Here is a 41,970-nt window from a genome sequence, read left to right on the forward strand (position 1 = left end):
GGTTGGCTTTATCATCGGCGTCGTTCAGGACTCTCTGGAAACCGCTTTAAACAGCTCAACCGATGTCGTGTTTACCGCTGCAGCGTGTATGGCTGCAGAGCCAGAAGCCACCTCTGATGTTGCAAGCAAAAATAACACCGCAGAATTAAATTGAAATCAGAGGTAAGCCAGAACGGCTTACCTTGTTAATTGAAAGCGAACTGCCAATTATTGATTCAGTGCATCATCAAAGAAGCGACTGATCAAATAAGCAGATTTCGCTTTATCCGCCTGCCACGCCCGGGTGTGCTCACCGCCCGGAATTTCCCAATACAGTTTTGGTTCTGCTGCTGCCGCATACAGCGCACGACCATGTTCCACCGATACCGTCTTATCTGCCGTGCCGTGAATAATCATGACTGGTCTGGGAGATATGGAGGCAATCACATTTTCGGGTGTTCTTGAATCTTCAAAGCCTCCGCGCAGGCGATAAAAGAACCGGACCACTTTTGAAAACTGCTCAACCAAAGGAATCCCGTAATCTTCCCGCCCTCTTTCCTGGATGATGCCGTCCAGCGATTTAAAACCGGAATCAAACCAGCCCGCATCAATATCCGGATTATCAGCCATGGCAAGAATACTCGTCGTTGCCCCCATGGAGTACCCGACAATGCCCACTTTATCCATACCCAGCTCTTTCAATCTTGCAACCGCGGCATCAACATCCTGCTGCTCAAGATAACCCATGGTGTTATAAGACGATTGACTAGTACCAGAATTACGAAGGTCTATGAGCAGCATCGGAAAACCTGCTTTATGCAGGGCGATAGCGTCCCGAAGACCTTCATGTCGGGTTGCTCCACGACCATGAATTAACACAATTCCAGCCTTTTCATTCGCACCGGGAATAAACCAGCCATCCAGTGCTAAACCATCCTCAGTGGTGAGTTCAACATCGGTGTACTCAAGCCCGACCTGAGCTGGCGACTCGCAAAACACATAATGTTCTTCATTACAGGGGTACAAACCTGGATGAAGTAATTGTGAGGAAAAATACCATGCTGCTGAAAGCACAATGACAGGGAAAAGAACAAGAAGAGTGATAGCTGTACGCTTTATTATTTTTATCATAGCTGACGCCACAGTCGCTCGCTGAATTCATGAATTGTAAGTAGTTGTGCACTCATCATATGTTAGGATGCAGAAAAATACAGCCAACCGTGGTGGTTAATAATGATTACTCAATTTCTGAAAGACGTCTGGGGTATGCACTGGGCACCAAAGCTGATTCTCACACTGGTGGTTTTGAAGACGGTTGCCGTCATGATTAGAGAAGCACAAATCCTGTAGATGTCCATTGTCGCTTTAAGGTATAGTCACCGAAGTGATGATGATTCTCATTTAAGGTTTATATGCGTAAAGAAGTTGCACCCATTGAAGGTTCTGAGCTGGAAGCGATTGCTGAAAGTTGTCAGCAATTAATCAACAACCACAAAACACTGACACTCTCGACACTGTCTTCAGAAGGCAAGCCTGAAATCAGTTATACACCCTATGTTCGTGGTAAAGATGGGACGTTCTACATTTTCATTAGTGAGCTGGCACACCACACACCCAATCTGTTGGCAAATCCGGTTTGCTCTATTTTCTTTGCAGCACCTGAGTCCGAAACCCGGAATCTATTTGCCCGTGAACGTGCGTTCCTGGGATGTGATGTGGAAGAACTGCCGCGAGGTTCAGAGACTTGCGACCGGCTGATTGATCAGTTTCAGGAAAAATTTGGCAACACAGTTGAAGTATTAAGAAACCTTCCTGACTTTCACCTGTTTGCTCTGACACCTCAAAGTGGGCAGTACACCATTGGTTTTGGCAAGGCCTTTAAAATCAACACCGATGGCTCATTAACTCATATCGTTATTGATAAAAAGTAATCAGCCTTTCTGAATACAAAGAACGTTAGTCGTTTAGTGATTCAACTCTAAACAACAGCGTTCTCTTTCTCGACTCGCCAAAGACATAAGCTAATGACTCTGCAAAGCTCAACAGGTCTTCCCGCTTATCAAACTCTATGGGTAGCGTAACCAGAGAAGACTCTCTTTGTGGCGAACCAAAGTGCGAGAGGTAAACCAATGTATTGGTCATCTTTCCATCACTTTCTACAGCTTGTAGTTCTGCACCCAACAACAGGTAGTAACGGCTATTACCGGCAACCGTCACAAAATACTGAAAGTCATCGTTGGTGATTTCCGACACCGATGGAAGGTTACTGATATCACTGAACTCCACCAACCTCCAGTTGCCATCCGATAACACAGCATTATCCCAAGCGTTTTCACTGTAGGCGCGCATCACACCCAGTGATATCAACTTTATGCCATACATGCCCTGATAGGCTGCACCTAAAGCATCAATCAGGTAACCCTGCGATGGTGAGTCCGGCGCCACAACTTCCGGCCTAAGGTAATTACCGACCGAAGTACCTGCATCCCAAAGCGCCAGCGCAGCCAATGGTCCTAACAGGCCATAAGCGACACCGTATTGATAATAACCAAGCAACGCACCGGGCGTATGGGAAGCCATTCTGGACAACACATCCAGCATCAGATATTTCATCTGTTTAGGGTTATCCATATCCTGGGCAAAACCACCCATTGGACTTTTTTCCATATAGGGGCACAATTGCCTGATTGTGTTGTCTATAGATTCACGGCCTCCGGCTTTACTTGCCTGACTTCCAGCCAAGAAGAAGAGGCGCAAGCAAAACAGTTAGCAACACGGGAAGACACCATCGTTTTTTCAGGCTTAACATCGTTCATGCCCCACGGGTATATGAAGAAGCCTAATTCTAGGAGCCTGTCGGACTTACCACTGACCTACTGCGAAAAAGCCGGATTTGGCCATTTTTTATGCTCCTTTTCGTTGAATAGCTCGCTATTCGCCTCAAATGAGCATAAAAACTGACTCAAACCGGACTTTTTCTCGCTACGGTCGGCTAAGTCCGACAGGCTCCTAGCCAACAATTTCAAAACCGAGGTTTGGGTGACAATGGAATCCAGAGATATCCACTTTATGGCCAGAGCCATCATGCTGGCTCGCCGGGGCTGGTATACGACAATGCCCAACCCTCGCGTAGGCTGTGTCATTGTGGATTCAAAGGGAGTCATCGTTGGAGAAGGTTGGCACGAACGGGCGGGGGAGCCCCACGCTGAAGTGTATGCCTTGCGTATGGCCGGAGAAAAAGCCAATGGGGCAACAGCTTACGTGACGTTGGAACCCTGCAGCCATTATGGCCGCACCCCGCCCTGTGCTGAAGCATTAATATCCGCGGGCGTTTCCAGAGTGGTTGCCGCTATGGAGGATTCGAACCCCGTGGTGGCCGGTCGTGGTTTACGAATGCTTCAGCAAGCCGGGATTGAAACGCTCTCTGGTGTTTTGAAGAACGAAGCCCGCTCATTAAATGAAGGCTTCTTTAAACGGATGGCCACCGGTAAACCCTTCGTTCGCATCAAGCTGGCAATGAGCCTGGATGGCAGAACGGCCATGGCCAGTGGAGAGTCCCAATGGATTACCGGGCCAAAGGCAAGAAGTGACGTTCAGAAGATGAGAGCGCAAAGTGGTGCGATTATCACAGGCGTTGGCTCAATTTTGCAGGATAACTCTTCTCTGACGGTTCGCGCTGAAGAGCTGGGTCTTGATAATGCCGACACCGTTGCCCAGCGACAACCTTTACGCGTGATCATTGATTCGCAGCTGAAGACACCGGTTGATGCCAAAGTGATTGCAGGTACCGGCCATTGTCTGATTGCGACTACAGAGCAGCATGACCCGGAACAAAAACAGGCGCTTGAGCAGGCTGGAGCGGAAGTGTTTGTATTTCCCAGTCAGCAAGGCCATGTTGACCTTAACGCTGTTTTGGAGGAGCTGGGTAACAGAGAATGCAACGACGTTCTGGTGGAAACCGGTGCTAAGTTGGCCGGCAGTTTTGTTCGCCAGAACCTTGTGGATGAACTGGTTGTCTTTATGGCGCCCATCTTAATGGGTTCTAATGCCAGACCTCTGTTTGAGCTGCCATTTGATACCATGTCCGAAAAAGTGGAACTATCGATCAGCGATATCCGAGCCATTGGCGATGACTGGAGAATCACAGCGCAACCAAAATCTCGATAAAACGATGCCAATAAAACTGGAAACGGATAGAATAGCGCCCAAATAGTTGTGGGTAGTCAGTACCTCGCACTAAAACATATTGTGACAGGCTCAGAATAGCGGCATTTTCATAATAAAATGTTCTTAATCCGCATCTGACACTCCGAAAACCGGATTCCAGAGGGACATTATGCAGCTCAACTCCATCGAAGAAATTATTGAGGACATTCGTCTTGGTAAGCCGGTTATCCTGATGGATGATGAAGACCGGGAAAACGAAGGCGACCTGATCATTGCTGCAGAGAAAATCACCCCGGAAATTGTTAATTTCATGACCCGTGAGGCTCGTGGTCTGCTTTGCCTGACACTGACTGGCGACCGTTGTGACTTTCTTGGCCTCAATCAGATGGTAGGTGCCGCAGGCAACAATTCTGGCTACGGCACACCGTTTACCGTTTCCATCGAAGCCGCTGAAGGTGTGACCACGGGGATTTCTGCCCAAGATCGAGCCAAAACTATTTTGACCGCCGTTAACCCTATGTCCCGTCAGGAAGATATTGTTCAACCCGGGCATATTTTTCCGCTGCGCGCTCGCCCTGGTGGTGTGCTCAGCCGTGCCGGACATACAGAAGCCGGTTGCGATCTGGCGCGTCTTGCTGGCCTGAATCCAGCAGCAGCCATTATCGAGATTATGAATGAAGACGGTTCCATGTCTCGTCGCCCTGATCTCGAACTCTTCGCTGAGAAGCACGATCTGAAAATTGGCACCATTGCTGACTTGATTCACTACCGTATTCTCAACGAAAAAACCGTTGAGAAAATTGAGCAGCGACTGCTCAATACCGACTTTGGCCAGTTTGATCTGCATATTTATCAAGACAACATTGCCAACTGCAAACACATTGCCTTGAGCAAAGGCTATATCACACCGGATAATCCCGCATTAGTGCGAGTCCATGCCATGGAGCCGATTCGTGATCTTCTGGCGGCACAGGGTGATGGTCGTGCCAGCTGGTCTTTACACAATGCGCTGGCCAAGGTGGCGGAAGAAGGTTCTGGTGTTGTCGTCCTACTGGATTCTGATGAACATCAGGCGTTGGGCACTGCTTTGGAACGTTTCTTCGATGACAGCAGTGACCGCAGCGACGGTATGTCGCGAGCTTATCAAACTACGGGGACCGGCTCGCAGATCCTGCGGGATCTGGGGGTGGGTAAGATGCGACTACTAAGCTCTCCCATCAAGTTTGCTGCACTTTCCGGCTTTGATCTGGAAGTGGTTGAATATCTGCCTTACGGCGATTAACAAGAAAACAGCAGACAAAATAAACAGGCGATGGCTGATCGTGTAAACTAATGTCTACAAAATCAAGTCATCGCCTTTTTGTACTTTTTGTATTAACAATTACCACCTGAAAGAAGCATCGGAACACCGCACTTCAATTGCGCTGCTAACGAATTGGTTACAACGCTGTCTCAGGTTATCCTGTTGGGCTGCCCTGAAAATAGGCTTATACCAATGGCGTTTTTAAATTGTGGAGCGAGGAAGTTATTTTGGGCAACTGGGCAAGGCGAAGCGACGAGTCATAGCCATAGCTATGGCGAGGAACTTCAACGCAGATCCAATCGTTCAAAATAGCTCCGCAGGCCATAATTTAAAAACAGAATTGGTTTTACACGCTTAACAGGCTCCGAAACACCATTGCAGAATCTGGAGGCTTGAGGTGAGCACCTCGCCAATGAATACTCAACAAGGTCAGGGCAACGTCTCTAAGAGCGACCCAAAGAACAGTCAAAAGCCAGCAAATCGTCCTAGCCCTTCTGCTCGCAGAAGAGCCAGACAACTGGCGCTTCAGGCTCTGTACCAGTGGCAAATGGCCAAAGCGCCGCTGAGCCAGATTGAATCACAGTATCGTGCTGACAACGATTTAACCAAAGTGGATGATGGCTATTTCAGTGCGATCCTTCACGGCGTGCCCGCTCAGGTTTCTCAGCTGGATGAAGCCATGGCGGCTGTACTTGATCGCCCATTGACGCAACTGGACCCGGTAGAACTGGCCGCACTGCGCATTGGCTGTTTCGAGCTGGTCAATCGCAAAGATGTCCCTTACCGGGTCGTGATTAACGAAGCCATTGAGCTGGTTAAGCGTTTTGGTGCCCAGGACTCTCATCGTTATATTAATGGCATTCTGGACAAGCTGGCGCCACGCTTGCGTGCAGAAGAAGTAAAAGCGTATCGTAAAAAGTAACCAGGGACTTAAAGAGAGCAAGAGGGAACATGGCTGTTGGCGAGTTTGAACTGATACAAAAGTACTTTGCCCGCTCGGAATTAACAGCTCCAGAGGGCAAGACGTCTCCGATCGCCCTCGGTATTGGAGATGACTGTGCATTGCTGGATATCCCTGCCGGCATGCAACTGGCTCAGTCCATGGACACCTTGGTCGAAGGTGTTCATTTTCCTAAAAATGCCCCTCCCTTTGCCCTTGGTTATCGCGCCCTGGCCGTCAATCTCAGCGACTTGGCAGCCATGGGCGCCGAGCCCCACAGTTTTACACTTGGCCTGACACTTCCTGAGGTTTCTCCAGAGTGGCTTGCCTCCTTTTCCGATGGCCTTGCCTGCCTTGCCAAACAATTTAAAATCGCTCTAATTGGTGGCGATACGACCCGCGGCCCACTGACGATCACAATCCAGGCTCAAGGATTGATTCCCACTGGCAAAGCGATGCTGCGCAGCAGAGCACAACCCGGCGATCTGATTTGCGTTACGGGCACACTGGGCGATGCCGCTGGCGCATTGCCCGACGTATTAAAAGGCGAATGCCCTGAATCCGCCAGCAACATCCATGTCAGACAATTATTGAATCGTTACTGGTATCCCACTCCCAGGATTCTTGAAGGACAGTGGCTTCGTCGCAAAGGCGCAACCGCCGCACTGGATATCTCCGATGGCATTCTGGGTGACCTTCGCCATATTCTGAAAGCCAGTGATGTGGGCGCTGAAATCGACCCGAGCCTGGCGCCTATGTCACCAGCACTGAAACGCACACTCCATCCGGCAGCAGCGCTTAAAACGGCACTGACTGGCGGCGATGATTATGAACTCTGTTTTACTGTCCCCCGTGATCTGGCAATGACACTGCCACCGGAAATAAACGACGATTGCAAAATAACCTGCATCGGTCAGGTAACTTCTGAATCTGGAGCGCTTCGAGACTCCCGTGGCAGCCTGATCACCGCCAAAGCCTATACGCACTTTTAACAAGGCACGATGTTATGACGCCCCAGGAAACCTGTTGGAAAAACCCGATACACCTGCTGGCCTTTGGCTTCGGCAGCGGCCTTGCACCTAAGGCGCCGGGTACCTTTGGCACCATTGCCGCCATTCCCTTTTACCTCTTGTTAATTCAACTGGATTTCATACCTTACCTTGCTGTTGTTGCCGTTGCGTCTCTCATTGGTTTCTGGATCTGCGGGCGCACCGCAAAGGATTTGGGCGTTCACGATCACCCCGCTATCGTCTGGGATGAGTTCTGTGGTTTCTGGATTACCATGATCGCAGCCCCTGCTGGCTGGATGTGGATCGCTCTCGGCTTTGTGTTGTTCCGGATTTTTGATATCTGGAAACCCTGGCCCATTGGCTGGCTGGATAAAAAAGTGCATGGCGGAGTCGGTATTATGATTGACGATATCATTGCCGGTGTATTCGCAATGGTTGTCTTACAGGGAATTTATCGTATTATCGTCGTATAAAATTCCGGAACAAGAATAAACACTATGCGTTTGCTACTACTTTTGCTTTCCATCATGGTCACGACGCACACTTTTGCCAGTGACGTCAGCGTCGTCGCTCTGTTCTCCAACAAAGCCATGGTCATGATTGATGGGCGGAAGCATGTTCTGTCCGTTGGTGGCCGGGCAGTGTCCGGAGTTAAGCTGTTGGATGCCAACAGCACCAGTGCAACACTGGAGTTTAACGGGCAGATTCAAACTCTGGAGCTGAGCCGGGATATGAGCGGCGGTATTCAACAACCGGAAACAGCCTCCGTCAGCATCAGCCGGAATAATATTGGCCAGTACATCACTCAGGCGCGTATCAATAATCACGGCATGGATGTTTTGGTGGACACAGGTGCCAATTCTGTAGCGATAAATTCCATGGATGCCGAGCGACTGGGTATCGATTACAAATCCGGCGATCGCATTACGGTAGAAACGGCCAGCAGCCTTACCAATGGCTACCGGGTCATTTTAAATAGCATCACTATTGGTAATATTCGCGTTCCCCACGTCGATGCAACGGTCATCGAGGGTAACTTCCCAGACACCGTATTGTTGGGTATGAGTTTTCTCAAACACGTAAAACTCACCGAACACCGCGGCATCATGAAGATTGAATCTAATTATTAAACCCCATCGGACACGGTAGTTATCAGTAAATTGATACTTTATTACCATACTCGCTAGAAATAGCGCAGGCTGATACAATCCGTTCACGAATTACGAAAGGAGCAGTGAGTGTCTGTTAGCTTTGTTGCAGAGTCTCGCTTACCCACGCCCTACGGCGAATTCATCATGCATGGCTTCGAAGAAAGTGGTACGGGCAAGGAGCATCTGGCATTAACCATGGGTGATGTCAGCCAGGGGGAACCAGTACTGGCGAGAGTGCACTCCGAGTGCCTTACCGGTGACGCATTGTTCAGTATGCGCTGTGACTGCGGGCCACAGCTTCAGGCAGCATTGGAAAAAATCGCTGAGGAAGGCCGTGGTGTTCTTCTGTATCTTCGCCAGGAAGGCCGAGGCATCGGCTTACTGAATAAGGTTCGGGCGTACCACCTTCAGGATCAGGGTCGCGACACCGTTCAGGCCAATGAAGAACTCGGCTTTGAGCCAGACCAACGCCGGTACGACATGTGTAAAACCATGCTGGATCATCTGGGTGTTTCAAGTCTGAAACTGATGACGAATAATCCAAAGAAGGTCGATTCTTTGACCGAGCTGGGAATTGAGGTTGTTGAACGAATTCCTCACCAGACGGGCCAGAACCCTCATAACCAAAAATATCTAGAAACCAAAGTCTGGAAGTTGGGTCATATGTACAATATGGCTTAGGTTATTAAATGACTAAAAAAACGGGAGCTTCAAGCTCCCATTTTTTTATTTACTAATAGCGGGAAGATAGTTCTTTTTTATGTTGATGGATTTAACGATAGTTCGATCCAAACGGTCACGAACCGATTTGATAATCCCGTCTTTATCCAGGCCACACTGAGTCAGCTGATCCTGGTGGCTTGCTGCTTCAATATATATATCGGGAATACCAAGATTCAGTATGGGGACGTTAATTTCCTGCTGCTGCAGAAATTCCAATACCCCGGAACCCGCACCACCGGCAATACAGCCTTCTTCGACTGTCACCAGAAGCTCATGATGAGCGGCCAATTCACGAATAAGTGATTCATCCAACGGTTTGACAAAACGCATACTGACAACCGTCGCATCAAGCACCTCACCCGCTTCTAATGCATTGCCAAGCACGGTACCAAACACCAGTATTGCCACACGATTACCCTGACGGCGAACCTCACCTTTTCCGATAGGCAATGGCTCAAGGTCAGTGCCGATGACAGCTCCCGGGCCAGTGCCCCTTGGATATCTCACCGAGGCCGGACCGCTAAACTGATAACCCGTAGAGAGAAGTCGCCGAGTTTCATTTTCATCACCTGGTGTCATCACGACCATACCGGGAACGCAGCGTAAAAACGCGATGTCATAACAGCCGCCATGGGTAGGGCCATCTTCACCCACCATACCACCACGATCGATAGCAAAGAGTACATCGAGTTTTTGTACGGCCACGTCATGAATCAGCTGGTCATAAGCCCGTTGCAGGAATGTTGAGTAAATAGCCACGACAGGCTTCAAGCCTTCACAGGCCATGCCTGCAGCAACGGTCACAGCATGTTGCTCCGCAATCGCCACATCGAAGTAACGTTCCGGAAAGTGATCCGCGAAACGAATCAGATCGGAACCTTCTTTCATGGCTGGAGTAATTCCCATCAGGCGATCATCTGCCGCCGCCATATCGTAGAGCCATTGACCAAACACATTTGCATACTTGGGCTTTTTCACCGCAACAGCGGGCGCCGGTTTAATCGTTTGCGGCTCAAGTTTGGTAATCGCATGATAGCCAATAGGATCCTGCTCAGCCGGATCAAACCCTTTGCCTTTCTGGGTGACCACATGGAGAAATTGTGGCCCTTCCATATCCCGCATATTTCTCAAGGTATGGATCAGCATTGGCAAATCATGACCATTAACCGGCCCGATGTAATTGAAGCCCATTTCTTCAAACAGGGTTCCCGGAATCACCATGCCTTTAACATGTTCTTCCGTACGGCGAGCCAGCTCCCAGGCCTTGGGAATCACGTTCAGTACTTTTTTACTGCCTTCCCGAATGTGATGGTAAGTCCGGCTAGACAACACTTTTGCCAGATAGTTCGAAAGACCGCCCACACTTTTGGAGATAGACATATCATTATCATTCAATATGACCAGCATATTGGCTTTCACATCCGCAGCGTGATTCAGAGCTTCGTATGCCATGCCCGCGGTCAGGGCGCCATCACCAATCACCGCAACCGTGCGACGCTGCTCACCTTTCGCTCGGGCGGCAATGGCCATGCCCAGTGCAGCGCTGATCGATGTACTGGAATGCCCTACGCCAAAGGTATCGTATTCGCTCTCTTCTCGCTTCGGAAAAGCGGCAAGGCCATCTTTCTGACGAAGTGAAGGCATAGCTTCCCGGCGACCAGTGAGAATTTTATGGGGATAAGCCTGATGCCCAACATCCCAGACCAACCGGTCTTCCGGTGTGTTAAACAGGTAATGCAGAGCAACGGTCAACTCGACCACGCCAAGTCCTGCACCAAAGTGCCCGCCGCTCTGTCCTACGGAATACAGAAGGAAAGCTCTTAGCTCACAAGCCAGCTGAGGCAAGAGTGACTCATCGAGTCTTCGGAGTTGCTCCGGATGGTCAACCTGATCCAGCAATGGGGTATCAGGCCGTATCTTAGGTATTTCGTGAAACATGTGCTCGTAATCGTCCGGGCCGGGCTGCAGAAATCATTCTACATGGAGAATGGTACATCTAACACAGCAGCTAAAGCATCTAACACAGCAGCCAAAGCATCTCGCAATCTTTAACCAGCCCAGTACTTCCTGTTAATTTGACTGAATAGCGGATTGTCCCAGAAGCGAATCAGTAGCTTCTTCGAACAATGTAATCGGCAATCTGCCTTAGAAAATCAGCTTCTTCCCCGAATTCAGACAGGGCGCCGACAGCACGATTGTGCAATTCCTGCGCATAGGACTTTGCCTGATCAAGACCCATTAGGGAAACATAGGTTGGTTTATCCAAAGCGATATCGGCCCCTTGATGTTTACCCAGCGTCACAGTGTCTGATATCACATCCAGAATGTCATCCTGAACCTGAAAAGCGAGGCCAATAGCTTGTGCATAGTACTCTAGTGCGTCCAGCATTTCCTGCTCATGACATCCACCACTCAAAGCCCCCATGTGTACACTGGCTCTGATTAACGCGCCGGTTTTATGGGAATGCATCAGCTCCAGTTGCTGACGATCAAGAATCTGCCCAGTGGCGTACTGATCCATCGCCTGACCACCTGCCATGCCTTCAAGACCCGAAGCCCTGCTTAAGGATCTTACCAGCTTAAGACGAATTGATTCGGTCAGATGGCTTTGCGAATGAAGATCAGGGTTGCTTAAGACGTCGAAGGCCAGACTTTGCAGCGTGTCTCCCACCAAAATGGCGGTGGCTTCATCATAGGCTCGATGACAGGTTGGTTTCCCCCGGCGCAGATCGTCATTATCCATGGCTGGCAGGTCATCATGAACCAGAGAATAGGCGTGGACAAATTCAACCGCACTGGCAGCAGGGTCAGCCTGCTCCATGGAACCGCCAACTGCACAACAAGACGCGTATACAAGAATCGGCCGGATGCGTTTACCACCATTAAACAGGCTGTAATCCATCGCCTCCAGTAACCTTGGACTGACCGGACTGTGCCGTGGCAATGTGGCAGACAATACTGCATCCACCCTTGTACGACACTGGTCAATATAATCAGTCAGAGAAAGCAGTACCGCTTCGGCCATCTCTATTCTTCTCCAACCGGGGTATTAAAAGGCTCTGAGGTCATTTCACCATTATGCTCTAGCAACTTATGAACTTTCTGTTCCGCATCGGACAGTGCTTTCTGACAATCACGGGTCAGGCGCACACCTTGTTCAAAAGCCTTCAGGGATTCTTCAAGGCTCATATCACCGGATTCCATTTTCTGAACCAGCGATTCCAGTTCAGCCAGCGACTGCTCAAAAGCAAATCCTTGAGTTTCCGATGCGTTCTTGGACATGAAGAAGCCTGCAAATGGGTAAGAAAGCGTATTATCCCGCTGGGTTGCTATGAAAGCAATATTCAAGGTCGCCTGATGAAAACTCGCTGGCTTTTGGCTATACACTTCAGAACAAAATCCAGAACAAAATCCAGAACAAAATCCAGAACAAAATCCAGAACAAAATCCAGAACAAAATCCAGAACAAAACAAAAGCCGCTTAAATTAAGCGGCTTTTGTTAAAGGGCAGAGCTGGATTGAAAGGCGGACTGAAAGACTACGCGCCAGCGGCTGGCTTCTTTCCTTCAGAGCTATCGGCTACAGATGAAGGCCCGGAACTGTGTTCAGTCCAGACGTCAGCATCTATTGTTTTATCCAGGAATGGGAATTTTCGACGATTGAATACCGGAGTTATACCCGCGTCAATCTGTTCATCAAAGTCCTTCAATATCTGGGAAACAATGCCAGACAATACCAGAATAGCCACCAGGTTGATCAATGCCATGACACCCATGGAAGCATCAGCGAATGCCCATACAGCTGGCAAGTTACTGGTAGCACCCCAGATGACCATCGCCAGAACACCAACACGGTAAGCATTAACCAACCAGCGATTATCAAAAATGAAGCGCAGGTTGGATTCACCGTAGTAATAGTTAGCAATGATTGAGCTGAAGGCAAACAGCAAGATTGCCATGGCCACAAGGTGTTTGCCAATAGGACCAATTTGACTGACCAGCGCCATCTGAGTCAGTTCAATACCCGTAACGGTTGAACCATCCAGAGCTCCAGACATCAAGATAATCGAAGCGGTGGCAGTACACACGATCATGGTATCCATGAATACGCCCAGCATCCCCATCAGACCTTGGCTAGCAGGATGGTTGGAGTGTGCAGTTGCTGCCGCATTCGGCGCACTGCCCATACCGGCTTCATTGGAGAACAAGCCACGCTTGATACCCTGTTGCATTGCCTGGGAAACCATGTAACCCACACCACCGCCAGCAGCGGTTTCAAGACCAAAAGCACTCTTGAAGATCAGAGTAAATACGGCAGGCAGCTCACTGATATTCATAAACACAACAACCAGAGCAATACCCAGATAGCCAAACGCCATAATCGGCACGATCATCTCAGCTACTTTCGCAATAGAGCGAATGCCACCGAAGATAACCAATGCACTCAGCATCGCCAGACCAATACCAATGGCTTCTGCGGGAATTCCATAGCCCGTGAATGCCGCAGCAATTGAGTTGGATTGCACACTGTTAAACGCAAAGCCAAAAGCAATAATCAAGGAAATGGAGAAGATAATGCCTAACCAGCGTTGACCCAGAGCCTTTTCGATATAATAGGCCGGACCACCACGGTAGGTGCCATCACCATTATTGGTTTTATAAAGCTGCGCCAGAATATTTTCCGCAAGGCTGGTAGACATACCCAACAAAGCGATGACCCACATCCAAAACACAGCCCCAGGACCGCCCATGGTAATAGCCACAGCAACACCGGCCATATTACCTGTACCAATACGGGCAGCGAGGCTGGTACAAAATGCCTGGAATGGGGATACGTGAGTTGAACACTCAGTCGCCCGACTGCCCAGCATTGCCTTCATCGCCAAAGAAAAACGGCGAAACTGCACAAACCGGGTTTTTACGGTGAAAAGAAGACCTGCTCCCAACAGCAGATACATCAGAATGCTGCCCCACAGCAACCCGTTGATCGAATCAATAATGGCGTTCATACGTTTCCCGGCACATGTTGTAATGTAGATTCTTATTTGAAAGCGGCATTTATAGCATTAGGAAATAAACCCTACATAGTGAGTATTTCCACCTAAGAAGCTTCAAATCCTGAGAATCCTTCCTGATTTTATTTGATAATTGACCTGCAAACCTCGGACACTCTATATCATGCTTGTATTACTATGTAGACAGGCTGGATAGTTCCATTAACCCTAGGAGGCTGTCCGAGAATATTTATTATTTCGAAATAAGATAATAGCAGACAATTAAATTACTAAAACAACGCAACAAACAATCACCTGTAGAAACCAACAAATCGTCAATCAATCCTTTGATCATCTATCAAAGAATAACGAATTACCCTTATGAAATCTGGTAAAGCGCCACCTATCTATCTATGATTGCATTCAATTAGAATAAGCATGGATATAACTGAAAGTTAGCTTATGCCAATTATTTCATTTCTCCTTGGGGTGCTGGTGACATGGCTGATCATGTCTGGATTGCTCGCTCAGGGTTTTGCTCTCCTCGTCCGTATCTGGTGGCCTTCCGCCAGCCGTGAACGTGAATTGAAAGTGGATCAGTGGCTGCTGAATAATACTTCGGAGCCTTCTTCATCCTGGAACCTTCTGGGTTACTGGAAAGACACTTCACAATATCGTCAGGCCTGCTCTGAAATGGCCGGCCTGCTTGCGGATAAAAGCTGCATATCCAGTCAGGACAGTGTTCTGGATATTGGCTTCACCAGCCATGACCAGCTGAGAATCTGGTTGGATTATTATCAGGTTAACCAGCTGACTGCCATATCCAGCGAAGAGCACCAGATCGTCAATGCACTTGAGGCCTGCGGCCAGTTTAGCAACCTCAAGCTTCTCCGCGGCAGCGAAACCTCTCTGGATCAAATGCCAGCAGGCAGTATTGATAAGTTACTTGCTTTGGATTGCGTGTACCGCTTTAAAAAACGGCAGGTCTTCTTTTCCCATGCCCGAAATGTGATCCGCCCAGAAGGCACACTGGCATTTACTGACATGGTACTTTCCCGCCCTTTCCGCGATCGCCGCGAACAGCGCCTAATAAACTTTTTTGGTCGTATATCTGGTGTGATGACTGAAGACATGCCGGTGAAAGAGAATTATCAAAACATTCTTAATCAGCAGGGTTTTGAGCAAGTTGACATCATGGACATCACTGACGACGTGCTATCCGGTTTTTGCTTCTGGTTCGGTCAACACTATCAAGAACTTTCTTCTTTGACGCGTTCCAAAATGTGGATAAGGCTCACTCTGAAAACCTGGTTCATCCGCTGGATGCTCCATCGTCAACAGTTAAAATACATAACCATTGTCGCGCGTTAAGTTTATCCACAACTTCTGTGGATAAACTTGTGATAACGCGAGGGATAGTTTTCAAAATCCACTTAAAACGGCTCTTCAAATACAACTGGTTACTTTTTGACCACCCGAATAACCAGATGTAACCGTTGTCCGTTGTCCGTTGTCCGTTGTCCGTAAAAGTCTTGCTGCTTGTAGTTTTACGGAAAACACTTCTCGAAGCAGTGAAGTTATTCCTTAACTTGACTGCTTTTTCACCGCCAACACACGGATCTGCTTGATGATTACCCGATCTCGGGTAATGATGAAATCGCTACTCTGGGTATACAGCTTAATTTCTGCATCCACCGCTTCCCGAAGCTTCACCCGACCGGCAGCTTTGCCTTGCAGGTTAATTCGTGTTGCGCCGGATTTAATAATTTCCAAATAGCGTTCCATGGTCGTAAAGAAACGAAGCGCGATAGAAATAATATTTTCAGGCAATAATCCGCCCTCTGCCATATCTTTATGAATACCAATTTTCAATGGTCTGGGATGAGAAACGTTGAATGCTTCCGGCCAGAGAATACGTACTAAACGAAGCGCTTCCGTATTCATCACATCGTTTTCAGGGCGGCTCTCCAGTCTGGCGAGAATAACCCGGGCTTCTTCAGGAAGTTCAACCACACCAGCTGTCGGAGAAAGGCTCTCTTCAGCGCTCAACTGGTTATTATCCTGCGGGTCCTTCTGATCGGAATGGTTACTGTTTGCTGTTGTCATTAACTGCCGTGCCTAACTCAACTAAAAAACGATCTCCACCCGCTATTGGGAGAGGTCGCCCTATAATGACGGATTAAAGGCATACGTAAAAGTGAAATTTGTTAGTAGAACGTCCCACTCTGTAAAGATTGCATTTCGCTTTTGAGAAATTGTCTCCAGAAGTCGTTATCTCTTGTAAAAAATCCTGATAGCATCGCCACCCCATAAACTGAGGCGCTGTTGATATTCAACATTGTTGTTCAGAGGTAACACCGGTAGAAAAGAACCCTTTTCACCTCATGGTTACCCTTCATGGAGGAGAATCCAAACAACGTTTGTTTATGTACTAATCTCAGCCAAGACTTTTCTACACTTCCCACGGAAGCTTCAATCGATGAAACGATATTCGCTTAAATCCGACCTGTGCTTTACGGGTTCTGCGTTTTTCACCTTAATGATTCTGAGCACCCTGGCTCGCTTGTTACTTTTTTTCTGGAATAAAGACGTTGCCGCCACCTCTGCAACTGTCGATCTCACCATGGGATTTCTCGTGGGTATGCGCTTTGATTTAATTATTAGCTGCGCAGCCATTATCCCAATGGCACTGGCCATTGTCATGCCCAGTGGGCTTTATCATCGTAAGGTCTGGAAGGCTTGGCTGACGCTGGTTTCTGCCATGATGCTATTAACCGCGTTGGTTGAACCCATCTTTTACGATGAATTTCACAATCGATTAAACAGCATTGCCATTCAGTACCTGAATGAAGATCCAGCTACCGTTTTAAGCATGTTAATCAATGGTACGCCATTCTTCACTCTGCTGTTTGTATGGATAGCCTGTATTGCCATGGTGTTCGGCGCACTTCAATGGTTTGACCGTCAGTTTCGCACAATGGACGACAGTGGTTTCAAAGCATGGCTACCAAGACTGCCGGCTTTTCTAGCATTAATACTTCTGCTTGGCGTTGGTGTCCGAGGAGGAACTCTCCGAAGTGGCGCACCACTGCGCTGGGGAGATGCGGTTCACAGCCAGGATACTTTTGCCAATCAGCTGGCATTGAATGGGATGTATACGTTCATCAAAGCGGTTGAAGGTTTGGGCGATAAAAAAGGCGCCAACCTTGTATGGCTGGAAGCTATGGATAATCAGAATGCTCTGAATATCACCCGTCAAATGGTTCTGGAGCCGGAAGATAAGCTCCTCGATCCTACAAAACTGGCACTGTATCGCGAAACCACGCCAAAGCAGCGCACGCTTCCTGAGAATGTGAAGAATGTCGTCATAATTCTGATGGAGAGTTTTTCTTCCCGCTATACCGCTTCAGAAGGCAGCACTCTTAATATCACACCGTACTTTGATGCCCTGACCAAAGAAGGCGTGTTGTTCAACCGGGCATTTTCCAACGGTACTCATACCCATCAGGGCATGTTCGCCACATTCTCCTGCTTCCCGAATACACCCGGCAATGAATACCTGATGCAAAGCCCTGAAGGCGATACCCACTTCAGTGGTTATGCGCCGATCTTCAACGATCTGGATTACAAGAACAACGTCTACGTCTATAACGGTGCCTTTAACTGGGATAATCAGCAGGGCTTCTTTGGTAATCAAGGCATCAACCGGTTCATTGGCCGGGATCAAATGGATGAGCCTCATCATGTGGACCCAACCTGGGGCGTATCTGATGAAGACATGTTTGACAAATCTCTGGAAGAGTTAGACCGACTGGCCAGTAAAGACGAACCATTCTTTGCCATGCTGCAGTCGTTGTCTAATCACATGCCTTATTCCCTACCGGAAAAACTTTACATTGAGCCTGTCACTGATCAGGGTTCAAAAAACGAGCGTCTAACGGTAATGCGTTATTCGGATTGGGCTCTTGGCCAATTTTTTGAGTCGGCAAAGAAAACCTCCTGGTATAACGACACACTGTTCGTACTGCTGGGCGATCATGGCTTCAGTGTGGATGATATCCTCACGCCAATCGATATGTTACGCCATCAAATCCCCGTGTTAATGATTGCTCCGGGCTTGCAGGAAGCGGTAGGGGAAACGGTGTCGACCGTTATGTCTCAGGTCGATGTCGTGCCAACAGCGGCCAGCCTTTTTGGCAAGCCTTATGCTCAGCATTGCTGGGGACGAGATATTCTGTCTGTGGATAAAAACGACCATGGTTTTGCAATATTCAAACCTTCAGGCAGCAGCCCTGTGGTTGCCATGGTGAAAGGCGACAAGGTTCTGGTAAAACAGCCAGATATCGAGCCAGAGCTGTTCAGCTACAGTTTGGGGAAAAATCCGACCGCTACCCGAATTGAATCGTCGGAAACAGAAGCCACGCTGTATGAAGAGCTTTCTGCCTATCTGCAAACCGCATTGCGCAGTTTGAATAATCGTTCTGTTGGAGAAAAACCGGGGTTAGAAAAACTCTAACCTTCAACACAGCTGGAATCACTGAAACACATTGGTTCCGGCTGCTTTGCCCGCCTCCCATTTCCATTACCGCAATATGACGGTAAAATTCTGCTCCTTTATCGATTCCTGACGGACTGACATGGTTCTCGCTTTTGCTCTGTACAAATATTTCCCTTATGGCGGACTACAGCGGGATTTTCTGCGCATTGCCCTTGAATGCCAGAAAAAAGGTCATGAGATTCAGGTCTATACGACCCAATGGCAGGGAGAAAAGCCGGAAGGCTTCAGCATTCATTTTCTGAAGCCCAAAGGGTTCTCTAACCACCAGAAAATGTCAGATTTTGCCCAGCAGGTTCACCAGAAACTAAGCAGTTCCCCTGCTACTTTATTGGTCGGCTTTAATAAAATGCCCGGGCTGGATGTCTACTATGCAGCAGACACCTGTTATAAAGCCAAAACGGACAGCAAATCCTTTCTGTATAAAATGACGGCTCGATACAAAGCGTATTGTGCATTTGAAGCGTCCGTATTCGGCCAGAAAAGTCACACCGTTTCATTATTAATTTCCGCGTTACAGAAACCGGTCTTCCAGGATATTTACGCTACCAGCGACGACCGGATTCACCTTTTACCGCCGGGAATATCCAAAGACCGCTGCCGCTCGGAGAATGCTGACAATATACGCAGAGAGTTTCGTCAGTCCTTCAATTTGTCCGATGAGGATCACCTTGTGCTGATGGTTGGCTCGGGTTTCAAAACCAAAGGATTAGACAGAGCCATTAAAGCCATCGCATCATTACCAGAAGCGACAAGGGCTCGTACTCAGTTTTATATTATTGGTCAGGATAATCAAAAGCCATTCATCGCATTGGCTAAACGTCTTGGCGTTCTGGATAACGTTCGTTTCTTTGCTGGTCGAGATGATATTCCGCGCTTTCTTCTGGGTGCCGATTTGTTAATTCACCCGGCCTACAACGAGAACACCGGCACAGTGTTGCTGGAAGCTCTGGTATCAGGCCTTCCGGTATTAACGACAGATGTCTGTGGCTATGCCCATTACATTTTGGATGCTGAAGCAGGCCAGGTGATCCAATCGCCGTTCTCCCAAGACGCATTGAATAAGGCAACATTATCAATGCTGACCTCTGAGCAGAAACAACAGTGGTCCGACAATGCTGTGCGCTTCAGCAAGCAGGCCGACTTATACAGCATGCCGGAGCGGGCAGCCGACATCATTATCGCCGAGGCGTTCAAAACCGCCGGGGCCTCCACAGTTGAAGCGGATAAGAAACCGATTGAGGTCACGAACTAAGTGTTGTACCTGAGAGAAGATTTCCAAAAAGCCTGGGAAGGTCAAAACCCTCAGGATGTAGTAGAAACTATGGATGGCGAAGTCTACCGAGCCTTGGAAGCGCGTCGCACCTACCGCTTTGAACTGAATGGCAATGGATTCTTCGCCAAGGTGCATGGCGGTGTTGGCTGGATGGAAATTCTGGAAAACCTGCTCCACTTCAGAGCGCCCGTATTAGGCGCCCGCAATGAGTGGGAAGCGCTTGAGCGCCTGCACAGTCTGAATATTGATACCATGACGCCCGTCGCCTACGGTGAAACTGGCAGCAATCCAGCAACCCAAAGATCATTTCTCGTGACAGAAGAACTCGAAGGGATGATTACTCTGGAGGATTTCTGCAAACCCTGGAATAAAACGCCGCCTCCTTTTTTATTAAAGTTGGCCATGGTTAAAAAACTGGCCACTATCAGTAAAACGATTCACAACAACGGTTTAAATCATCGGGATTATTATCTCTGCCACTTTATGATGCCGGATGTCCTATCACCAGATCCTGACAACCTGACGTTTTACATGATCGACCTGCACCGGGCGCAGCTACGGACAGAAACACCTCTGCGCTGGCGGATTAAAGACCTGTCCGGACTTTATTATTCAGCCATGGACGTTGGTATTACCCGTAAAGATCTGTTCCGGTTTATCAAAATCTATACAGGTTTGCCTTTAAGAGAAGCATTAACTCAATACGAGTCCATGTGGCAAGCCATTGAGAAAAAAGCTCAGAAGCTTTATCAACGTATGGCTAGAAAGCTTCCATCGAATTCATGAATTTTTGAGTAAAGGCAATGACCACAGGGATTACCACTTACACCGTTGAGGCGCTCATCGCCTTAAAGGAAGCACCTGCCAACGGGTCATATCTGCAGATTCAAGACAAATCATTGCTTATTGAATCCGTGCTGCGCTTTTTACCGGGTAAACGCCTGGTCGCAAAAGCGATATTGGATAATCAAGTGGTGCTGGCCAAGTGCTTTCTTGGAGAATCTGCCAAACGCCATATGCAGCGTGAGCAGGATGGGCTGGAATCGTTTACTGCAGCAGGCATTGCCACGCCAGTCATTTATAACACGCTACAAACTCAGAACGGCTGCCTGCTGACAACTGAATTTCTGGATGCTTCGCAATCTCTTGATGATCTTTGGCAACAGGATTTAGCAGACGAACAACGACTGTCGCTTTTAAAGCAGGCCGTTAAAACACTCGCCACCTTACATAAGCACAATATTGTCCATAACGACCCTCATCTGGATAACTTTCTGATGAAAGATGGTGCGCTCTATCTGATTGATGGTGGCGGCACAAAAAAAGAAAGCCATCCGTTATCCACGGCAACAGCATTGGATAACCTGGGCTTTTTCCTGTCGGTACTGTTTCCAAGGTTCGACCACCTTTCTGTGCAGTGCCTGCCGGAATATCAGCAAATTTTCCCGCTTGGAAATATATCCGAAGAAGTTTTAGGTATGGCCATCAGCAAGCGACGAAAATGGCGTGAACGCTATCTGGAGAAGATATTCAGAACCTGCACGGACTTTGTCGCTGAATCCAAGTTTAATAAGTTTCAGGTGATTAACAGAACGGAAATCAGACCTGCTCTTACAGAGTTTATGGCTGATCCGGAACCACTCATCAACGCCGGAAAAGTGCTCAAGCGTGGCAGCACGAATACCGTGTCCATTGTGACACTGAGCGATCAGACCCAGGTCTTTGTAAAGCGCTACAAAAGCACCAAAGGTTTGCTGCACTGGTTTCTCCGTGGTTTCAGGCAATCCCGCGCCAGAAATGGCTGGTACACTGCCCACTACCTGCTGCGCTTGCTGGGTATCGACACGCCAAAGCCTATTGCTTTAATGGAGTATAAAGTCGGGCCTTTTGTCACCTGCAGTTATCTGGTGACAGCGTTCGTTGAAGCGGAAGATGCGTTGCATTACTTCAATGAGCTGAAAACCATCACGCCTGAAGCAACAACCCGGTCGAAGTTATTAAAAGACACGTTGAAGGTGTTGAAGGATGCACTGTTTTTCCACGGTGATATGAAAGCCACCAACTTTTTGTTTGCCTATGGCCATCCACTGGTGATCGATCTGGATCAGGCCATGATACTCAGCCCCGGGAATACGGCGGAAAAACTGCTTAAAAAAGATGAAGCCCGCTTTGCCAGAAATTGGCCAGCAGGCTCCATTGCTGAGCAGCTGTTTTCGAAATACTAAGATTTAACGTCGGTACTTTCAAAGATTTTATCTGCGGAAGCAGCGACAAAGCCCTGATAGAGTTGTCCATCAGGCATCGGGTAACGCATGGCGAATTCGTAGAAACAGCCGGGAATGGTCAGTTCGCCATCGTTAAAGCTGACATTTACTTCTTTCGCCATGGTCGATGATTGCTCCAGAAACACCTCCGGTGAGCCTTTCACCAATCCACCGCTGGTGTTCAGTTCATAACCGTTATCCAGCAATAACTGATTAACGCCGTTGATGTCTGCCGGTGCCTTCAGGTGGTTTATCGAAACGGTGAAATGGTTAGCTCGAAAGCCATGGGCGGCTAACCATGAAGCGTATTCACTTTCTGCGGCCAGTGTCTTGTATTGTTCCAGAGTCACTGTCCACGGACGGCCAGAGCAACAGAAACTTTGCTGATTCACACTCTCTTCGTTCACCTGATCAACAAGGCTATTAATGATCGTCTGACAATCTTCAGGCAGCTCTTCCACTTTAAGCTCACTGATAAACACTTTAGGCAGGGTATCATCGGGGTGCTTGTAGTATCTGGCAAACAGCTTTTTAGCCGGAAAATGATACTCATCCATGGGCTGATAACCGGCATCAACAAATGGCTGCGCCACTTTTTCCAAAGAGAGTTTTTTCAGGTTAAAAGTTCTCAAGGCAATATGGTCATTAATCACATTGCCTTGATTTAACTTATCGAAGAGCTGATGGATGGGTTGGGCATCCGGAGTCAGTGTCAAATAATCCTGCCACATGGCATCAAGCAATTCATGAATTGTGAGCTTCATTGTTACGCGCCTCTCAGCCACTCCAGTTGATCACCGTTAGCTTGCCGGTATGCCAGCGTCAGTAATAAAGCTGCACTGAGTTTCGCTCGCGGAACCAGGCTATTTACTTTCAAATACTCTTGTTCGCTGTGAATCGCCCCACCCTGAACACCCAGAGTATCGATATTTGGAATGCCTGCGGATGCGAGATTGTTGCCATCACAACAACCGCCGGTGGGTTTCACATCGATGCTCAAACCAAGCTCAGCGCCGAGGTTTTGCGCTAATGCCAATAGCTTTTCATTGGCAGGGCTCAATAATTTTGGCTTGCGGGTAAAGCCGCCGTGTAGCTCCAGATGAATTCCATCGCGGGTGTTTATTCCATCGATAATGTCATTCAGTTTATCCAAACACCATTGTTCATCATCCGGGTGCTCCAAACGGATATTGAATTTGTGCACACATTTATCCGGCACAACATTGGTTGGGCCACCGCCATGAATAAAGCCTGGATTAAAAGTAATACCCGTCCGCTGTCCATTAAGATCGTCCATGGCAGAAACAAAGTCACATAAAGCTCTGATGGCATTACGACCAAGGTGATGCTCACGACCGGCATGGGCAGCCTTACCATGACTGACAACCGAAAAGTTCCCACTGCCTTTGCGTTGCCCGGCCAGACTCCCATCTGGAAAACTGGGTTCAAAAATCATCCCCAGATGCACACGCTTTGCCGATTCCGCAATCAAAGGCGCAGAGCCGGGAGAACCAATCTCTTCATCAGGATTGAACAGGATTTCCCAGCCAATATGTTCAGCCCAAGGGCTTTGCTCAAGTATTTCCAATGCCTTGAGCATCACCAGAATGCCACCTTTAAGATCGGTAACACCCGGCCCATTAACAGTTTCATCATCCAGCCACTTCACCTTTTGGAACGGGCTGTCTTTTGGAAAAACTGTATCCATATGCCCACAAAGAAAAACCTGCAAAGGGGCTTCCGGGCGTTTACGAATTCGAAGCGCATCGCCTAACGGGTTATGAACAATATCGCCCTGATCATTCACCACTTCCCAAGGGGCAACAGGTATACGTTCATGGTCAGAAGATAGGTTAGCAGTGAGTTTGAGCAGGCTTTCCAGTACCTGATTAACACCATCACGGTTCAGGGTACCTGAGTTGATTTCTGCCAGTTCAATGGTGCGGGAAAGCATGTCATCCTGCTGATCATTTAACAAATCAAGCAGGGAACGTATTTCGGAAGGGAGTGTATCAATAACAGTGTCGTTTATATGTTGCATCCAGAACGTCTCATCGTGTTTATACACCCCCCGCTCAGCTAACGGGGGTATGAGTTAGCGAGAGTTCACTCAGGCTGAAGTCACTTTGGCAACTGCCCTTTCCAGTCTTGCCATACCTTCATCAATATCTTCATCCGGAATAATGAGTGATGGTGCAAAACGCAATACATTAGGTCCAGCCACCAGCAACATAGTGCCTTCCTGAGCCGCAGCAGCCAGAAAATCTTTACCACGACCATGGTAATCTTCCACCAGCTCCGCACCGATCAACAGACCTTTGCCACGAACTTCTTTGAAAATGCCGTACTTTTCCTGAATCGCATCAAGGTGCTTGCGGAAACGAGCATGCTTCTTGCCGACATTGTCGAGCACTTCTGGGGTATTGATTGCTTTGATGACTTCCAGAGCCACAGCACAAGCCAGTGGGTTACCGCCGTAAGTGCTGCCGTGAGTACCAAAACCAAAACTTTTGGCTACTTTATCAGTGGCCAGCATCGCACCAATTGGGAAACCACCGCCCATAGACTTGGCACTGGTAAGAATGTCCGGTGTGACGCCATAGTCCATATACGCATACAATTTGCCGGTTCTACCCATGCCCGATTGAACTTCATCCAGCACTAACAGTGCATCATGTTGATCACACAGTTCACGGATACCTTTGATAAAATCAGCATCCGCTGGTAATACGCCACCTTCACCCTGAATAGGCTCAAGTACAACAGCACAAGTGCGTTCAGACATCACCGATTTCAGCGCATCCAGATCGTTATAAGTGGTGTGAACAACACCGCCAGGAACTGGCTCAAAACCCTCACGATATTTCTTCTGTCCACCAACGGTTACGGTAAAGAGGGTTCTGCCATGGAAGGACTGGGTAAAAGAAACGATTTCATTTTTCTCTGGACCAAAATTATCAAATGCGTACTTTCTGGCGAGCTTGAATGCCGCTTCATTGGCTTCTGCTCCAGAGTTACAGAAGAAAACCTTGTCTGCGAAGGTGTTATCGATCAACTGTTGCGCCAACGCTAACGCAGGTTCATTGGTATAGATGTTGCTGAGATGCCAAAGCTCTTCACTCTGCTTTTGCAGAGCCGAAATCAATACCGGATGACAATGACCAAGGGCATTGACCGCAATGCCGCCGGCAAAATCGATATACTCTTTTCCTTCCTGGTCCCACACTCGTGATCCCTTGCCTCGAACAGGCACCATGGACTGTGGCACATAATTGGGAACCATTACCTGATCGAAGGTTGAGCGACTAACGGGATGCTCTGACATACTTTTACCTCTTGGTCAGTTGTTCTTATCAATTGTTGTTGCATTTTACACAAGCCTGAGAAACTTGTACGCAGTTTTAACAAACCTTCACAGATAATTCATACGGGTACCTGACGAGCCTTCAATTGCTCTCGAAGCGCGGTAAGAATTTGTGTGCGTCCGTTCACCCCGATCAATCGACCTTCTTCCACCACCGGGTAAATCTTGGGCTTATTATTTTGCATGGATTCGGCCAGAGTGATGATACTCTCCGATGGACTTGCAGTAAGCACTTCCTTACGCATTACATCACTGGCCAGAACATCAAAATCACAATGATAACTACTGCCCAACAGTTTCTGAATACAGTCTTGCTCTGATAGAAAACCGATCAGTTTTTTATGTTCATCAACGACCGGGAGGCCGGTCAGATGGTGCCGACAAAGCAATTCTGTTGCTTCACTGAGGGGAGTATGTCCATAGATAACCGGGGGGTCGTAAAGCAGATAATCACGAACCTGAATATGCGCATTCATAGCCGCCTCCTTTTCCCTTCAAAGCATTGCTGAACCATAGCGAAGGTTGTCTTTCAGTCTAGCTGAAGCTTTACGCCTCAGCATAGTGAAGTGCGGGAAGCCTGTGATGTTTAATTCAATTTCTTAACGGCAAGCTCTGCCTGCTTAAGTTCCTTTTCAATCGCTTCATGGAGTAATCCGAACTCACTATCGTAACGCAGCAGCTTGTCGGTAAACTCTGGAATCAACTCCGTAATAGGCACTTCCGTATTGTCCGGTAAGCTTTCCGGAAGTATTCGAGTGAGATTAATCCAGTGCATTTCCGTTTGCCGAAAAAACGACAACAGTCGATCATATTCGACCGCAGGGTTAAACATGTCCGGCTTTCTGCCAGCACGGGAAAGCGCAAGAAGGTCAAAGATCTGTTGTAATTTGGCATCGTGCACGGCCAACGCGGTATTCACATGTCTCAAGTCATTGGCATAACCACTGGCTGCGGTCTTGCTGACCGGGGCAACCGGTGCCGCTTGTACTTCTCGCACATTATCGATAATGGCGATATCCGCCTGCTTGCCAAATGCCATATCCGGGCGATTCAGGTGCGTGGCCGCTAGATTGACCAGATGGTTTTCAACTTTATTAAAATCGACCTCCATCATTTTCATTAGCTTTTCCAGCTTTTCATTCACACCCAATTCATTATTGCTATCTGTCTTCACTTCAGCAGAAACACCAAACTCTGGATCCTTCAGAGCCTCAGGCTGGTAAGAGCGCTCATTCATAGTCTCTTGTACCGACGAGGTCATAGCATTATCTCCTTTATTGCTATTCCTTTATTGCTAACTATTTAAGCCTAGTCGAAAAGCGATAGCCTCTTTCTATCGGTCAGGATTAGCAAAATCTATTTGCAAATGAGATTCATTCTCATATAATTAAGTCATCAACGATTCAGACCTCGGAGTTCACCGTGATCAAGACTATTTCCTTTGCTGTAATACATTTTTTTGTTGCTTTTTCAGTAGGTTATATAATGACCGGCGACATCGTGATTGGCGGCGCGCTCGCCTTGGTAGAACCTGCAGTCAACACTGTTGCCTTTTACTTCCATGAAAAGGTGTGGAACCGCATAAAAAAGACTGAACCAAAGCATAACAAGACCTTGGTCGCAGCATAGGTCATAGCCCAAACTTTCAAACGTTTAAACCGTTGCCATGGCGCCTTTATCCAGGCCTTCGTAAGCGAACACTTTGATCTGCCGATCTGGTTTCTGTTCCGCCAAACGACGAACAATATATTGTGCCAGCAGTTCAACCGTTGAATCTGTATCGATCAAATAGCACTGTGTGACTGGCAGGCTGAGCTCAAAGTAGCCCTGGTTCGCCTGATAACCAAACCGGTAGTACTCTGTGCCATCCACCCGGAACGTTTCCAGCAGATCTTCCCGGGTTCCAATATAGATATCCCGCCACTGAGCCGCCCACCAGGCTTCCAGCGCCTGATCTCGATGCTCATCCACATAAACCTGTATCTGCGAACGATGCCCATGGGCAATTCGCTGACAATCACCATCGTGCTTTTTCAAGCCATGACTGTAGTGATAATAAGCACCGCCAATATCTTCCGGGTATAAATTCAAATCTACTTTCTGAACATTCTCTGGCAACTCTGATAGCACAGCGGCTTCAAGGAAAGGTGTTAATAATTCAGGGGTAATGCTCTCACTGTCCACCAGTAGTAGGGCCTGAGCGGGCGCAACACAGGAAACCAAACCACTTTGCGCTGAAAACTGAACGGTGAGCTGATTTCCTTCATGGCTGACAGACGTCATTTCTGACTTGCAAGGCACCAGTAATCGGTGATCCGCCATGATATCCAGCATCGCTTTGATCTGTTTTTTCACATGACCAAAATCAAACACCATGCCCTGCTCATCAAGATCTCCCCACAGAGTTACATCGACAATCCATGTTTCACCAACCACACCCCGCTCTGGACAGAGATAGCTGAAATCAAGGGTCGTGAGCTTATTGACGAACAATGCCTGCATAGTACTTCCGGGCTTTTAAGTGATTTGTTAATAGAAATTAAAAGCCCCGTTATTTTGGAAGCTAATAGTGAAATTATCCACATCCAGTATCTATTTATTACATTTATACGCATTCATACCTACGCAAAGCTTTTATTATGCTTGCCAGCACCGGTGCCAGACGATTATCTTCTGCACCCTGAAGAGAATCAACTTTATGGGCCAGTCTTTATGGGCCAGACAGTGGACCAGGAACCCTCCACCAAGGAGCCAGCCTTGAGCAGCCAGATCACACCGGAAGAACTGAGTTTTGATGCCAATCATATCTGGCACCCTTATAGCACCACGGTTAATCGGGTGGATATGTTCCCAGTGACCGGGGCTGACGGTGTTTATCTTCATCTGAACGATGGTCGCCGGGTGATTGATGGCATGTCTTCCTGGTGGTGCATGGTGCATGGCTACAACCATCCTGAAATGAATCTGGCACTGAAGCAGCAGATCGATGAGTTTTCCCACGTTATGTTTGGCGGGCTGACCCATAAACCCGCTATCGATCTGGCCAAAAAGCTGGTAGCGATGACGCCAGAGCCGATTCAAACGGTTTTCTTTGCCGACTCCGGATCCGTCGCGGTGGAAGTGGCTATCAAGATGGCTATGCAGTATTGGATCGCCCAAGACCGCCCTGAAAAGAACAAAATGCTTACCGTACGTGGTGGTTATTACGGCGACACCACCGGTGGTATGTCTATCTGTGATCCCGACGGAGGCATGCATCACTGGTTTACCGGGATTCTTCCTCAGCACTATTTTGTCCCAAGGCCTGGCTGTGGTTTTCATGAACCCTGTGAAGACAGCCATCTGGCAGAAATTCGTCAGTTTCTGGATCTCCAAAGCCACCAGCTTGCTGGCATCATTATTGAACCCATTGTGCAAGGCGCCGGCGGCATGCATTTCTATTCGCCAGATTACCTGGTACGCCTGCGTCAGCTATGCGATGAATATGACATTCTGTTGATCCACGATGAAATTGCCACCGGTTTTGGTCGTACCGGTAAACTCTTTGCCTGTGAACATGCCAATATTGTTCCTGACATTATGTGTGTTGGCAAAGCGCTGACCGGTGGTTACATGACCATGGCCGCCACGCTTTGCACAGAACAAGTTAGCAAAACCATTTCAGAACATGGACCTTTCATGCACGGCCCTACTTTTATGGCCAACCCTCTGGCCTGCGCTGCAGGTAACGCCAGTCTCGAAATACTCTCTCGAGGAGAGTGGCAACCTCAGCTGGCCATGATCGAAACAGTCCTCAAAAATGAGCTAATGCCCTGTGCCGAAATGGCCTCAGTTTCTGAAGTCCGGGTGCTCGGCGGTATTGGTGTGGTGGAATTAAAAGAGCCGGTGGTGATGGCTGAAATACAACCTTTGTTTGTGGAAGAAGGCGTCTGGGTGCGCCCATTTGGCAAACTGGTTTATGTGATGCCCCCTTATGTCATCACCCCTGAAGAACTGAAAACTCTTTGCAATAGTATTTGCAGAGTCCTTCATCGTGTTGGCAGATGATTTAAAATGACGCTATTTTTCAGTTTCACAACAATTTATTAAGTCGTTTAAAGGAGTACAAACAATGGGTGCAGGTCTTCCAAAAACCCCGGAGCAGTTCCATAAAATCCCCCACGCCCGTGTTGCCATTATTGGCAGTAGCTGGCACAGCGACTGTGTTGACGCCATGATCAACCGAGCTGAGAAAGAATTGTTGGCGCTTGACGTCAAATCCGAGAACATCTCTGTACACAAAGTACCGGGTTCTCTTGAGTTGCCACTGGCTGCAAGGTTGCTGTTTGAAAAAGATCCAGAGCTGGATGCAGTGCTAGCCTTTGGTGTGGTTCTGGAAGGCATTACCAGCCACGATGAAAGTGTGCTTCACGCCGTTGTTAACGGCTTCCAGAATGTCACTGAGCGTTTTGGCAAACCGGTGATTAACGAAGTTATTGGTGTCACCAGTATCGAAGATGCCCACAAACGTTCTGGCGATAACCATATGAATAAAGGCGTTGAAGCCGTCTATGCTACATCAGAACTGTTGAACTGGATTCACCAGCTCTGAAAATGATGTGAGTTGTCAGTAGAGGCTACAAAGATTCCTGAGTAGCCTCTTTATTGGCCACCATACCGCTCTTTTCTACAATATCTTCTACAAGCCCTTCCTGTAACTCTTTATTCACCATGACGGTGACACAAGCATCAGACCAAACGTTCACAGCGCTCTCGAACATATCAATCAGAGCATAAAAAGGCAGAATGATCACCAGTAGCTGCAGAGGTACCCCCATCGCGGCCAGAAAAGCACTGGACATCATATAACAGCCCATGGGTACACCAGCATTGCCAATGGCTGCGACGGTGGCAATACCAATCCACACCACCATCTCAAAAGTTGAAAACGCCACACCACTACTTTGAGCCACAAACAGTACCGTAATCAAAATAAACGCAGCACAGGCATTCATATTAATCGTGGTACAAATCGGCAGACTAAAACGGGCAACGTTGCTTTGAACGCCCAACTTCTCCGCACACTCCACAGAACTGGGCAAAGCCGCCACCGATGATTTACCAAAGAATGCAATGGTCAATGCAGGCCACATCACTCGAGCGGTTTGCCATGGGGAAAACCCTTTACTTTTGAGAAACACAGGCAAAACAATGCCCGCCTGAATCACGTTGGCAGCTAAAATACAGGCCAGATATAAAGCCAACTCAGTTAATACTTCTTGCCCATGAAGATCTTGAACAAACTGGTTGACGAAAGACCACACGGCTAAAGGCATCAACTTGAGCACAAATGACGTCATTTTCATCACAGCGGCGAACATGCTGTTATAAAAAGTATTCAAGTTTGAGCGATGCTTCGGCTCCAAACAAATCACCGAAAAACTGAACAACAGCGCTAAAAACAACACGCTCATTACGTTGTGCGTTTGAAACGGTTCAATGAAACTGGAAGGAATTACTTTATCAAAATGCGTCCATAAATTAACGCTTGTCTCTTGCACAAATTGATCCGCTTGCCCTGACAGTGAGTGCCCCAGTGGATCAATCAACAGATACAACCCAAGAGCAATGGTGGCAGCGATAATCGTCGTCGCTAGTGTGTATTTAAGGACACTGCCTCCCATTTTTTTCACCGTAGAAAGATCACCGACCCCAGACAGCGTAGAAACCAGTGAAAAGAAAATAACCGGCAGACTTATTAATTTCAGCATTCGGATAAAGAGGTCAGAAACAATCTGGCTGGCCTGATAAAACTCTGGTAAATGAAGCCAGCCTGTGAAAATCCCCAATAGGCCGGCAAAAATCAGAACGCTATTTCCCGTAAAAAGCGAGCCATTAAGAAACAAGAAAGTCCGACCGGACCGACAAGGGTTTTTCTGCATTTGTGGTCAACACCCATTAATTAAACAGACCTTACAAGATAGACAGAGTCCACATAACGCCTTATCTTATTTTGGTATTAGCTTGGGCTGTTCAGGCATGAAGACAAATTTTCATTTTATCCGGGCAGGAACTTTTGGGACAAAAGCCCATCTTAATATCTACTAGACTTCTCCCGCCAATGGCATGTGCGTGTGCGGCTTCACCATTATAAAACGCCTAAGTGTTGCCCTCTGAATGACTCAGGAGCAGTAAAATGCTGAAAAACATATATTTTTCCTTTATCGGGTCTGAAAATGACGGTCAGTGCGTACCATTGCACAAGGTATCAAGACGCTTCTTCATTCAAGAGCTCTTGCTGTCAGAAGAGGCCGAAGAAAGCGAAGAGTATCTTGAGGAATGGTTTTTCCCTTACCCAGAGCATCGAGCCTTACTCGTAGACTCTTCCGATGCCACAACCGTTAGCAAGCTCACTTCTGTCAGATTGAAGGCAGCCGTTGGTATTCACTGTAGTCGCAAGCGCGCTTATAGTTTATCCATCTCGGGTGTTGGTAAACACAGACCTTCAAAAATAGCTCGTTGGAATAGCTCAGAAAAAAACAGCCAGGAGTCTCGTAACAAAACGTCAATAGCTCCTAAAGACTCCAGCAAGAAATAAGATTAGAATCACCGCAGAACTGACAAACCACTGCGAAGATTCGATGACAGACCAGACAACCTTTATTCGGCAGACATTCCCGGTTGGTCCGCTGCAATGTAACTGCACAATTATCGGTGACCCGGTCACCAAAAGGGCTTTTGTTGTAGATCCCGGCGGAGATCCGGACATCATCCTTGCCAAACTTGAAGCCCTTGAGCTGAAGGTTGTGGCCATTATTCATACCCATGCACACCTTGACCACTTTCTGGCCAGCGGCGATATCAAGAAAAAAACCGGTGCGCCTATTTACCTCCATGAAGGCGATAAATTTCTCTGGGATAACCTGGAAATGCAGTGCCGCATGTTTGGCGTTCCCTATCGTCCGGTGCCAGATCCCGACTATTGGCTGAAAGACGATGAAGCCCTACCCTGCTGTGAAGGCGTCGCCATGCATACGCCCGGCCATACGCCCGGTTCCATGTGTTTCTGGTTTGAAGAACCCAAGCTATTGATTGCTGGCGATACCTTGTTCCGTCGATCCATTGGCCGGACCGATCTGTGGGGCGGGGATTACAAAACCATTGAAAAATCCATCAAACAACGTCTCTACACTCTGGATGAAGAAGCCGTTGTGGTAACGGGTCACGGTCCGGACACAACAATTGGTGAAGAAATCCGGGAAAATAGTATTATCCGCGGTTAAATTCTGATGAAGGAAATATCCATGCAATTAAACAAGATGGTTGCCACTGCAATCCTGATGGTAAGTGCACTACTGGCAGGCTGTCAGACAACTAACCCATACACTGGTGAACAGCAAACCAATAAGTCCACGAAGTATGGTCTTGGTGGTGTATTGGCCGGCGCTGCTCTGGGCGCTCTTGCCGATGGTAAAGACGGCGCTCTTAAAGGAGCCGTACTGGGTGGTGCTGCAGGTGCAGGCTACGGCTATTACCTTGATAAGCAGGAAGCCGTGCTACGTTCAGAACTTCAGGGAACGGGTGTTCAAGTCTATCGTCAGGGTGATCAGCTAAGCCTGATCATGCCTTCCAACATCACCTTTGATTCCAGCCGTTCCGCGATCAAATCGGCTTTCTATCCAGTGCTCGGTTCCGTTGCCAAAGTATTCAAAGAGTATGACCGTAACCTGATCGAGATCGTTGGCTACACCGACAGCACCGGTGGCGATAAGATCAACCTGCCACTGTCTCAGCAGCGCGCTGAAAGCGTTGCAGATTACCTTGTATTCCAAGGCGTGCCAGCGACTCGCATCAGCGCATTCGGCCAGGGTTCTGCCGACCCGATTGCCAGCAACAGCACATCGGCTGGTCGTGCACAAAATCGTCGTGTAGAGATCAACCTGCTACCTGCTCCACAGCGCTAAACATAAGTACCCAACCATATGAAATCATATTTTCTGACTTGTTGATCAGACCCTCTAACTGCGTTGCAACTCTGGTCACATAGCTCGCTATGCTCCCGCCGTTGCGCCTTGCAGAGAACCTGATCAACAAGCCAGAAATATTCGATTCCATATGGCCGGGTACTTAGCAAGAAAGGCGGATCACCCGCCTTTCTAACTTTCCCTCCTCCACCTGCCAATCATTCACCACCAAAACCCAATCGATCCACCAATAAATAAGCGTAAATAAAAAAAGATGGAACCAATCATCAAAGACTAGAGTCTCATAAGAAAAAGGACTTTCTTGATGCAGCTTCCTACTGTCTTTTTAATGCTATTTATTGCGGTCTTAAGCCACCGCGGCGCAACCCACTACGATGAAGCCTATAACCATGACTATGGCCCAGCGGCCAATCATCCCAACTGGATGGCACGGGTAGACGGCAACAAACGAATCAGTGAGCTCTCCCTGCCCGGCACCCACGACTCCATGTCTGTCAATGGTGGCGATATTGCCCAGAATCAGACCATGAATCTGTTAGAGCAGTTGTACTCAGGTGTTCGAGTATTTGATATAAGAGCCCGACATATCGACAACCAATTTCGAATGCACCATGGTATTGTGCCGCAAAATACCTGGTTTGGAGAGGATGTGCTGCGAGTCATCAACTTCTTTCTGGAAGCCTTCCCCAGTGAAACCGTCTTATTTCGCCTTAAACCTGAATATTCAGAAACGAACAACACCCGCAGTTTTACCGATACGTTAAACGCTTATTTGGAAATTTACGGCAGTAAACGATGGATACCTACGTCCCAAAACCCAACATTGGACGAAGTACGCGGTAAGTTCATTATTCTTCAAGACTTCACCGGACAGACACCAAATCGCCAGCCCTACGGTATTTTCTATCTAACATTGGACATTCAGGATCAATACAAGATGGGCACTAACTGGAATCTTCATAGCAAATGGACTGCCATAAAAGAGCATATCAACCGCGCCAGAGTATTCCATCAGCAACGTATTTTTATGAACTATCTGACAGGGTCTTATGGTTCATTCCCGTATTTCGTTGTCAGTGGGCACAGCTCTCACGGCACTTCAGCTCCGCGCCTATCCACGGGTTTAACAACACCCGGCTGGTGGTATGTTTACCCTGATTTCCCCAGAACGTCATGCTTTATTGGTATTTGCACCATTGCTTTTGAAGGCACCAATACCCTGACAGCAAATTACATCATCTACCCAGACAATACACCTGTTGGGATCATTATGACTGACTTCCCAGGTAAACGACTGATCGAGAACATCATTCGATTAAATGGAGTAAATCCTTAGTTATTTATCACTTATAAAAAACCCGACATCCGTCGGGTTTTTACCACAGCGATCAAACTTAGAAGTTGTATTTAACGGTGTAAATCATTGCGTTGTTATTGCCAGCCAAACCCAGTTTGTTGCTGGCATAACGATATTGAACGCCAGCGCTCACCTGAGTGATCGGGTGCCACCAAAGAGCAACCGCACCATTAACACCAGTTGTACCATTAGAGTCTTTGTATTCATCAGCGCGGAGCATTTCAATCTCGGTCCAGTTGGTCACAGACATCTTCTGTCCCGCAGCGGAAAAGCCATAACCGGCTACCCAGCCAGCCATGATGCCATTAGAGCCATTGTAGCCAGTTTCAATATCTGCATAATGAGCACCAACCCATGGTTTAATCCACAGTCCAGAATCATTAGCGTAACGGTAACCCAAACCTACAACCGTATTAGTCTCGACAAATGCCTTTGAATTAGTGTGATAGACCTGAGAATAAACGGTGAAATTTGAGTCACCCAGATAATAATGCATCGTACCCTTGGTAGCTACGCGCTTCTCTTTACCATCTTCATTTTCACGATCATTGAATGGGTTTTCCAGATCGTAGAATCCATACACTTCGCCCCAGTTGAAGCCAGCGCCCCCTTCAACTTCCAGGAAAACAAAATCTTCTTTAAAGCCATCGTTACGTTGCTCCGTCCCTTTGGACCAATCCAATTGGTTCACGCTGACGTTTGCAAAACTCCACTGAACATCGGTCCATGATGAAGCTTCAGAAGCCATAGCATTAAAAGAACAGGCTGTAATTGCAGCAACGGAAGCAATTTGAGTCCGTAATTTCATCGTTTTTCCTTTCAGGATTATTGTATGTTCGTGCATATTTTTTGCACGCCGAGCAATGTATAGTTTTTATACGATCAAAGGTATTCGCGATTTGCGAAGTGCTATATGTGCAAATACTGAACTATGGTAACAAAATGTATCAGACCGATTTACCTGATATTTTCTGAATCAAAGCGAATATTGCTATGAAAGTTGCATAAACAAAAAATATAAAACCTAGGGCTCAAAACCTTCGAAATACCTATTTTGTGGATGCGAAAGGAGGCAAACCCTGAGATCACCTCAGGGTTCTTTTTCTTAGTAACACGGTTATTTGAGATCAGGTAAGAAAAATGCTTTTTGGGGCAATAGTCTTAGTAGAGAGAACCAAATAATTCCAGCTGCGTCATATAGAGACGAGTATCCAATTCCAGCTGTTGATAGTGTGGCTCCATATGGCAGCATAATTGGTAAAACGATTTATTGTGCTCTGCCTCTTTTAAGTGACTTAGTTCGTGCACAACAATCATTCTTAAAAAATCTTCCGGCGCATTTTGAAACAATGTGCCGATGCGAATTTCTTTACGAACCTTCAGCTTGCCACCATGGGCCATCGTGCGGGAAACATTGATGCCCAGCGCCTGATACGTCTGGCTGAGCTTGCCATCAAACAGCACTTTGTTGAGTGGTGCTGACTTACGAAGATATTGGTTTTTAAGCGTCATCGTATATTCATAGAGCGCTTTATTATTCCTTACTCCATGAGGCTCAGGGTATTTTCCTAACAACCATTCACCCAAACGCTCTTCTGAGATCAGGCGCTGAACCTGCTCAATAATAGGTTGAGGGTAGTGGAGTATATATTTCAGCATGTCACGTTACAGTTATTTAAACATTGAAAGGCCAATCCTCTTGGCTCAATGACGCTAAATCGTGCTTAGGAACTGTCACGAAATAACTTACACATTTAGCCAGAACCGTTATCCGTTTACCGTTATCCGTAAAGCCTTGTTGCTTGCGCTTTCACGGATAACGGCAAATGGAAAGCACTTCTCTGGGCAGTAAAGTTATTCAGAGACAGTTCCTTAATGATGCTGCACCGGCAGGTATTTGGTTAAAAAATCCATCACATGGGGCACGTATTTTTCTGTATCAAACACGGGCGCGCTGTGCCCAACACCTTCTTCGATAAACAGTTGATTCGCGATGCCATATTCATCAAGCCTGGCTTTCAGAATCTCACTTTGGGATAAAGGCACGCGTTTATCCACCGTTCCATGAAGTTGAATGTACGGAGGTGTATTTTCATTAATATACGTCGTGGTTGACGCTTGCCTGGCGACCTCCGGGATATGACTGGGGATATCCCCTAAAAAGCGAGACACTGACGATTTCTTACTGGTTTTCTTACCGCTTTTACTCCCCAGCGCCAGCAGATCCGTCGGCCCAAAAAAGCTGACAACCCCTAAGACCTGGTACTTGGGTGGCTCATAAAAGTTGACCTTGCTGTAGGCTGAGTTGGTCGCACCAATAAAACCTGCCAAGTGACCACCAGCCGAACGCCCCATCATCACTAACTCGTCGGCATTGATGTTTAACCGGTCAGCATGCTCATTCAGATAATTAAGCGCATCATTGATATCTTGAACCGGCGCCGGAAAATCTACCTCACCACTGAGTCGATAATCCACCGACGCCAAAGCGTAGCCTGCTTTCAATACGGACTGGAGCAACAATGGGTTCTTCTCAGGAATCGCATCTTTGCTTCCGCGCTTCCAGGCACCGCCATGAACCCAGACAAGCAGCGGAAATTTAGCCTCCGCGTTTGTGGTGGGTGTATAGAGATCTAATTTAATCTCTTTTTCTCCCACCGCCTTAAACACGATGTTTTTCTCGACCTTAAAATCCCCTGCCATGGTGGCGAATGAAAACAATAAAAGGGAGGTCATTAACGCTTTAATCTTCAAATTCATTTCTCTATCTTAAACCTTAAGCACCCAACCATATATAAAGTCATATGCTCGGGTGCTTACGCCTGATTAAAACGTCGCTTCAGCAGCTAACCAGTAACGGCGGCCATCTTCCACATAACCAAACTCTTCTTCGGTCGTCTGCTTATCAAACAGGTTGTAGACACCAGCCATTAATTTCGTGCTTTTTGTCACTTGCCAGTTGGCACCGAAATCGACATAGGTAACAGAAGGCGACAGAGTTCGTGTACTACTGCTGGAAATATTGTCTTTTTCTTCACTTTGGTAGTTTATACGCAACCATGAATTGACGTCGTCTTTCACCGCCCAGTCACCATTGAGAGACACAACATGTTCAGGTGCCTGCACAACGGGCAAGCCATCATCTGCATCGCTGGTATTTTTCTTACTGCGTGTGTAAGTGTAGGTGGCGCCCACATTAATCTGCGCGGTCACTTTTTTTACCACCGATGCTTCGGTGCCGTAGCTCGTGGCATCATCAATGTTGACATACGTTCGGTCGCAGCTTCTGCTTAAGCAGGTCGGGTCCAGATTGACACTTTCAATCTTGTCTTTGAAGTCACTATGGAACACCGTGATATTGGCGGACAAATCACGACCATTGGCAAAATACAGCCCAAGTTCTTTATTCACTGATGTTTCTGGTGTTAAGTCGGAATTACCGTACACCTCACACCAGCCTCCACAGCTTTCCTGAATCCAGTCACTGTCCATTTCAGTCAAACTTGGGGCGCGATAACCTGTCGAAACGCCCCCTTTCAGCGTCCAATCCTGATGCATTGACCACACACCGTACACTCGTGGGCTCCAATGACCGTCAAAGGTATCGTTCTGGTCATAACGTGCACCTAACGTTAAGGCAAACGTATCGGTGAGATACCACTCGTCTTCAGCAAACAGTGCCCACTGATCATTTTTTGAAGACAGCCCTTGCTTCTTATCATCTAACGCTTTTTGCTCAAATGATGCACCCACCGTCAGATGGTGTTCATCAAAGAAGATGCCCCATTGGGTATTGAAAAGATCATTCACCACTTCCTTGTCAGCGCCTTTATTCTCAACAGTTTCACGGCTTACATAGGAGGAACCCGTTCCCCAGTCGTAATTGCCTGAATGGGAAAGACCAATGGAGTGACGATTATACTGACGCTCCGCCACTTGAGAGTTTCGTATTACCGATTTGCCCAACGTGGTGACACGCTCTTGATCATGCTGGGTAAACTCTAATGAAAAGGTGTCTGTCTTTGTGGGGGTCAGATACACAGACCCGCGATAACTGTCCAACGTCTTTCCTGCGTAACCGCCTTCAATATCGTCTTCCGCTCTTTCTTGATACAAGCCTGAAAACGATGCACTCAACAGACCGTCCACCAGCGGACCCGCTAAATATAACTGGCCTTGATAACCATTACCTGAATCGGAGTTTTCCTGCAGCGTGGTTTCAACGCGCAGGCTGCCCTGCCATTGCTGATAGTCTTTGCGTGTGATGATGTTGATCACCCCGCCTAACGCATCAGAGCCGTATAGCGTAGACATTGGTCCGCGAACCACTTCGATTCGCTCGATGGCGTTCAATGGTGGCAACCAATCTTGCTCAGTAAACGTACTGCCATTGGTTTCAGTTTCTCGTCCTGACTGCTTACGGCCATCCACTAAAATGGCGGTATACTCTGCCGGCATACCCCGAATAGAAATATCCGTCCCATCACCACCACCGGTCACGGTCACACCGGGCATATCGGTCAATGCGTCCGTTAAATCCTGGTAAGCGCGAGTGTCTAATTGCTCGCGGGTCATCACACTGATAGTGGCTGGAGCAGCAGTGAGCTGTTGCTCATAACCTGCCGCTGTCACGACCACAGCCTCCATCATTGTCGTGGTACCTACCTCTGCAGCGTCATTCGCGACGCCCATCATCGGTACAGTGATACAAGCGGAAGCAATCGATCGGGCAAGCTGAGAACGAGAAAGTAGCGACATAGTGGCTCTAATTAAGATTTAATTGCATTTAATAATGGTTCGCAATTAAGCCTGTTAACCCTGTCAGTGACAAGTAAATCGATATCACAGGTTTAGAATATCACTATCCTGAAAATGCATAATGGTCACGACACATTGCTACTCATGCAAGGATGTCTTCGCCAACATACAGCGCTTTGAAAATCCCCCGGACCCACTCACACATTGGGTCATCATTAAAGCGTTTGTGCCAGTATAAATAGACCTCCTGAAAATCAAGCTGCAACTCTTGAGGGACTTCTCTCACAATCAATCGTGAGTCTTGGCAAGCGGCCTCTGCAAAGGGGGTGGGCAAATGAAAAATGATGTCAGTTTCAGCAGCAATGCTGGGTGCTGAGCTGAAGTTGTTTAACAAAATGGGGGCAGAAAGGCGTCTTGTCTTATTGGCTAACCCAAGATTTTTATACATGTGTTCAAAAGATAGTTTTGTCTCCCCTTGCAAAGAGATCTGACCAAAGTCGTAAGCCGACAGTTTTTTGGGTGTCAGCGTTTGGTTGGCGAGCGGGTGATCACGATTCATCAGTAAACGAAATGTTCGTTTGGCTACCACCATACGATAAATGTTTTGTTCAGAGCTCGGAGGCTGATGTGAAGATAGCGCAAAATGCACATCGCCGGAGACCAGCGCATCAAAGTGTCGTTTAGGGGTTGAGTCCAAACTGATGGTCAGCCTAGGGGCTTGCCGCCGGATCTTTGCAATGACTTTCGGCATGAGGGTGTTGATTTGGGGTAACAGCCCATAAATTTTAACCGTGCTACTGACAATACCGGGGTCAAAGGATTGCTTATGGGCCAACTTTTCCAGGCTGGTAATGACATTGTTTATGTCATGTTTTACGGATTCCGCCTTCGGAGTGAGTTCATAACCATACTTCTTACGAACCAATAACTCATCATCAAAAAACACGCGCATTTTCTGTAATGCACGGCTGACTCCCGACTGGCTCATATTTAAAGCCATCGCCGTATTCGAAACGTGTTTTTCTTCCAAAAGGTGCTTTAAGACAAACAGTAGATTCAAATCAATTTGCGATAAATTCATGCTGGGAGTCTCATTTAACGACTCGAGCTATCATACACAAGCTGTACCCTGATCATGAAAATATTAAGAACCCAATCTCCAGTCTTGAACGACAGAGTACAGATAATAAAATTTAGTCTCAATTTCGCTTCGACACTTTTTCGACACTTTTTCGACACCCCTCACTTTTAGTGGAATTTCAGACAAGAAAAAACCCTGTAAATCAGTGACTTACAGGGTTTTTGATTGGTGGAGACGGCGGGATTTGAACCCTGATATCACTTCAGGGTTCTTCTTATTTTTCAGTAGGTTAGAGATAAACCAAAACTACAAAACAGCCGTTTTTACGCAATTTTACGCTGTTTCCCGCTATTTTTTGGACACTTTTTGGACACTTGGATTGGAAGGTATAACCATGAGGATACTCGAAACATGGCAGCATTTTTGTTGCATTGAAAATATTAATCATAAAGGCAACCGATGATGTCGTATGATGTCGTACAAGGCGACATCATTATATTTTACTGTGTCCATTCCTATAAAACATCAGGATAAAGTAATGCCTCAGCAAACCTGTACGATATCTCCTATCATGCTTACTCACTACAGAGATAAGGCAAATTTCACCCAGCAACAACTGGCAGACAAGGTTCATCTTTCGCTTCGGCAATATCAGCGAATAGAAAAAGGTGGCCTAACTAGCCCACAGACATTGAAAAGACTAGCTTCAATCTTTGCAGTAACAACCGAAACGCTAAGTAAGCTACCTGACCATGTAGAGTCTGAATGGTTCATAATTGATCCAAATGGTAATGGATCATTAGAAAAATCATATTTGAAAGCACTTGACGAAATAAAAGCGTGTGCAGATAAAATTTTTTCTCTCTACCCTGAAAACTGTCATGTAGAAATTCATTTTGATAACTCTGATCCTAGTTGCAAAAAAATAACCGTAAGATATCCCCTTGATGACACTAATTTTGTCTGGAAATTCTACGCAGCAAGATTCTCCCAAGAAACGGGCATCTTCAGCCACTCCCGATGAATATGCGACACAATCCATTATCAGAAAATTGTCGTAAGCACTATTTGATAGAACAATGAAA

At 47.4% G+C, this 41,970-nt stretch carries 41 protein-coding genes (1 of these 41 running past the window's edge); 22 read left to right on the forward strand and 19 right to left on the reverse strand.

The features are described 5' to 3' along the window. Positions 1-154, forward strand: the final stretch of a protein-coding gene (gene sstT, locus Q1B11_RS05265) for a serine/threonine transporter SstT (protein WP_299728680.1). Its footprint begins 1,106 nt before the window's first position; the window shows 154 of its 1,260 coding nt (coding positions 1,107-1,260); the start codon falls outside the window, past its left edge; its stop codon occupies positions 152-154. Positions 155-207: 53 nt separating this feature from the next. Here the strand turns inward: sstT and Q1B11_RS05270 are convergent, their stop codons facing one another. Beyond that, entirely contained in the window at positions 208-1,110 is a 903-nt protein-coding gene (locus Q1B11_RS05270; protein WP_299728681.1) for an alpha/beta fold hydrolase, read from the reverse strand. Positions 1,111-1,391: 281 nt separating this feature from the next. Here Q1B11_RS05270 and Q1B11_RS05275 point away from each other — a divergent pair, with 281 nt between their 5' ends. Beyond that, positions 1,392-1,910 (forward strand): pyridoxamine 5'-phosphate oxidase family protein, encoded by a 519-nt coding sequence (locus Q1B11_RS05275; RefSeq protein WP_299728683.1) that lies wholly within the window; start codon positions 1,392-1,394, stop codon positions 1,908-1,910. A gap of 25 nt (positions 1,911-1,935) precedes the next feature. Here the strand turns inward: Q1B11_RS05275 and Q1B11_RS05280 are convergent, their stop codons facing one another. Beyond that, positions 1,936-2,646 carry a hypothetical protein gene (locus Q1B11_RS05280; protein WP_299728685.1) on the reverse strand — a complete coding sequence of 237 codons (711 nt, stop codon included), beginning with the start codon at positions 2,644-2,646 and terminating at the stop codon, positions 1,936-1,938. Positions 2,647-3,024: 378 nt separating this feature from the next. On the opposite strand from Q1B11_RS05280, the gene ribD reads away from it, so the two are divergent. From ribD to ribA, 7 genes are all read left to right on the forward strand, one after another. Further along, positions 3,025-4,146, forward strand: a complete 1,122-nt coding sequence (ribD, locus tag Q1B11_RS05285) for a bifunctional diaminohydroxyphosphoribosylaminopyrimidine deaminase/5-amino-6-(5-phosphoribosylamino)uracil reductase RibD (RefSeq protein WP_299728687.1) — start codon at positions 3,025-3,027, stop codon at positions 4,144-4,146. Between the two features lie 169 nt (positions 4,147-4,315). Then, a complete protein-coding gene (ribBA, locus tag Q1B11_RS05290) occupies positions 4,316-5,428 on the forward strand; it encodes a bifunctional 3,4-dihydroxy-2-butanone-4-phosphate synthase/GTP cyclohydrolase II (protein WP_299728689.1) in 1,113 nt (370 codons plus the stop codon). Positions 5,429-5,846: 418 nt separating this feature from the next. Further along, on the forward strand, positions 5,847-6,371 hold the full coding sequence (gene nusB, locus Q1B11_RS05295; RefSeq protein WP_299728691.1) for a transcription antitermination factor NusB: 525 nt from the start codon (positions 5,847-5,849) through the stop codon (positions 6,369-6,371). Positions 6,372-6,400: 29 nt separating this feature from the next. Continuing rightward, positions 6,401-7,381 (forward strand): thiamine-phosphate kinase, encoded by a 981-nt coding sequence (gene thiL / locus Q1B11_RS05300; protein WP_299728693.1) that lies wholly within the window; start codon positions 6,401-6,403, stop codon positions 7,379-7,381. A gap of 14 nt (positions 7,382-7,395) precedes the next feature. After that, complete coding sequence (locus Q1B11_RS05305; RefSeq protein ID WP_067514904.1) at positions 7,396-7,872, forward strand: phosphatidylglycerophosphatase A; 477 nt, start codon at positions 7,396-7,398, stop codon at positions 7,870-7,872. A 24-nt stretch (positions 7,873-7,896) separates the two neighbouring features. Further along, positions 7,897-8,529 carry a TIGR02281 family clan AA aspartic protease gene (locus tag Q1B11_RS05310; RefSeq protein ID WP_299728698.1) on the forward strand — a complete coding sequence of 211 codons (633 nt, stop codon included), beginning with the start codon at positions 7,897-7,899 and terminating at the stop codon, positions 8,527-8,529. 108 nt (positions 8,530-8,637) lie between these two features. Beyond that, a complete protein-coding gene (gene ribA / locus Q1B11_RS05315) occupies positions 8,638-9,231 on the forward strand; it encodes a GTP cyclohydrolase II (protein WP_299728700.1) in 594 nt (197 codons plus the stop codon). A 45-nt stretch (positions 9,232-9,276) separates the two neighbouring features. Here ribA and dxs read toward each other — a convergent pair whose 3' ends face one another. The 4 genes from dxs to Q1B11_RS05335 form a co-directional block, all read right to left on the reverse strand. Continuing rightward, a complete protein-coding gene (gene dxs / locus Q1B11_RS05320; RefSeq protein WP_299728702.1) occupies positions 9,277-11,211 on the reverse strand; it encodes a 1-deoxy-D-xylulose-5-phosphate synthase in 1,935 nt (644 codons plus the stop codon). A 169-nt stretch (positions 11,212-11,380) separates the two neighbouring features. Continuing rightward, positions 11,381-12,298, reverse strand: a complete 918-nt coding sequence (locus Q1B11_RS05325; protein ID WP_299728704.1) for a farnesyl diphosphate synthase — start codon at positions 12,296-12,298, stop codon at positions 11,381-11,383. A gap of 2 nt (positions 12,299-12,300) precedes the next feature. Then, a complete protein-coding gene (locus Q1B11_RS05330; RefSeq protein ID WP_299728706.1) occupies positions 12,301-12,555 on the reverse strand; it encodes an exodeoxyribonuclease VII small subunit in 255 nt (84 codons plus the stop codon). Between the two features lie 256 nt (positions 12,556-12,811). Further along, complete coding sequence (locus Q1B11_RS05335; RefSeq protein ID WP_299728708.1) at positions 12,812-14,281, reverse strand: sodium:alanine symporter family protein; 1,470 nt, start codon at positions 14,279-14,281, stop codon at positions 12,812-12,814. Positions 14,282-14,728: 447 nt separating this feature from the next. Here Q1B11_RS05335 and Q1B11_RS05340 point away from each other — a divergent pair, with 447 nt between their 5' ends. Then, positions 14,729-15,637, forward strand: a complete 909-nt coding sequence (locus Q1B11_RS05340; protein ID WP_299728711.1) for a methyltransferase domain-containing protein — start codon at positions 14,729-14,731, stop codon at positions 15,635-15,637. A gap of 213 nt (positions 15,638-15,850) precedes the next feature. Here Q1B11_RS05340 and Q1B11_RS05345 read toward each other — a convergent pair whose 3' ends face one another. Beyond that, on the reverse strand, positions 15,851-16,372 hold the full coding sequence (locus tag Q1B11_RS05345) for a ProQ/FINO family protein (RefSeq protein WP_299728713.1): 522 nt from the start codon (positions 16,370-16,372) through the stop codon (positions 15,851-15,853). A gap of 373 nt (positions 16,373-16,745) precedes the next feature. Here Q1B11_RS05345 and Q1B11_RS05350 point away from each other — a divergent pair, with 373 nt between their 5' ends. From Q1B11_RS05350 to Q1B11_RS05365, 4 genes are all read left to right on the forward strand, one after another. Continuing rightward, positions 16,746-18,782, forward strand: a complete 2,037-nt coding sequence (locus tag Q1B11_RS05350; protein ID WP_299728717.1) for an LTA synthase family protein — start codon at positions 16,746-16,748, stop codon at positions 18,780-18,782. A gap of 121 nt (positions 18,783-18,903) precedes the next feature. After that, entirely contained in the window at positions 18,904-20,076 is a 1,173-nt protein-coding gene (locus Q1B11_RS05355) for a glycosyltransferase family 4 protein (RefSeq protein ID WP_299728720.1), read from the forward strand. After that, positions 20,077-20,883, forward strand: a complete 807-nt coding sequence (gene rfaP / locus Q1B11_RS05360) for a lipopolysaccharide core heptose(I) kinase RfaP (protein WP_299728723.1) — start codon at positions 20,077-20,079, stop codon at positions 20,881-20,883. Positions 20,884-20,900: 17 nt separating this feature from the next. Further along, positions 20,901-22,322 (forward strand): lipopolysaccharide kinase InaA family protein, encoded by a 1,422-nt coding sequence (locus Q1B11_RS05365; protein WP_299728726.1) that lies wholly within the window; start codon positions 20,901-20,903, stop codon positions 22,320-22,322. Here Q1B11_RS05365 and Q1B11_RS05370 read toward each other — a convergent pair. The 5 genes from Q1B11_RS05370 to Q1B11_RS05390 all read right to left on the reverse strand — a co-directional run bounded on the left by Q1B11_RS05370 (position 22,319) and on the right by Q1B11_RS05390 (position 26,986). Continuing rightward, positions 22,319-23,125, reverse strand: a complete 807-nt coding sequence (locus Q1B11_RS05370; protein ID WP_299728729.1) for a DUF1338 domain-containing protein — start codon at positions 23,123-23,125, stop codon at positions 22,319-22,321. The two genes, Q1B11_RS05365 and Q1B11_RS05370, sit on opposite strands and share 4 nt — an antisense overlap. Before the next feature lie 2 nt (positions 23,126-23,127). Beyond that, positions 23,128-24,402: a hydrolase gene (locus Q1B11_RS05375; RefSeq protein ID WP_299728732.1), complete on the reverse strand. Its 1,275-nt coding sequence runs from the start codon at positions 24,400-24,402 to the stop codon at positions 23,128-23,130. A 69-nt stretch (positions 24,403-24,471) separates the two neighbouring features. Continuing rightward, on the reverse strand, positions 24,472-25,686 hold the full coding sequence (locus Q1B11_RS05380) for an aspartate aminotransferase family protein (protein WP_299728735.1): 1,215 nt from the start codon (positions 25,684-25,686) through the stop codon (positions 24,472-24,474). 98 nt (positions 25,687-25,784) lie between these two features. Beyond that, entirely contained in the window at positions 25,785-26,201 is a 417-nt protein-coding gene (locus Q1B11_RS05385) for a CBS domain-containing protein (RefSeq protein ID WP_299728738.1), read from the reverse strand. 110 nt (positions 26,202-26,311) lie between these two features. Next, positions 26,312-26,986 carry a hypothetical protein gene (locus Q1B11_RS05390; protein ID WP_299728741.1) on the reverse strand — a complete coding sequence of 225 codons (675 nt, stop codon included), beginning with the start codon at positions 26,984-26,986 and terminating at the stop codon, positions 26,312-26,314. Between the two features lie 161 nt (positions 26,987-27,147). Between Q1B11_RS05390 and Q1B11_RS05395 the strand changes: the two genes are divergently transcribed. Next, positions 27,148-27,354, forward strand: a complete 207-nt coding sequence (locus tag Q1B11_RS05395) for a DUF2061 domain-containing protein (protein WP_299728744.1) — start codon at positions 27,148-27,150, stop codon at positions 27,352-27,354. A 24-nt stretch (positions 27,355-27,378) separates the two neighbouring features. Here the strand turns inward: Q1B11_RS05395 and Q1B11_RS05400 are convergent, their stop codons facing one another. After that, entirely contained in the window at positions 27,379-28,227 is an 849-nt protein-coding gene (locus tag Q1B11_RS05400) for a 6-carboxytetrahydropterin synthase (protein WP_299728747.1), read from the reverse strand. A 255-nt stretch (positions 28,228-28,482) separates the two neighbouring features. Between Q1B11_RS05400 and bioA the strand changes: the two genes are divergently transcribed. After that, complete coding sequence (gene bioA, locus Q1B11_RS05405; protein ID WP_299728750.1) at positions 28,483-29,772, forward strand: adenosylmethionine--8-amino-7-oxononanoate transaminase; 1,290 nt, start codon at positions 28,483-28,485, stop codon at positions 29,770-29,772. A gap of 64 nt (positions 29,773-29,836) precedes the next feature. Further along, on the forward strand, positions 29,837-30,316 hold the full coding sequence (ribH, locus tag Q1B11_RS05410) for a 6,7-dimethyl-8-ribityllumazine synthase (protein ID WP_299728753.1): 480 nt from the start codon (positions 29,837-29,839) through the stop codon (positions 30,314-30,316). Between the two features lie 25 nt (positions 30,317-30,341). Here ribH and Q1B11_RS05415 read toward each other — a convergent pair whose 3' ends face one another. After that, positions 30,342-31,646, reverse strand: a complete 1,305-nt coding sequence (locus Q1B11_RS05415) for a dicarboxylate/amino acid:cation symporter (protein WP_299728756.1) — start codon at positions 31,644-31,646, stop codon at positions 30,342-30,344. A 254-nt stretch (positions 31,647-31,900) separates the two neighbouring features. Here Q1B11_RS05415 and Q1B11_RS05420 point away from each other — a divergent pair, with 254 nt between their 5' ends. The 4 genes from Q1B11_RS05420 to Q1B11_RS05435 all read left to right on the forward strand — a co-directional run bounded on the left by Q1B11_RS05420 (position 31,901) and on the right by Q1B11_RS05435 (position 35,025). Further along, the gene (locus tag Q1B11_RS05420) at positions 31,901-32,302 is read left to right on the forward strand and encodes a hypothetical protein (RefSeq protein ID WP_299728759.1); all 402 of its coding nucleotides are present in this window, start codon (positions 31,901-31,903) and stop codon (positions 32,300-32,302) included. A gap of 43 nt (positions 32,303-32,345) precedes the next feature. Further along, entirely contained in the window at positions 32,346-32,987 is a 642-nt protein-coding gene (locus tag Q1B11_RS05425; protein ID WP_067514925.1) for an MBL fold metallo-hydrolase, read from the forward strand. A gap of 21 nt (positions 32,988-33,008) precedes the next feature. Further along, positions 33,009-33,668 (forward strand): OmpA family protein, encoded by a 660-nt coding sequence (locus Q1B11_RS05430; protein WP_299728764.1) that lies wholly within the window; start codon positions 33,009-33,011, stop codon positions 33,666-33,668. A gap of 325 nt (positions 33,669-33,993) precedes the next feature. After that, positions 33,994-35,025, forward strand: a complete 1,032-nt coding sequence (locus tag Q1B11_RS05435) for a phosphatidylinositol-specific phospholipase C (protein WP_299728767.1) — start codon at positions 33,994-33,996, stop codon at positions 35,023-35,025. A gap of 58 nt (positions 35,026-35,083) precedes the next feature. Here the strand turns inward: Q1B11_RS05435 and Q1B11_RS05440 are convergent, their stop codons facing one another. From Q1B11_RS05440 to Q1B11_RS05460, 5 genes are all read right to left on the reverse strand, one after another. Next, the gene (locus Q1B11_RS05440) at positions 35,084-35,854 is read right to left on the reverse strand and encodes an outer membrane protein OmpK (protein WP_299728770.1); all 771 of its coding nucleotides are present in this window, start codon (positions 35,852-35,854) and stop codon (positions 35,084-35,086) included. A gap of 353 nt (positions 35,855-36,207) precedes the next feature. Further along, complete coding sequence (locus Q1B11_RS05445) at positions 36,208-36,705, reverse strand: YgjP-like metallopeptidase domain-containing protein (RefSeq protein ID WP_299728773.1); 498 nt, start codon at positions 36,703-36,705, stop codon at positions 36,208-36,210. A gap of 213 nt (positions 36,706-36,918) precedes the next feature. Next, positions 36,919-37,806 carry an alpha/beta hydrolase gene (locus tag Q1B11_RS05450; protein WP_299728776.1) on the reverse strand — a complete coding sequence of 296 codons (888 nt, stop codon included), beginning with the start codon at positions 37,804-37,806 and terminating at the stop codon, positions 36,919-36,921. Positions 37,807-37,872: 66 nt separating this feature from the next. Continuing rightward, positions 37,873-39,804, reverse strand: a complete 1,932-nt coding sequence (locus Q1B11_RS05455; RefSeq protein WP_299728779.1) for a TonB-dependent receptor — start codon at positions 39,802-39,804, stop codon at positions 37,873-37,875. A gap of 142 nt (positions 39,805-39,946) precedes the next feature. Further along, positions 39,947-40,885, reverse strand: coding sequence for a LysR family transcriptional regulator (locus Q1B11_RS05460; protein WP_299728782.1), 939 nt, complete (start codon positions 40,883-40,885; stop codon positions 39,947-39,949). A 538-nt stretch (positions 40,886-41,423) separates the two neighbouring features. Between Q1B11_RS05460 and Q1B11_RS05465 the strand changes: the two genes are divergently transcribed. Then, positions 41,424-41,909, forward strand: a complete 486-nt coding sequence (locus Q1B11_RS05465; protein ID WP_299728785.1) for a helix-turn-helix domain-containing protein — start codon at positions 41,424-41,426, stop codon at positions 41,907-41,909. Positions 41,910-41,970: the final 61 nt, after the last annotated feature.

The sequence above is a fragment of the uncultured Endozoicomonas sp. genome (assembly GCF_947495845.1).
In the GTDB taxonomy this organism is placed as follows: domain Bacteria; phylum Pseudomonadota; class Gammaproteobacteria; order Pseudomonadales; family Endozoicomonadaceae; genus Endozoicomonas.

Bases quoted from the DNA above. Each gene is read 5' to 3' on its own strand.
- Q1B11_RS05440 (WP_299728770.1), bottom strand. From the start codon at position 35,854: ATGAAATTACGGACTCAAATTGCTTCCGTTGCTGCAATTACAGCCTGT.
- Q1B11_RS05400 (WP_299728747.1), bottom strand. From the start codon at position 28,227: ATGCAGGCATTGTTCGTCAATAAGCTCACGACCCTTGATTTCAGCTAT.
- ribH (WP_299728753.1), top strand. From the start codon at position 29,837: ATGGGTGCAGGTCTTCCAAAAACCCCGGAGCAGTTCCATAAAATCCCC.
- Q1B11_RS05305 (WP_067514904.1), top strand. From the start codon at position 7,396: ATGACGCCCCAGGAAACCTGTTGGAAAAACCCGATACACCTGCTGGCC.
- Q1B11_RS05385 (WP_299728738.1), bottom strand. From the start codon at position 26,201: ATGAATGCGCATATTCAGGTTCGTGATTATCTGCTTTACGACCCCCCG.
- Q1B11_RS05310 (WP_299728698.1), top strand. From the start codon at position 7,897: ATGCGTTTGCTACTACTTTTGCTTTCCATCATGGTCACGACGCACACT.
- Q1B11_RS05370 (WP_299728729.1), bottom strand. From the start codon at position 23,125: ATGAAGCTCACAATTCATGAATTGCTTGATGCCATGTGGCAGGATTAT.
- Q1B11_RS05330 (WP_299728706.1), bottom strand. From the start codon at position 12,555: ATGTCCAAGAACGCATCGGAAACTCAAGGATTTGCTTTTGAGCAGTCG.
- Q1B11_RS05275 (WP_299728683.1), top strand. From the start codon at position 1,392: ATGCGTAAAGAAGTTGCACCCATTGAAGGTTCTGAGCTGGAAGCGATT.
- Q1B11_RS05430 (WP_299728764.1), top strand. From the start codon at position 33,009: ATGCAATTAAACAAGATGGTTGCCACTGCAATCCTGATGGTAAGTGCA.
- Q1B11_RS05270 (WP_299728681.1), bottom strand. From the start codon at position 1,110: ATGATAAAAATAATAAAGCGTACAGCTATCACTCTTCTTGTTCTTTTC.
- Q1B11_RS05340 (WP_299728711.1), top strand. From the start codon at position 14,729: ATGCCAATTATTTCATTTCTCCTTGGGGTGCTGGTGACATGGCTGATC.
- Q1B11_RS05455 (WP_299728779.1), bottom strand. From the start codon at position 39,804: ATGTCGCTACTTTCTCGTTCTCAGCTTGCCCGATCGATTGCTTCCGCT.
- Q1B11_RS05465 (WP_299728785.1), top strand. From the start codon at position 41,424: ATGCCTCAGCAAACCTGTACGATATCTCCTATCATGCTTACTCACTAC.
- Q1B11_RS05355 (WP_299728720.1), top strand. From the start codon at position 18,904: ATGGTTCTCGCTTTTGCTCTGTACAAATATTTCCCTTATGGCGGACTA.
- Q1B11_RS05445 (WP_299728773.1), bottom strand. From the start codon at position 36,705: ATGCTGAAATATATACTCCACTACCCTCAACCTATTATTGAGCAGGTT.
- Q1B11_RS05365 (WP_299728726.1), top strand. From the start codon at position 20,901: ATGACCACAGGGATTACCACTTACACCGTTGAGGCGCTCATCGCCTTA.
- thiL (WP_299728693.1), top strand. From the start codon at position 6,401: ATGGCTGTTGGCGAGTTTGAACTGATACAAAAGTACTTTGCCCGCTCG.
- Q1B11_RS05325 (WP_299728704.1), bottom strand. From the start codon at position 12,298: ATGGCCGAAGCGGTACTGCTTTCTCTGACTGATTATATTGACCAGTGT.
- Q1B11_RS05390 (WP_299728741.1), bottom strand. From the start codon at position 26,986: ATGACCTCGTCGGTACAAGAGACTATGAATGAGCGCTCTTACCAGCCT.
- Q1B11_RS05420 (WP_299728759.1), top strand. From the start codon at position 31,901: ATGCTGAAAAACATATATTTTTCCTTTATCGGGTCTGAAAATGACGGT.
- ribD (WP_299728687.1), top strand. From the start codon at position 3,025: ATGGAATCCAGAGATATCCACTTTATGGCCAGAGCCATCATGCTGGCT.
- Q1B11_RS05380 (WP_299728735.1), bottom strand. From the start codon at position 25,686: ATGTCAGAGCATCCCGTTAGTCGCTCAACCTTCGATCAGGTAATGGTT.
- Q1B11_RS05450 (WP_299728776.1), bottom strand. From the start codon at position 37,806: ATGAATTTGAAGATTAAAGCGTTAATGACCTCCCTTTTATTGTTTTCA.
- dxs (WP_299728702.1), bottom strand. From the start codon at position 11,211: ATGTTTCACGAAATACCTAAGATACGGCCTGATACCCCATTGCTGGAT.
- Q1B11_RS05350 (WP_299728717.1), top strand. From the start codon at position 16,746: ATGAAACGATATTCGCTTAAATCCGACCTGTGCTTTACGGGTTCTGCG.
- Q1B11_RS05280 (WP_299728685.1), bottom strand. From the start codon at position 2,646: ATGGAAAAAAGTCCAATGGGTGGTTTTGCCCAGGATATGGATAACCCT.
- Q1B11_RS05345 (WP_299728713.1), bottom strand. From the start codon at position 16,372: ATGACAACAGCAAACAGTAACCATTCCGATCAGAAGGACCCGCAGGAT.
- Q1B11_RS05435 (WP_299728767.1), top strand. From the start codon at position 33,994: ATGCAGCTTCCTACTGTCTTTTTAATGCTATTTATTGCGGTCTTAAGC.
- Q1B11_RS05335 (WP_299728708.1), bottom strand. From the start codon at position 14,281: ATGAACGCCATTATTGATTCGATCAACGGGTTGCTGTGGGGCAGCATT.
- Q1B11_RS05460 (WP_299728782.1), bottom strand. From the start codon at position 40,885: ATGAATTTATCGCAAATTGATTTGAATCTACTGTTTGTCTTAAAGCAC.
- Q1B11_RS05415 (WP_299728756.1), bottom strand. From the start codon at position 31,646: ATGCAGAAAAACCCTTGTCGGTCCGGTCGGACTTTCTTGTTTCTTAAT.
- Q1B11_RS05375 (WP_299728732.1), bottom strand. From the start codon at position 24,402: ATGCAACATATAAACGACACTGTTATTGATACACTCCCTTCCGAAATA.
- ribBA (WP_299728689.1), top strand. From the start codon at position 4,316: ATGCAGCTCAACTCCATCGAAGAAATTATTGAGGACATTCGTCTTGGT.
- Q1B11_RS05425 (WP_067514925.1), top strand. From the start codon at position 32,346: ATGACAGACCAGACAACCTTTATTCGGCAGACATTCCCGGTTGGTCCG.